Annotated in this window: 62 protein-coding genes (1 of these 62 running past the window's edge); 7 read left to right on the forward strand and 55 right to left on the reverse strand. The window is 69.3% G+C overall.

The features are described from left to right. Positions 1 to 135: 135 nt before the first annotated feature. The 41 genes from glmM to ACGFWJ_RS15705 form a co-directional block, all read right to left on the reverse strand. On the reverse strand, positions 136 to 1500 hold the full coding sequence (gene glmM / locus ACGFWJ_RS15505) for a phosphoglucosamine mutase (RefSeq protein ID WP_392949473.1): 1365 nt from the start codon (positions 1498 to 1500) through the stop codon (positions 136 to 138). Positions 1501 to 1635: 135 nt separating this feature from the next. Continuing rightward, entirely contained in the window at positions 1636 to 2142 is a 507-nt protein-coding gene (gene rpsI, locus ACGFWJ_RS15510) for a 30S ribosomal protein S9 (RefSeq protein WP_387644491.1), read from the reverse strand. A gap of 47 nt (positions 2143 to 2189) precedes the next feature. Then, positions 2190 to 2633 carry a 50S ribosomal protein L13 gene (gene rplM / locus ACGFWJ_RS15515; RefSeq protein ID WP_035863497.1) on the reverse strand — a complete coding sequence of 148 codons (444 nt, stop codon included), beginning with the start codon at positions 2631 to 2633 and terminating at the stop codon, positions 2190 to 2192. Positions 2634 to 2868: 235 nt separating this feature from the next. Further along, the gene (locus ACGFWJ_RS15520; RefSeq protein ID WP_392949476.1) at positions 2869 to 4527 is read right to left on the reverse strand and encodes an ABC-F family ATP-binding cassette domain-containing protein; all 1659 of its coding nucleotides are present in this window, start codon (positions 4525 to 4527) and stop codon (positions 2869 to 2871) included. A gap of 113 nt (positions 4528 to 4640) precedes the next feature. Beyond that, entirely contained in the window at positions 4641 to 5549 is a 909-nt protein-coding gene (gene truA / locus ACGFWJ_RS15525) for a tRNA pseudouridine(38-40) synthase TruA (RefSeq protein ID WP_392950002.1), read from the reverse strand. A gap of 118 nt (positions 5550 to 5667) precedes the next feature. Then, positions 5668 to 6153, reverse strand: coding sequence for a 50S ribosomal protein L17 (rplQ, locus tag ACGFWJ_RS15530; RefSeq protein ID WP_392949478.1), 486 nt, complete (start codon positions 6151 to 6153; stop codon positions 5668 to 5670). A 126-nt stretch (positions 6154 to 6279) separates the two neighbouring features. Continuing rightward, on the reverse strand, positions 6280 to 7302 hold the full coding sequence (locus ACGFWJ_RS15535; RefSeq protein ID WP_030457404.1) for a DNA-directed RNA polymerase subunit alpha: 1023 nt from the start codon (positions 7300 to 7302) through the stop codon (positions 6280 to 6282). A gap of 129 nt (positions 7303 to 7431) precedes the next feature. Beyond that, entirely contained in the window at positions 7432 to 7839 is a 408-nt protein-coding gene (gene rpsK, locus ACGFWJ_RS15540; RefSeq protein ID WP_014136257.1) for a 30S ribosomal protein S11, read from the reverse strand. A gap of 73 nt (positions 7840 to 7912) precedes the next feature. Then, positions 7913 to 8293 (reverse strand): 30S ribosomal protein S13, encoded by a 381-nt coding sequence (gene rpsM, locus ACGFWJ_RS15545; protein ID WP_387644481.1) that lies wholly within the window; start codon positions 8291 to 8293, stop codon positions 7913 to 7915. 176 nt (positions 8294 to 8469) lie between these two features. Continuing rightward, positions 8470 to 8583 carry a 50S ribosomal protein L36 gene (rpmJ, locus tag ACGFWJ_RS15550; RefSeq protein ID WP_003956441.1) on the reverse strand — a complete coding sequence of 38 codons (114 nt, stop codon included), beginning with the start codon at positions 8581 to 8583 and terminating at the stop codon, positions 8470 to 8472. A gap of 59 nt (positions 8584 to 8642) precedes the next feature. Beyond that, the gene (gene infA / locus ACGFWJ_RS15555; protein ID WP_003956442.1) at positions 8643 to 8864 is read right to left on the reverse strand and encodes a translation initiation factor IF-1; all 222 of its coding nucleotides are present in this window, start codon (positions 8862 to 8864) and stop codon (positions 8643 to 8645) included. A gap of 168 nt (positions 8865 to 9032) precedes the next feature. Continuing rightward, positions 9033 to 9467: a large conductance mechanosensitive channel protein MscL gene (gene mscL / locus ACGFWJ_RS15560; RefSeq protein ID WP_387644479.1), complete on the reverse strand. Its 435-nt coding sequence runs from the start codon at positions 9465 to 9467 to the stop codon at positions 9033 to 9035. A 144-nt stretch (positions 9468 to 9611) separates the two neighbouring features. Continuing rightward, entirely contained in the window at positions 9612 to 10448 is an 837-nt protein-coding gene (map, locus tag ACGFWJ_RS15565) for a type I methionyl aminopeptidase (RefSeq protein WP_387644476.1), read from the reverse strand. A 109-nt stretch (positions 10449 to 10557) separates the two neighbouring features. Beyond that, positions 10558 to 11217 carry an adenylate kinase gene (locus ACGFWJ_RS15570; RefSeq protein WP_387644474.1) on the reverse strand — a complete coding sequence of 220 codons (660 nt, stop codon included), beginning with the start codon at positions 11215 to 11217 and terminating at the stop codon, positions 10558 to 10560. After that, complete coding sequence (gene secY / locus ACGFWJ_RS15575; RefSeq protein WP_387644473.1) at positions 11217 to 12524, reverse strand: preprotein translocase subunit SecY; 1308 nt, start codon at positions 12522 to 12524, stop codon at positions 11217 to 11219. Before secY ends, ACGFWJ_RS15570 begins: the two co-directional genes overlap by 1 nt. 261 nt (positions 12525 to 12785) lie before the next feature. After that, positions 12786 to 13241, reverse strand: a complete 456-nt coding sequence (gene rplO, locus ACGFWJ_RS15580) for a 50S ribosomal protein L15 (RefSeq protein WP_387644470.1) — start codon at positions 13239 to 13241, stop codon at positions 12786 to 12788. Position 13242: 1 nt separating this feature from the next. After that, the gene (gene rpmD, locus ACGFWJ_RS15585; RefSeq protein ID WP_014136270.1) at positions 13243 to 13425 is read right to left on the reverse strand and encodes a 50S ribosomal protein L30; all 183 of its coding nucleotides are present in this window, start codon (positions 13423 to 13425) and stop codon (positions 13243 to 13245) included. Further along, positions 13425 to 14045, reverse strand: coding sequence for a 30S ribosomal protein S5 (gene rpsE, locus ACGFWJ_RS15590; protein WP_043914567.1), 621 nt, complete (start codon positions 14043 to 14045; stop codon positions 13425 to 13427). The genes rpmD and rpsE overlap by 1 nt, the downstream gene beginning before the upstream one ends. A gap of 48 nt (positions 14046 to 14093) precedes the next feature. After that, positions 14094 to 14477 carry a 50S ribosomal protein L18 gene (gene rplR, locus ACGFWJ_RS15595; RefSeq protein ID WP_073807939.1) on the reverse strand — a complete coding sequence of 128 codons (384 nt, stop codon included), beginning with the start codon at positions 14475 to 14477 and terminating at the stop codon, positions 14094 to 14096. A gap of 3 nt (positions 14478 to 14480) precedes the next feature. Beyond that, a complete protein-coding gene (gene rplF, locus ACGFWJ_RS15600; protein ID WP_392949489.1) occupies positions 14481 to 15020 on the reverse strand; it encodes a 50S ribosomal protein L6 in 540 nt (179 codons plus the stop codon). 22 nt (positions 15021 to 15042) lie between these two features. After that, the gene (gene rpsH, locus ACGFWJ_RS15605; protein ID WP_043914570.1) at positions 15043 to 15450 is read right to left on the reverse strand and encodes a 30S ribosomal protein S8; all 408 of its coding nucleotides are present in this window, start codon (positions 15448 to 15450) and stop codon (positions 15043 to 15045) included. 269 nt (positions 15451 to 15719) lie between these two features. Further along, positions 15720 to 15905: a type Z 30S ribosomal protein S14 gene (locus ACGFWJ_RS15610; protein ID WP_008747480.1), complete on the reverse strand. Its 186-nt coding sequence runs from the start codon at positions 15903 to 15905 to the stop codon at positions 15720 to 15722. A 3-nt stretch (positions 15906 to 15908) separates the two neighbouring features. After that, positions 15909 to 16478: a 50S ribosomal protein L5 gene (rplE, locus tag ACGFWJ_RS15615; protein ID WP_392949493.1), complete on the reverse strand. Its 570-nt coding sequence runs from the start codon at positions 16476 to 16478 to the stop codon at positions 15909 to 15911. Then, complete coding sequence (gene rplX / locus ACGFWJ_RS15620; protein WP_035872243.1) at positions 16478 to 16789, reverse strand: 50S ribosomal protein L24; 312 nt, start codon at positions 16787 to 16789, stop codon at positions 16478 to 16480. Before rplX ends, rplE begins: the two co-directional genes overlap by 1 nt. A 15-nt stretch (positions 16790 to 16804) precedes the next feature. Continuing rightward, positions 16805 to 17176: a 50S ribosomal protein L14 gene (gene rplN / locus ACGFWJ_RS15625; protein ID WP_030300391.1), complete on the reverse strand. Its 372-nt coding sequence runs from the start codon at positions 17174 to 17176 to the stop codon at positions 16805 to 16807. Positions 17177 to 17278: 102 nt separating this feature from the next. Further along, positions 17279 to 17551: a 30S ribosomal protein S17 gene (gene rpsQ / locus ACGFWJ_RS15630; protein ID WP_014136278.1), complete on the reverse strand. Its 273-nt coding sequence runs from the start codon at positions 17549 to 17551 to the stop codon at positions 17279 to 17281. Continuing rightward, a complete protein-coding gene (gene rpmC / locus ACGFWJ_RS15635; RefSeq protein WP_030457414.1) occupies positions 17551 to 17775 on the reverse strand; it encodes a 50S ribosomal protein L29 in 225 nt (74 codons plus the stop codon). The genes rpsQ and rpmC overlap by 1 nt, the downstream gene beginning before the upstream one ends. Next, positions 17775 to 18194, reverse strand: coding sequence for a 50S ribosomal protein L16 (gene rplP, locus ACGFWJ_RS15640; RefSeq protein ID WP_030457415.1), 420 nt, complete (start codon positions 18192 to 18194; stop codon positions 17775 to 17777). The genes rpmC and rplP overlap by 1 nt, the downstream gene beginning before the upstream one ends. A gap of 5 nt (positions 18195 to 18199) precedes the next feature. Further along, positions 18200 to 19033: a 30S ribosomal protein S3 gene (rpsC, locus tag ACGFWJ_RS15645; protein WP_387644456.1), complete on the reverse strand. Its 834-nt coding sequence runs from the start codon at positions 19031 to 19033 to the stop codon at positions 18200 to 18202. Beyond that, positions 19033 to 19380, reverse strand: a complete 348-nt coding sequence (rplV, locus tag ACGFWJ_RS15650) for a 50S ribosomal protein L22 (RefSeq protein WP_014136282.1) — start codon at positions 19378 to 19380, stop codon at positions 19033 to 19035. The genes rpsC and rplV overlap by 1 nt, the downstream gene beginning before the upstream one ends. Before the next feature lie 59 nt (positions 19381 to 19439). Further along, positions 19440 to 19721: a 30S ribosomal protein S19 gene (gene rpsS / locus ACGFWJ_RS15655; protein WP_043914586.1), complete on the reverse strand. Its 282-nt coding sequence runs from the start codon at positions 19719 to 19721 to the stop codon at positions 19440 to 19442. Positions 19722 to 19732: 11 nt separating this feature from the next. Next, positions 19733 to 20569, reverse strand: a complete 837-nt coding sequence (gene rplB, locus ACGFWJ_RS15660) for a 50S ribosomal protein L2 (protein ID WP_043914588.1) — start codon at positions 20567 to 20569, stop codon at positions 19733 to 19735. A 44-nt stretch (positions 20570 to 20613) separates the two neighbouring features. Continuing rightward, positions 20614 to 20931 carry a 50S ribosomal protein L23 gene (gene rplW / locus ACGFWJ_RS15665; protein ID WP_100587177.1) on the reverse strand — a complete coding sequence of 106 codons (318 nt, stop codon included), beginning with the start codon at positions 20929 to 20931 and terminating at the stop codon, positions 20614 to 20616. Beyond that, the gene (gene rplD, locus ACGFWJ_RS15670) at positions 20931 to 21608 is read right to left on the reverse strand and encodes a 50S ribosomal protein L4 (protein WP_387644451.1); all 678 of its coding nucleotides are present in this window, start codon (positions 21606 to 21608) and stop codon (positions 20931 to 20933) included. Before rplD ends, rplW begins: the two co-directional genes overlap by 1 nt. 5 nt (positions 21609 to 21613) lie before the next feature. Beyond that, on the reverse strand, positions 21614 to 22261 hold the full coding sequence (gene rplC / locus ACGFWJ_RS15675) for a 50S ribosomal protein L3 (protein WP_100587175.1): 648 nt from the start codon (positions 22259 to 22261) through the stop codon (positions 21614 to 21616). 14 nt (positions 22262 to 22275) lie between these two features. Further along, a complete protein-coding gene (gene rpsJ / locus ACGFWJ_RS15680; protein ID WP_012785157.1) occupies positions 22276 to 22584 on the reverse strand; it encodes a 30S ribosomal protein S10 in 309 nt (102 codons plus the stop codon). A gap of 502 nt (positions 22585 to 23086) precedes the next feature. Continuing rightward, a complete protein-coding gene (tuf, locus tag ACGFWJ_RS15685) occupies positions 23087 to 24280 on the reverse strand; it encodes an elongation factor Tu (RefSeq protein ID WP_030457430.1) in 1194 nt (397 codons plus the stop codon). A 199-nt stretch (positions 24281 to 24479) separates the two neighbouring features. Next, positions 24480 to 26585, reverse strand: coding sequence for an elongation factor G (fusA, locus tag ACGFWJ_RS15690; protein ID WP_387644446.1), 2106 nt, complete (start codon positions 26583 to 26585; stop codon positions 24480 to 24482). A gap of 39 nt (positions 26586 to 26624) precedes the next feature. Beyond that, positions 26625 to 27095 carry a 30S ribosomal protein S7 gene (gene rpsG / locus ACGFWJ_RS15695; protein WP_030457432.1) on the reverse strand — a complete coding sequence of 157 codons (471 nt, stop codon included), beginning with the start codon at positions 27093 to 27095 and terminating at the stop codon, positions 26625 to 26627. Positions 27096 to 27097: 2 nt separating this feature from the next. Continuing rightward, positions 27098 to 27469, reverse strand: a complete 372-nt coding sequence (gene rpsL / locus ACGFWJ_RS15700; RefSeq protein WP_014144289.1) for a 30S ribosomal protein S12 — start codon at positions 27467 to 27469, stop codon at positions 27098 to 27100. Positions 27470 to 27782: 313 nt separating this feature from the next. Beyond that, complete coding sequence (locus ACGFWJ_RS15705; RefSeq protein ID WP_392950006.1) at positions 27783 to 28268, reverse strand: DUF1707 and DUF4190 domain-containing protein; 486 nt, start codon at positions 28266 to 28268, stop codon at positions 27783 to 27785. Positions 28269 to 28556: 288 nt separating this feature from the next. Here ACGFWJ_RS15705 and ACGFWJ_RS15710 point away from each other — a divergent pair, with 288 nt between their 5' ends. From ACGFWJ_RS15710 to ACGFWJ_RS15740, 7 genes are all read left to right on the forward strand, one after another. Continuing rightward, entirely contained in the window at positions 28557 to 29336 is a 780-nt protein-coding gene (locus tag ACGFWJ_RS15710) for an ABC transporter ATP-binding protein (protein WP_392949503.1), read from the forward strand. Further along, complete coding sequence (locus ACGFWJ_RS15715; RefSeq protein WP_392949506.1) at positions 29333 to 30967, forward strand: transporter; 1635 nt, start codon at positions 29333 to 29335, stop codon at positions 30965 to 30967. Before ACGFWJ_RS15710 ends, ACGFWJ_RS15715 begins: the two co-directional genes overlap by 4 nt. A gap of 82 nt (positions 30968 to 31049) precedes the next feature. Beyond that, positions 31050 to 33032 (forward strand): serine/threonine-protein kinase, encoded by a 1983-nt coding sequence (locus ACGFWJ_RS15720; protein ID WP_392949508.1) that lies wholly within the window; start codon positions 31050 to 31052, stop codon positions 33030 to 33032. 74 nt (positions 33033 to 33106) lie between these two features. Next, positions 33107 to 34405, forward strand: a complete 1299-nt coding sequence (locus tag ACGFWJ_RS15725) for a DUF2786 domain-containing protein (RefSeq protein WP_387865983.1) — start codon at positions 33107 to 33109, stop codon at positions 34403 to 34405. Positions 34406 to 34442: 37 nt separating this feature from the next. After that, positions 34443 to 35468, forward strand: a complete 1026-nt coding sequence (locus ACGFWJ_RS15730) for an ADP-ribosylglycohydrolase family protein (protein WP_392949511.1) — start codon at positions 34443 to 34445, stop codon at positions 35466 to 35468. 4 nt (positions 35469 to 35472) lie between these two features. Then, positions 35473 to 36195, forward strand: coding sequence for a VWA domain-containing protein (locus tag ACGFWJ_RS15735; RefSeq protein WP_392949514.1), 723 nt, complete (start codon positions 35473 to 35475; stop codon positions 36193 to 36195). 62 nt (positions 36196 to 36257) lie between these two features. Next, positions 36258 to 36527, forward strand: a complete 270-nt coding sequence (locus tag ACGFWJ_RS15740; RefSeq protein WP_392949516.1) for a hypothetical protein — start codon at positions 36258 to 36260, stop codon at positions 36525 to 36527. 19 nt (positions 36528 to 36546) lie between these two features. Here ACGFWJ_RS15740 and ACGFWJ_RS15745 read toward each other — a convergent pair whose 3' ends face one another. The 14 genes from ACGFWJ_RS15745 to ACGFWJ_RS15810 form a co-directional block, all read right to left on the reverse strand. Continuing rightward, positions 36547 to 37521, reverse strand: coding sequence for an ADP-ribosylglycohydrolase family protein (locus tag ACGFWJ_RS15745; RefSeq protein ID WP_392950007.1), 975 nt, complete (start codon positions 37519 to 37521; stop codon positions 36547 to 36549). 33 nt (positions 37522 to 37554) lie between these two features. Continuing rightward, on the reverse strand, positions 37555 to 38766 hold the full coding sequence (locus tag ACGFWJ_RS15750; RefSeq protein ID WP_392949519.1) for a cytochrome P450: 1212 nt from the start codon (positions 38764 to 38766) through the stop codon (positions 37555 to 37557). A gap of 60 nt (positions 38767 to 38826) precedes the next feature. Continuing rightward, positions 38827 to 39576 (reverse strand): NAD-dependent deacetylase, encoded by a 750-nt coding sequence (locus ACGFWJ_RS15755; protein ID WP_392949522.1) that lies wholly within the window; start codon positions 39574 to 39576, stop codon positions 38827 to 38829. Continuing rightward, a complete protein-coding gene (locus tag ACGFWJ_RS15760; RefSeq protein ID WP_392949525.1) occupies positions 39573 to 40154 on the reverse strand; it encodes a hypothetical protein in 582 nt (193 codons plus the stop codon). The genes ACGFWJ_RS15755 and ACGFWJ_RS15760 overlap by 4 nt, the downstream gene beginning before the upstream one ends. Positions 40155 to 40484: 330 nt before the next feature. Further along, positions 40485 to 41159, reverse strand: a complete 675-nt coding sequence (locus ACGFWJ_RS15765) for a response regulator (RefSeq protein ID WP_392949528.1) — start codon at positions 41157 to 41159, stop codon at positions 40485 to 40487. A gap of 14 nt (positions 41160 to 41173) precedes the next feature. Beyond that, on the reverse strand, positions 41174 to 42334 hold the full coding sequence (locus ACGFWJ_RS15770) for a sensor histidine kinase (protein ID WP_392949531.1): 1161 nt from the start codon (positions 42332 to 42334) through the stop codon (positions 41174 to 41176). A gap of 105 nt (positions 42335 to 42439) precedes the next feature. After that, a complete protein-coding gene (locus ACGFWJ_RS15775; RefSeq protein ID WP_392949534.1) occupies positions 42440 to 43891 on the reverse strand; it encodes a WGR domain-containing protein in 1452 nt (483 codons plus the stop codon). A 107-nt stretch (positions 43892 to 43998) separates the two neighbouring features. After that, a complete protein-coding gene (locus ACGFWJ_RS15780) occupies positions 43999 to 44670 on the reverse strand; it encodes a DUF4097 family beta strand repeat-containing protein (RefSeq protein WP_392949537.1) in 672 nt (223 codons plus the stop codon). Positions 44671 to 44860: 190 nt separating this feature from the next. Beyond that, the gene (locus tag ACGFWJ_RS15785; protein WP_387644405.1) at positions 44861 to 48754 is read right to left on the reverse strand and encodes a DNA-directed RNA polymerase subunit beta'; all 3894 of its coding nucleotides are present in this window, start codon (positions 48752 to 48754) and stop codon (positions 44861 to 44863) included. Positions 48755 to 48869: 115 nt separating this feature from the next. After that, the gene (gene rpoB / locus ACGFWJ_RS15790) at positions 48870 to 52343 is read right to left on the reverse strand and encodes a DNA-directed RNA polymerase subunit beta (protein WP_043914627.1); all 3474 of its coding nucleotides are present in this window, start codon (positions 52341 to 52343) and stop codon (positions 48870 to 48872) included. Between the two features lie 613 nt (positions 52344 to 52956). After that, the gene (gene rplL, locus ACGFWJ_RS15795) at positions 52957 to 53337 is read right to left on the reverse strand and encodes a 50S ribosomal protein L7/L12 (protein ID WP_392949541.1); all 381 of its coding nucleotides are present in this window, start codon (positions 53335 to 53337) and stop codon (positions 52957 to 52959) included. Between the two features lie 84 nt (positions 53338 to 53421). Next, the gene (rplJ, locus tag ACGFWJ_RS15800; protein ID WP_073807895.1) at positions 53422 to 53976 is read right to left on the reverse strand and encodes a 50S ribosomal protein L10; all 555 of its coding nucleotides are present in this window, start codon (positions 53974 to 53976) and stop codon (positions 53422 to 53424) included. A gap of 318 nt (positions 53977 to 54294) precedes the next feature. After that, positions 54295 to 55098 carry a hypothetical protein gene (locus tag ACGFWJ_RS15805; RefSeq protein WP_392949544.1) on the reverse strand — a complete coding sequence of 268 codons (804 nt, stop codon included), beginning with the start codon at positions 55096 to 55098 and terminating at the stop codon, positions 54295 to 54297. Between the two features lie 94 nt (positions 55099 to 55192). Then, a protein-coding gene (locus tag ACGFWJ_RS15810; protein ID WP_392949546.1) for a hypothetical protein crosses the window boundary here: on the reverse strand, positions 55193 to 55232 show its end. It continues 794 nt past the right edge of the window; only the last 40 of its 834 coding nucleotides appear in the window; the start codon falls outside the window, past its right edge — the gene reads right to left on this strand; it ends in the stop codon at positions 55193 to 55195.

Consider the following 55232-nt stretch of genomic DNA (forward strand, 5'->3'; position numbering starts at 1 on the left):
AACCCGTCCGGCCGGGGCTCCCCCGTGTTTGGGAGCCGGGTTAACAACACCCCGGCCGCCCCCCCCCCGCCGCCGCGGTCGGCTGGGGGCCCACGGGGGGGGGGCGGCCCCGGGGCCCCGCCCCCCGACGCACCGTCAGCCCAGGTGCAGGCGAACCGATTCGGCAAGGCGCTCGCAGACCGACTGGGCCTGCTCGTGGCCGACCGCTTCGACCATCACCCTGACCAGCGGCTCGGTGCCGGACTTGCGCAGCAGCACCCGGCCGGTGGTGCCGAGCTCGGCCTCCGCCTCGCCGACGGCGGCCTGGAGTTCGAGGCAGGACTCGACCCGGTCCTTGTCGACACCCTTGACGTTGATCAGCACCTGCGGCAGCCGGGTCATCACGGTGGCGAGGTCGGCCAGCGGCTGCTTGGTGGCGGCCAGCCGGGCGCCGAGCATCAGGCCGGTCAGGGTGCCGTCGCCGGTGGTGGCGTGGTCCAGCAGGATCACGTGGCCGGACTGCTCGCCGCCGAGCGCGAAGCCGTGCTGCTTCATCTCCTCCAGCACGTACCGGTCGCCGACCGCGGTCTGCACCAGCTCGATGCCCTCGCGTTCCATCGCCAGCTTGAAGCCGAGGTTGGACATCACGGTGGCCACCGCGGTGTTGCGGCGCAGCGTGCCCGCTTCCTTCATGGCGACCGCGAGGATCGCCAGGATCTGGTCGCCGTCGACCTCGTTGCCCTCGGCGTCGGCGGCCAGGCAGCGGTCCGCGTCGCCGTCCAGGGCGATGCCCAGGTCGGCCTGGTGTTCCTTCATCGCGACGCGCAGCTTGTCCAGGTGGGTGGAGCCGACGCCGTCGTTGATGTTCAGGCCGGTCGGCTCGGTGCCCAGGGTGTACACCACCTCGGCGCCGGCCCGGGCGAACGCCTCCGGGGCGACCCGGGCGGCCGCGCCGTGCGCGCCGTCGATGACGACCTTCACGCCGTCCAGCCGGTTCGGCAGCACCGCGACGAGGTGCGCCACGTACCGGTCGAAGCCCTCGTTGTACTGGCGGACCCGGCCCACCGCGGCGCCGGTCGGCCGCTCCCAGGTCTCGTCACCGACGCCGTAGCGGCGGTAGTGCGCCTCGATCGCGTCCTCGATGGCGTCGTCCAGCTTGTGGCCGCCGCGGGCGAGGAACTTGATGCCGTTGTCGGGCATCGCGTTGTGGCTGGCGGAGAGCATCACGCCGAAGTCCGCGCCGAGCGCGCCGGTCAGGTACGCGACCGCCGGGGTGGGCAGCACGCCGACCCGCAGCACGTCGACGCCGGCGCTGGCCAGGCCGGCGATGACGGCGGCCTCCAGGAACTCTCCGGACGCGCGGGGGTCACGGCCGACCACGGCGACCGGCCGGTGCCCCTCGAACGCGTTCGCGTCGCCGAGCACATGGGCGGCGGCCACTGACAGGCCGAGCGCCAGTTCCGCGGTCAGGCCCACATTGGCCACCCCGCGCACCCCGTCCGTACCGAAGAGTCGTGCCATGTTCGCGTTCGTCCCGTCCTGTCAGCGCCTTGCGGCTCGGTTGGTACCAGCCCCCGCGGACCCCGCACGAGTCCGGGAGGCACAACGCCCCGGAGCACGAAGTGCTCCGGGGCGAGGATCGCATGCAGGGTGCGATTAGCGCTTGCTGTACTGCGGCGCCTTGCGGGCCTTCTTCAGACCGGCCTTCTTGCGCTCGACGGCGCGAGAGTCACGGGTCAGGAAGCCGGCCTTCTTCAGCGGGCCGCGGTTGTTGTCCACGTCCGCCTCGTTCAGCGCACGGGCCACGCCGAGGCGCAGCGCGTAGGCCTGACCGGAGACGCCGCCACCCGAGATGCGGGCGACAACGTCGTAACGGCCGTCCAGCTCGAGGAGCTTGAAGGGCTCGTTCACGGTCTGCTGGTGCACCTTGTTGGGGAAGTAGTTCTCCAGGGTGCGACCGTTGATCTTCCACTGGCCGGTGCCGGGGACGATGCGCACGCGGGCGATCGCCTCCTTGCGGCGGCCGAGGCCGGCGCCGGGGACGGCCTCGCCGAAGCGGCCGGCCAGCGACTCGGTGGTGTACTCGGACTCGGTGGTGTACTCGTCGACGTTCTCGTCGTCGAATTCGACCTCGAGGGTGGTCTCGGTGACAGTCTCGGCCACGGTGTTCCTCAGCTCTTCTACGTCAGTTGGGGTGTGGGTGGCCGGAATTACTGCGCGACCTGGGAGATCTCGAACGGCACCGGCTGCTGCGCAGCGTGCGGGTGCTGGTCGCCCGAGTAGACCTTCAGCTTCGAGAGCATCTGACGGCCGAGGCTGTTCTTCGGAACCATGCCCTTGATGGCCTTCTCGACGGCCTTCTCCGGGTTGTTCGCCAGCAGGTCGTCGTAGCGCACCGAGCGGAGACCGCCCGGGAAGCCGCTGTGACGGTAGGCGAGCTTCTGGGTCTTCTTGTTGCCCGAGAGGTGCACCTTGTCGGCGTTGATGATGATGACGAAGTCACCAGTGTCAACGTGCGGCGCGTAGATCGCCTTGTGCTTGCCCCGCAGGAGGTTGGCGGCCTGGGAGGCCAGGCGGCCGAGCACGACGTCGGTCGCGTCGATGACGTGCCACTGACGCTGGACGTCGCCGGGCTTGGGGCTGTACGTACGCACGGTCGTAGCCTTCGCTTTTCAGTGAGTGGGTCCTGACAGGAGCACACAGGACCTGGGGCCTCCAGCCAACCGTCCCGGACGCAATTCGGGCATTGGCCACTGGAGTTCGGCCTGTGGTGTCTCCGGCGTACCGACCTCTCACGTGAGATAGAGCGAGCCAATACGCACAACAGCAGCCAACAATACCGGGCCGGGGGCACTGACTCCAAACCGGCCCGGCATCGCCGCCGCGGAATCAGCGGTCCCGGACGACCCGGGCCTCGTCCCAGACCGGCTCGGGCGACTCGTAGACCCGGCCGTCCGAGCCGAACACCAGGAACCGGTCGAAGGTCCGGGCGAACCAGCGGTCGTGGGTGACGCACAGCACCGTGCCGTCGAACGCCTCCAGGCCCTGCTGCAGCGCCTCCGCGCTCTCCAGGTCCAGGTTGTCGGTCGGCTCGTCCAGCAGCAGCGCCGTCACGCCCGACAGCTCCAGCTTGAGGATCATCAGCCGGGCCTGCTGCCCGCCGGACAGCGACTCGAACTTCTGCTCCTCCTGCCGGTCCAGCTCGTAGCGGCGCAGCGCCGACATCGCGGCGCCGCGGGACAGCGCGTGCTCCTCCTCGACGATCGCCCGCACCGTGCGGCCCAGCAGCTCCGGGTGCGCGTGGGTCTGCCGGAAGTGCCCCGGCACCACCCGGGCGCCGAGCTTCCAGGTGCCGCCGTGCTTCACCGACTCGTCGCCGGCCAGCAGCCGCAGGAAGTGCGACTTGCCGGAGCCGTTCGAGCCCAGCACGCCGACCCGCTCGCCGTAGAAGATCTCCAGGTCGAACGGCTTCATCAGCCCGGTCAGCTCCAGGCCCTGCATGGTGAACGCCCGCACGCCGGTGCGGCCGCCCTTCAGCCGCATGCTGATGGACTGCTCGCGCGGCGGCGCCTCCGGCGGTCCCGCGTCCTCGAACTTCTTCAGCCTGGTCTGCGCGGCCGCGTACCGGGACGCCATCTCGTGGCTGACCGCCGCCGCCTGCCGCAGCGTCACCACCAGCTTCTTCAGCTTGGCGTGCTCCTCGTCCCACCGGCGGCGCAGCTCCTCGAACCGCTCGAACCGGGCCTTGCGCGCCTCGTGGAAGGTGCCGAAGCCGCCACCGTGCACCCACACGCTGGAGCCGGCCGCGCCGGACTCCACCGCGATGATCTTCTCGGCGGTACGGGAGAGCAGCTCGCGGTCGTGCGAGATGTACAGCACCGTCTTGTTGGTGGCCCGGATCGCCTCTTCCAGCCAGCGCTTGCCCGGTACGTCCAGGTAGTTGTCCGGCTCGTCCAGCAGCAGCACCTCGTCCGGGCCGCGCAGCAGCGCCTCCAGCACCAGCCGCTTCTGCTCGCCGCCGGACAGCGTGTTCAGACCCCGCCACTGCGCGCGGTCGAACGACATGCCGAGCGCGGCCATGGTGCAGACGTCCCAGTCGGCCTCGTACTCGTAGCCGCCGGCGTCCGACCAGTCGGAGAGCGCCTGCGCGTACGCCATCTGCGACTTCTCGTCGTCCTGCGCGATCATCGCCAGCTCGGCGGCGTCCACCCGGCGGGCGGCGTCCGCGATCCGCTTCGGCGCGACCGAGACCAGCAGGTCCCGCACCGAGGCGTCGGCGGCCAGCGCACCCGGGGTGTCCTTCGCGTCCTCCCGGCCGGTGGTACCGACGAACTGGCGCATCACGCCCAGCCCGCCGCTCACCGTCACCGAGCCGCCGTGCGGCTGCACATCCCCCGCGATCATGCGCAGCAGCGTGGTCTTCCCCGCGCCGTTCGCGCCGACCAGCGCCACGGCCGCGCCCTCGCCGACGCGGAAGGACGCGTCGTCGAACAGCACCCGCCCGTCCGGCAGGTAGTACTCCAGGTGCGAGATCTCGACGTGTCCCATGCCACGGAATTGTGCCAAGCCCTCGCCGGGCGACAAAACGGATTACCTGTCACCCCCCGAGTACCCGCGCCCCGTCGGGGGCGCGGGGAACCGCGCGAAGCGGGAGGGCACCCTCAGTCGGATCCGCCCGCCGCAGCTGCCGTGGCACCCTCGGCGGCATCCCCGCCCAGAGTCCGAAGCCGCCGCGAAACCCGATTCCGCTCCGCCAGCAGCGAGTCCTCCGGGTACCCGACCTCCTCCAGCGTCAGCCCGTGCGGCCGGATGACGTTCACCGCCGAGTTCCGCACCCCGCCGGCCAGCACCTCGCCCGGGAACTCCACCGGCCGGTGCCCGTCGCCGACCAGCAGCATCGCGCCGACCAGCGCGCGCACCATGTTGTGGCAGAACGCGTCCGCCCGCACCGTCGCCACCGCCAGCGAGCCCTCCTGGGCGGCGTACGGGTCGATCGGCACCCGCTCCCAGTGGACTTCCAGCAGGGTGCGGATGGTCGTCGCGCCCTCGCGCTTCTTGCAGTAGGCGGCGAAGTCGTGCTCGCCGACGAGCAGCTTCGCGGCGGCGTTCATCTTCTCCACGTCCAGCGGCCGGTCGTGCCACAGCACGTGCCCGCGCAGCATCGGGTCGACCCCGCCCTGGTGGTCGGCGACCCGGTACGCGTACCGCCGCCAGATCGCGGCGAACCGCGCGTCGAACCCGTGCGGTGCCTCGGAGAGCCGGTACACCCGGACGTCGGCCGGCAGCCGCCCGGCGAGCCTGCGCAGCAGCTTCTCGCCGTGTTGGGCCCACAGCTCGTCCGGCAGGTCGACGTGCGCGACCTGCCCGCGCGCGTGCACCCCGGCGTCGGTCCGCCCGGCCACCGTGAGCGGGAAGTTCTCTTCACTCCGCAGCACGATCCGCAGTGCGTCTTCGAGCTCGCCCTGCACGGTGCGCCGTCCGCGCTGCCGGGCCCAGCCGGAGAACTCCGCGCCGTGGTACGCCAGATCCAGCCTGATCCGGGTGTGCCCGTCGGCCGGGCCGTCCTTCACCGGCGGCTGCTCCGCGCAGTCGTTCACCACTCCAACTCCCCTGTCTCGCTGCTGAGATGCGAACGGGCCCGCTCCCCCGTCGGACGGGAGAGCGGGCCCGGTCACGGACCTAGGAGGCTCAGGCCTCGGTGGTCTCGGCCTCGGTGGTCTCGGCCTCGTCGGCCTTGGCCTCGGCGGCCTGGTCGGCCTCCTTGACGGCGCGCTTGGCAGCGGCCTCGGCCTCGGCGACGGTCGCCTTGGTGGCGATCTCGCCCTCGACCAGCTCGATCACGGCCATCGGGGCGTTGTCGCCACGACGGGTGCCGATCTTGGTGATGCGGGTGTAACCGCCGGGGCGGTTCTCGAACCGCGGGGCGATCTCGGTGAAGAGGGTGTGCAGGACCGACACGTCGGTGATGGTCTTGCGCACCAGGCGACGGTTGTGGATGTCGCCCTTCTTCGCCTTGGTGATCAGCTTCTCCGCCAGCGGGCGCAGGCGACGGGCCTTGGCCTCAGTGGTGGTGATGCGGCCGTACTGGAACAGCTCGCGGGCCAGGCCGGCCAGCAGCAGCGGCTCGTGGTGCGGGCCGCCGCCGAGGCGGGCGCCCTTGGTGGGACGGGGCATGTTCAGCTCCTTGAATCTCCGACTGCGGCCGTACCAGGTACCGCAGCGGGCGTACGGACACCGCGTCCGCACGACTTTTCATGGTGCCGGGGGCGGTTCACTGGGAACCGCCCCCGGTGCCAAAACTCAGTACTGCTCGGTCTCCGCGTAGCCCTGGTCGTCCAGGTCGTCGGCGCCGAAGGCGTCGGCGGCAGCGGTCGGGTCGAATCCGGGCGGGCTGTCCTTGAGGGCCAGGCCCATGCCGGCCAGCTTCGCCTTGACCTCGTCGATCGACTTCGCACCGAAGTTGCGGATGTCGAGCAGGTCGGCCTCCGAGCGGGCAACGAGCTCACCCACGGTGTGGATGCCCTCGCGCTTGAGGCAGTTGTAGGAGCGGACCGTGAGCTCCAGCTCCTCGATCGGCAGCGCCAGGTCCGCGGCCAGGGCGGCGTCCGTCGGGGACGGACCCATGTCGATGCCCTCGGCGTCGACGTTCAGCTCGCGGGCCAGGCCGAACAGCTCGACCAGGGTCTTACCGGCCGACGCCATCGCGTCGCGCGGACGCATGGCGGGCTTGGTCTCGACGTCGACGATCAGCTTGTCGAAGTCGGTGCGCTGCTCGACACGGGTGGCCTCGACCTTGTAGGTGACCTTCAGCACGGGGCTGTAGATCGAGTCGACCGGGATGCGGCCGATCTCCTGGCCGGAAGCCTTGTTCTGCACGGCGGAGACGTAGCCGCGACCGCGCTCGACGGTCAGCTCCATCTCCAGCTTGCCCTTGCCGTTCAGGGTGGCGAGGACCAGCTCGGGGTTGTGCACCTCGACACCGGCCGGGGGCGCGATGTCGGCGGCGGTGACCACACCCGGGCCCTGCTTGCGCAGGTACATCACGACCGGCTCGTCGTGCTCCGAGGAGACGACCAGCTGCTTGATGTTCAGGATGAGGTCGGTGACGTCCTCCTTGACGCCCGGCACGGTGGTGAACTCGTGCAGGACACCGTCGATGCGGATGCTGGTGACAGCGGCACCCGGGATCGAGGAGAGGAGCGTGCGACGGAGCGAGTTGCCGAGGGTGTAGCCGAAGCCCGGCTCCAGCGGCTCGATGACGAACCGCGAGCGGAACTCGTCGACAACCTCTTCGGTCAGCGAAGGACGCTGAGCGATAAGCATGTTCTGGATCCTCCAGTTGTCTTCGGCACCCACTATTTGATGCCGATGGAGTCAAGCGTACGGGGTCCCGCACAAAACGGGACCCCGTACAAGGTTTAAAACGCTATCCGTGCGCCCGAAGGCACCGGATCAAACGCGGCGGCGCTTCGGCGGACGGCAGCCGTTGTGCGGGGTGGGGGTGACGTCCTGGATCGAGCCGACCTCCAGGCCGGTGGCCTGGAGCGAACGGATCGCGGTCTCGCGGCCGGAGCCCGGACCCTTGACGAAGACGTCGACCTTGCGCATGCCGTGCTCCTGCGCGCGACGGGCAGCGGCCTCGGCGGCCATCTGCGCGGCGAACGGGGTGGACTTGCGCGAGCCCTTGAAACCGACGTGACCGGCGGAGGCCCAGGAGATCACGTTGCCCGAGGGGTCGGTGATCGAAACGATGGTGTTGTTGAACGTGCTCTTGATGTGGGCGTGCCCGTGAGCGACGTTCTTCTTCTCCTTGCGGCGGATCTTCTTCGCGCCGGCAGCCTGACGACCCTTGGGGGGCATAAGTCTGTTCTCCTACTGAGGTGGTCGGTCCGCTATCCCGCGGGCCGGAGGGATGTCCGGTTGACGGGACGGACTACTTCTTGCCCGGCTTCTTCTTACCGGCGATCGCGCGACGCGGGCCCTTGCGGGTACGCGCGTTGGTGTGGGTGCGCTGACCGCGGACCGGCAGGCCACGGCGGTGACGCAGGCCCTCGTAGCAGCCGATCTCGACCTTGCGGCGGATGTCGGCGGCGACGGCGCGGCGGAGGTCACCCTCGACCTCGAAGTTCGCGTCGATGAACTTCTGCAGCTTGACGAGGTCTTCCTCGGTGATGTCGCGGACGCGGACGTCCGGGCTCACACCGGTCTCGACCAGCGTCTGCTGGGCGCGGGTACGGCCGATGCCGTAGACGTAGGTGAGGGCGATCTCGATCCGCTTTTCGCGGGGGAGATCAACGCCGGCGAGGCGTGCCATTGATGGCTCCTGTGGTTCTTCAGAGGTCTGACGAGCCGCCTACTCGCTGTCTCTCGACAGGGAGCCCCGGCCTCTGACCGGGGGTGGCAGTCCGTCCTGTTCGGACGGATCGGGCGGCCCGCGTATGACGTTGATGCGCGTCGCGCGAAGGTACTACGAGAAATGCTGGGGGTGACTCAGCCCTGGCGCTGCTTGTGGCGCAGGTTGTCGCAGATCACCATGACCCGGCCGTGACGGCGGATCACCTTGCACTTGTCGCAGATCTTCTTGACGCTCGGCTTGACCTTCATGATCCAGGTTCTCCGGGGTCTCGATCTGGCAAGCCCCTCGTCAGGACGAGGGGTTGTTCCTACTTGTAGCGGTAGACGATCCGGCCGCGGGTCAGGTCGTAGGGGCTGAGCTCCACCACGACCCGGTCATCCGGAAGGATGCGGATGTAGTGCATGCGCATCTTGCCGCTGATGTGCGCGAGGACCTTGTGACCGTTCTGCAGCTCGACCTTGAACATCGCGTTCGGAAGAGACTCGATCACGGTGCCCTCGATCTCAATGGCGCCTTGCTTCTTAGCCATGAACTGCGAGATCCACCCTTCGGGTCCGGCTACCGTATGCGGAACGCTCGTGCGAACCAGGCTTCACCTCCACCCGGGAGAGACCTCCTGGGCTGAGGGCGTGCCGAAACACGCTACGAGAGAGCCGACGCACCATCGTAAACCAGGCACCACGTCGACGCGAAATTCTCAGCCCTTGGCCATCACCTGGATGGGCACCACCGGCTCCACCACGGCGGTGCACGCCGAGCAGCGACGGGCCGCCTCGGGGATCTCGGTCAGGCACTCGGGGCACGGCCGCTTGGGCGTGGCGGGCTTCTTCGGCATGTACCGGGCGGTGGCCTTGGAGACCGGCAGCACCACGCAGAAGTACAGCACCGCGGCGGTCAGGACGAACGCGATCAGCACGTTCAGGAACTGGCCGTACGGGAAGGTCACGCCGGCCACCGTGGCCTTGTACGCGCTGAAGTCGCCGGCCGCGCCGACCACCACGCCGAGCACCGGGGTGAGGAACGCGGTCACGAAGCCGGTCACGACTCCGGTGAACGCGGCACCGATGACCACACCGACGGCCATGTCGATGACGTTGCCGCGCATCATGAAGTCGCGGAAGCCCTTGAGCACTGTCTCTCCTGGGGTAGCTGCTACGGGTACCAGCTGACGAAAATAGGACAAGAGGCCCGGGGGTCAAAACCCCCGGGCCTCGATCAGCCACTTTGAGACATGTCCCTCAAACCGCCGGCTGCCGCGCGTGCCGCCCCTGCGGGATCAGCCCAGCGGGTCCGGCGCCGCGGTGACGCCCAGCTTGGCCAGCTCCGCCTTGCCGCCGTCGAACGCGGTCAGCACCAGCGGGCCCTGCTCGGTGATGGCCACCGAGTGCTCCCAGTGCGAGGCCCAGGTGCCGTCGGTGGTGACGACCGTCCAGTCGTCGTCCAGGATCGCCGTGTGCGGGGTGCCGAGCGAGACCATCGGCTCGATCGCCAGCACCGTGCCGGGCACCAGCTTCGGGCCCTTGCCGCGGCCGGCCACGTAGTTCAGCACGTGCGGCTCCATGTGCATGGCGGTGCCGATGCCGTGGCCGCCGTAGCCCTCGGTGATGCCCCACTTGCCCTTCGGCGGCAGCGGCTGGCGCCGGATGAAGCCCTCGATCGCCCGGGAGACGTCGACCAGGCGGTTGCCCTTCTTCATCTGGGCGATGCCGGCCCACATCGAGCCCTCGGTGACCTTCGACAGCATCACGTTCTCGTCGGCGGTCTCGCCGACCGCGACGGTGATCGCCGCGTCGCCGTGCCAGCCGTCCAGGATCGCGCCGCAGTCGATCGAGATCAGGTCGCCGGCCTTCAGCACCTTGTCGCCGGGGATGCCGTGCACGACCTCCTCGTTCACCGAGGCGCAGATCACGCCCGGGAACCACAGGCCGCCGTGGTCGGCCCGGAAGTTCGAGGTGGCACCGTGCTTGGCGATGACCTGGTCGGCGATGTCGTTCAGCTCGCCGGTGGTCACCCCCGGGACGACCGCCTCGCGGCACGCCTTCAGGGCCTCGGCGACGACCAGCCCGGCCGCCCGCATCTTGGCGATCTGCTCGGGGGTCTTGATCTCCACCATCTGGTCAACGCCTTCCACGTTCCGATGTCTGACTGCCTTCCACCGTACGACGCCGAGACGGCCGGGCCGCCCGCTTCGGGGCGACCCGGCCGTCTCACTGGCACGTGGCTCAGGCGTTCTTGTTCTTCTCCAGGGCGGCGACCGCGCGCTCGGTCACCTCGTCCACCTTGCCGAGGGCGGAGATGGTGACCAGCAGGCCCTGCTCCTGGTAGTAGCCGATGATCGGCTCGGTCTTGGAGTGGTACTCCTCCAACCGGACCCGCACGGCTTCCTCGGTGTCGTCCGAGCGCTGGTACAGCTCGCCGCCGCACTCGTCGCAGACGCCCTCGGTCTTCGGCGGGTTGTACGCCACGTGGAAGACGTGGGCGCCGTTCTTGCGGCACAGCCGGCGACCGGCGATCCGCTTGACGACCTCGTCCTCGGGGACCTCAAGGTCCAGCACGCCGTCCAGCGCGATGCCCTGCTCGGTCAGGAAGGCGTCCAGCGCCTCCGCCTGGCCGAGGTTGCGCGGGAACCCGTCCAGCAGGAAGCCGTTGGCGGCGTCCTCCTGGAGCATGCGGTCCTTGGCCATCCCGATGGTGACCTCGTCGGGCACCAGGCGCCCGGCGTCCATGTATGCCTTCGCCTCGACACCCAGCGGGGTGCCCTGGCTGATGTTGGCACGGAACAGGTCACCCGTGGAGATGTGGGGAATGGACAGGGTCTTGGCCAGAACGTGCGCCTGAGTACCCTTCCCGGCCCCGGGGGGTCCGACGAGGACGATACGCATCAGCGGAGGAACCCTTCGTAATTACGCTGCTGGAGCTGGCTCTCGATCTGCTTCACAGTTTCGAGTCCGACGCCGACGACGATGAGCACGGAAGTGCCGCCGAACGGGAAGTTGGTCTGCTGCCCGAAGGCGACGAGGGCGACCATCGGGATCAACGCGATCAGGCCCAGGTACAGCGAACCCGGCCACGTGATGCGGGTGAGCACGTAGTTCAGGTACTCGGCCGTCGGTCGGCCGGCCCGGATGCCCGGGATGAACCCACCATACTTCTTCATATTGTCGGCAACTTCTTCGGGGTTGAAGGAGATGGCGACGTAGAAGAACGCGAAGAACACGATCAGCACGAAGTAGGTGGCCATGTAGATCGGGTGGTCACCCTTGATGAAGTGGTTCTTGATCCAAATCGCCCAGCCCGCCTGCGAGTTGGTCAGCTGCACCACCAGCGCCGGGATGTACAGCAGCGAGGAGGCGAAGATGACCGGGATCACACCGGCCTGGTTGACCTTCAGCGGGATGTAGGTCGACGTACCACCGAACGACCGGCGGCCGACCATCCGCTTCGCGTACTGGACCGGGATCCGGCGCTGGGCCTGCTCGACGAAGATGACCAGGCAGACCACGATGATGCCGACCAGGATGACCGCGGCGAACTCGCCCCAGCCGTCCAGCAGCTTGCCGGAGCCCTTGATGGCCCACATCGAGCCGGGGAAGCCGGCCGCGATCGAGGTGAAGATCAGGATGGACATGCCGTTGCCGATACCGCGGTCGGTGATCAGCTCACCCAGCCACATGATCACCGTGGTGCCGGCGGTCATGATGATCACCATGGTGGCGATCCGGAAGATCGACTGGTCCGGAACGATGTTCTGACCCTGCGGGCAGCCGGAGAACAGCGCGCCGCTGGACGCGGTCGCGAGAATGCCGGTGCCCTGCAGCACCGCGAGCGCGATGGTCAGGTAACGGGTGTACTGGGTGATCTTCGCCTGGCCGGACTGCCCCTCCTTCTTCAGGGCCTCCAGCCGCGGGATGACCACGGTGAGCAGCTGCAGGATGATGCTGGCCGTGATGTACGGCATGATGCCGAGCGCGAAGATGGTCAACTGCAGCAGCGCGTTGCCACTGAACAGGTTGACCAGCCCGAACAGGCCCTCCTTCTGGCCTGCCACGCACGCGTGAACGGCCTCGAAGTTGATTCCGGGCATCGGAATGTGGGCGCCCAGCCGGAACAGCACCATGATGCCCAGCGTGAACAGCAGCTTCTTGCGCAGGTCGGGCGTCTGGAACGCCCGCGCGAACGCACTGAGCACGGTGCCTCCTGCGCCTCCCGCGCGTCGTCGGCGGAAGGGTCGGTCCTGATGTGGGGTAAGGGAACTTCACGGACTCTAACAGTGCCCGGGTGCTCGACAGAAGCGCGCACTGCCGCTCCCCCACGCATGGGGTACGGCTTGCCCGGGTTTGACACACAAATACAGCACAGCTGTTCAAGCCGGAACGAAGCCGGGCCCCGCCCCCTCTTTCTCAAGAGGAGTGCGGGGCCCGGTTTCTGTCCGTGCGTCAGATCAGCGACGTCACAGCAGCTCGGTGACCGAGCCGCCCGCGGCGGTGATCTTCTCGGTGGCGGAGCCGGAGACGGCGTCAACCGTCACCTGCAGCGCAACCGCGATGTCGCCCTGGCCGAGAACCTTGACGAGCTCGTTCTTGCGAACGGCGCCCTTCGCGACCAGGTCGGCGACGGTGACCTCGCCACCGTTCGGGTAGAGCTCGGCCAGGCGGTCCAGGTTCACGACCTGGAACTGCTTGTGGGCCGGGTTCTTGAAGCCCTTCAGCTTCGGCAGGCGCATGTGGAGGGGCATCTGGCCACCCTCGAAGCGCTGCGGAACCTGGTAGCGGGCCTTGGTGCCCTTGGTACCACGACCTGCGGTCTTACCCTTGGAGCCCTCACCACGACCGACGCGGATCTTGTCGGTCTTGGCGCCGGGCGCCGGACGCAGGTTGTGGATCTTGATGGGGGAGTTGTCCGCCATTTCAGTCCACCTCCTCGACCGTGACCAGGTGGCGAACGGTGTGGACCATGCCGCGGATCTCCGGGCGGTCCTCCTTCACCACGGTGTCGTTCAGCCGCTTCAGGCCGAGCGAACGGAGGGTGTCACGGTGGTTCTGCTTGCTACCGATGTACGACTTGGTCTGGGTGACCTTCAGGCGAGCCATCAGGCGCTCACCCCAGCCGCACGGGCCCGGAGCAGCGCGGCCGGGGCCACGTCCTCCAGGGGCAGGCCACGACGGGCGGCGATCTCCTCGGGGCGCACGAGGCCCTTCAGAGCAGCCACGGTGGCGTGCACGATGTTGATCGCGTTGTCCGAGCCGAGCGACTTCGACAGGATGTCGTGAACGCCGGCGCACTCCAGGACGGCACGCACCGGGCCACCGGCGATAACACCGGTACCGGGGGACGCCGGCTTCAGCAGCACGACGCCGGCGGCCTTCTCGCCCTGGATCGGGTGCGGGATGGTGCCCTGGATACGGGGGACCTTGAAGAAGTTCTTCTTGGCCTCCTCAACACCCTTGGCGATGGCGGCCGGAACCTCCTTCGCCTTGCCGTAGCCGACACCAACGGTGCCGTCACCGTCGCCCACCACGACCAGCGCGGTGAAGCTGAAACGACGACCACCCTTGACAACCTTGGCGACACGGTTGATCGCGACGACGCGCTCGACGTAAGCAGTCTTCTCGGCGACCGGGGCGCCGCCCCGCTCGTCACGCTTACGGTCGCGCCGCTCGCCACCCGTGCCGCGACCGGCGCCGCCTTCGCGGCGCTGGGGTCCAGCCATTGGAATTACCTCTCTCGTTTACGTCCGCCGACAGAGTCGACGAGCGGCTTAGAAGTCGAGCCCGGCCTCGCGAGCCGCGTCCGCCAGAGCGGCGATGCGGCCGGCGTACCGGTTGCCCGCGCGGTCGAAGACGACCGACTCGACGCCGGCAGCCTTGGCGCGCTCGGCGACCAGGCTTCCGACCTTCTTGGCCAGCTCGGTCTTGTCGCCCTCGGCGCCCTTGATGGACACGTCGAGGGTGGACGCCGACGCCAGGGTGTGACCCTTGGCGTCGTCGATGACCTGGGCGACCATGTGGCGGTTCGAACGCGTCACGACGAGGCGCGGACGCACCTCGGTGCCGACGACGCGCTTACGAACGCGAATGGCGCGGCGCTTGCGGGCGGCGTTCTTGTAGGCGTTGCCCTTGCCGATCTTGACAGAGACGCTCATCGCTTACTTACCACTCTTTCCGACCTTGCGGCGGATGACCTCGCCCGCGTACTTGACGCCCTTGGCCTTGTACGGGTCGGGCTTGCGCAGCTTGCGGATCTTCGCGGCGATCTCGCCGACCTTCTGCTTGTCGGTGCCGTCCACGTGGAACTTGGTGGGCGACTCGACGACGAAGGAGATGCCCTCCGGCGCCTCGACCAGAATCGGGTGGCTGTAGCCCAGCGCGAACTCCATGTTGGAGCCCTTCGCCGTGACTCGGTAACCGACACCGCTGATCTCCAGCGACTTGCGGTAGCCCGCGGTCACGCCGGTGATCATGTTCGCCACCAGCGTGCGCGACAGGCCGTGCAGGGCCTTCGACTGACGCTCGTCGTTCGGGCGGGTGACGACCAGAGTGCCGTCCTCGCCCTTGCCGATCTCGATCGGCGCGGCGACGACGTGGGTGAGCGAGCCCTTGGGGCCCTTCACCGAGACCGTCTGGCCGTCGATGGTGACGTCCACACCAGCGGGAACCTGGATGGGCAGCCGTCCAATGCGCGACATTGCTGTACCTCCGTTTCCCGAATTACCAGACGTAGGCGAGAACTTCTCCGCCTACGCCCTTCTTGGCGGCCTGCTTGTCGGTCAGGAGGCCGGAGGACGTGGAGATGATCGCCACGCCCAGGCCGCCGAGAACCTTCGGCAGGTTGGTGGACTTTGCGTAAACACGCAGACCCGGCTTGCTGATGCGCTTGATGCCGGCGATGGAGCGCTCACGGTTCGGACCGAACTTGAGCTCGATGGTCAGCTTCTTGCCGACCTCGTTCTCGGTGGGGTCCTCAACCTTGTAGGAGGAGATGTAACCCTCCTGCTGCAGGATCTCGGCGACGTGCGCCTTGATCTTGCTCGACGGCATCACGACAGAGTCGTGGTACGCCGAGTTCGCGTTACGCAGACGAGTGAGCATGTCTGCGATCGGGTCGGTCATGGTCATGGTGGCCTCAGGCCTCTCTCGCCGTGGTTTCTCCGCACCAGGTCCCCCTCCGCGCACTCGTGAAAGAGTGCGAAAGGGGCACAAGCGCAGGGGACCTACGTCGTAGTAAGACTGGGTTGCGCGAGCCCTCACTCAGAGAGCCACGGAACGTCCGGGAAAAGACGCCGCGGCAGGGGCCCGACCCCGCAACCTTACGGGATCCCTCGCGGGACTCCAAAAGCCGGGGGGTCGGGCACACTGCTTCGCTGGTCAGAGCAGCTGGTAAGGGATTACCAGGAGCTCTTGGTCACGCCCGGCAGCTCGCCGCGGTGCGCCATCTCACGGAGGCACACACGGCAAAGGCCGAACTTGCGGTACACCGAGTGCGGACGGCCGCAGCGCTGGCACCGGGTGTACGCCCGGACGCCGAACTTCGGCTTGCGCTCGGACTTAGCGATCAGGGCCTTCTTCGCCATGGCTCACGCCTCCTTGAACGGGAAGCCCAGAGCGCGCAGCAGCGCCCGGCCCTCATCGTCGGTCTGAGCGGTGGTCACGACGGTGATGTCCATACCGCGCTGACGGTCGACCTTGTCCTGGTCGATCTCGTGGAACATGACCTGCTCGGTCAGACCGAAGGTGTAGTTGCCACGGCCGTCGAACTGCTTCGGCGAGAGGCCGCGGAAGTCACGGATACGCGGCAGAGCCAGCGACACCAGACGGTCCACGAACTCCCACATGCGGTCACCACGGAGGGTGACGTGGGCACCGATCGGCTGGCCCTCGCGCAGCTTGAACTGCGCGATGGACTTGCGGGCCTTGGTGACGGCCGGCTTCTGACCGGTGATCGCGGTCAGGTCCTTGATGGCACCTTCGATCAGCTTGCTGTCACGGGCAGCCTCGCCGACACCCATGTTGACCACGACCTTGACCAGGCCGGGGATCAGCATGACGTTCTCGTACGAGAACTGCTCGTTCAGCTGGCCCTTGACCTCGGAGTTGTACTTCTCCTTGAGGCGGGGGGCCACCTTCTCAACAGTCGTCTCAGACATCAGATGTCCTCACCCGTCCGCTTGGCAACGCGGATCTTGTTGCCCTGGTCGTCGAAGCGGTAGCCGACGCGGGTAACGACCTTCTTGCCGTCCTTCTCCACGACCAGCTGGACGTTGGAGACGTGCACCGGGGCCTCGACGGTCACGATGCCACCCTGGGTACCGGGACCCGGCTTGGTGTGCTTCTTGACCCGGTTGACACCCTCGACCAGGACCTTGTTGTCAGCCGGCATGGCCTGAATGACCTTGCCCTGCTTGCCCTTGTCCTTGCCGGTGATGACCTGGACCAGGTCACCCTTCTTGATCTTCATGCTGTTCGCCATGGGTCAGAGCACCTCCGGCGCCAGCGAGATGATCTTCATGAACTTCTTGTCGCGCAGCTCGCGGCCCACCGGGCCGAAGATGCGGGTACCGCGGGGGTCGCCATCGGTGTTCTTGAGAACGACAGCGGCGTTCTCGTCGAAACGGATGTACGAGCCGTCCGGACGGCGGCGCTCCTTGACGGTGCGAACGACGACGCACTTCACGACGTCGCCCTTCTTCACCGAACCGCCGGGGATCGCGTCCTTGACGGTGGCGACGATGACGTCGCCGATACCGGCGTAGCGGCGACCGGAGCCACCGAGAACGCGGATGCAGAGGATTTCCTTCGCACCCGTGTTGTCGGCGACGCGCAGTCGCGACTCCTGCTGGATCACAGCTTTCTCCTGATCGTCAACAAGTGTTGACGGGCCGGCCGCTGCTCACACCCGCGTCCCTGGGGACCTGGTGCACATACGGCCGTACCGCGAACAACCTTGTTACTTGGCCTTCTCGAGGATCTCGACGACGCGCCAGCGCTTCGTCGCGGACAGCGGCCGGGTCTCCATCAGGAGGACACGGTCGCCGACACCGCACGCGTTCTGCTCGTCGTGCGCCTTCAGCTTGTTGGTACGGCGGATGACCTTGCCGTACAGCGCGTGCTTGACGCGGTCCTCGACGGCGACGACGACGGTCTTGTCCATCTTGTCGCTGACGACGAGACCCTCGCGGGTCTTGCGGAAACCGCGCGTCTCGTTGGTGTTCTCAGTCATCAGGCGTTCTCCACCGTCTCGATGCCCAGCTCGCGCTCGCGCATCAGGGTGTAGATCCGCGCGATGTCCTTACGGACCAGCCGGAGCCGTCCGTGGTTGTCGAGCTGCCCGGTCGCCGCCTGGAAGCGGAGGTTGAACAGCTCCTCCTTGGCCTCACGGAGCTTGGCAACGAGGGCCTCGTTGTCCAGTTCGCGAAGCTCAGCAGCCTTGGTAGCGGCCGACATCAGCTCTCACCGTCCTCGCGCCGAACGATCCGGCACTTCATCGGAAGCTTGTGCGCGGCACGCGTGAGCGCCTCGCGGGCAATCTTCTCGTTCGGGTACGACAGTTCGAACATGACCCGACCCGGGTGCACGTTCGCGATCCACCACTCCGGCGAACCCTTACCGGAACCCATGCGGGTTTCGGCCGGCTTCTTGGTGAGCGGGCGGTCCGGGTAGATGTTGATCCAGACCTTGCCGCCACGACGGATGTGACGGGTGATCGCGATACGAGCGGACTCGATCTGACGGTTCGTCACGTAGGCCGGGGTCACGGCCTGGATGCCGAACTGGCCGAACGCCAGCTCGGTGCCACCCTTGGCAGCGCCGCGGCGCTTCGGGTGGTGCTGCTTGCGGTGCTTGACCCGACGGGGGATCAGCATGGGGGTCAGGCCTCCGTTCCGGTGTTCTCAGCAGCCGGAGCCTCGGCGGCGGCAGCCGGGGCCTGAGCCTCGGCAGCAGCAGCGGCGGGACGACGGCCACGGCCACCGCGCTCGCCACCGCGGCGCTCGCCACCGCGAGCGGGACGACCGCCCTCGGGACGGGCCGGACGGTTGCCGGAGCGGGCAGCGGCGTTCTCAGCGCGGACCTCGGCGATGTTCTTGACGTCGCCCTTGTAGATCCAGACCTTCACGCCGATGCGGCCGAAGGTGGTCTTGGCCTCGAAGAAGCCGTAGTCGACGTTCGCGCGCAGGGTGTGCAGCGGCACACGGCCTTCGCGGTAGAACTCCGAACGGCTCATCTCGGCGCCGCCGAGACGACCGGAGCACTGGACCTTGATGCCCTTGGCGCCGGCCTTCATGGTCGACTGCATGCTCTTACGCATGGCGCGACGGAAGGAGACACGGGAGGACAGCTGCTCCGCGACGCCCTGAGCCACGAGCTGGGCGTCCAGCTCGGGGTTCTTGACCTCGAGGATGTTCAGCTGGACCTGCTTGCCGGTCAGCTTCTCCAGGTTGCCCCGGATCTTGTCGGCCTCCGCGCCGCGGCGGCCGATCACGATGCCCGGACGGGCGGTGTGGATGTCCACGCGGACGCGGTCACGGGTGCGCTCGATCTCAACCTTCGAGATGCCGGCGCGCTCCATGCCCTTCGTCATGAGACGACGGATCGCGACGTCTTCCTTGACGTAGTCCTTGTACAGCTTGTCGGCGTACCAGCGGGACTTGAAGTCCGTGCTGATGCCGAGGCGGAACCCGTGCGGGTTAACCTTCTGGCCCATTACCGGGTCCCTTCCTTGCTGCTGACGACCACGGTGATGTGGCTGGTCCGCTTGCGGATCCGGTAGGCACGGCCCTGGGCACGCGGACGGAACCGCTTCAGGGTCGGACCCTCGTCAACGTACGCCTCGGAGATGTAGAGGTCGTCCACGTTGGAGTGGTTGTAGTTGTGCGCGGCGTTGGCAATGGCGCTGTTGAGCACCTTGCCGACCGGCACGGTGGCAGCCTGCGGAGCGAAACGCAGGACCGCCTGGGCCTCCGTGGCCGGCAGGCCACGGATGAGGTCCACCACGCGGCGGGCCTTCATGGGCGTGACGCGGATGTACCGCGCCTGGGCCCTGGCTTCCATGGTTGTCCCCTTAATGGAGTAAGTCACTTTGTCGTTCTGGCGCTACAGCTCGGAAGCGATTAGCGACGCTTCGACTTGCGGTCTTCCTTCACGTGCCCCTTGAAGGTGCGCGTGGGAGCGAACTCGCCGAGCTTGTGGCCGACCATCGACTCGGTGACGAACACCGGGACGTGCTTGCGGCCATCGTGAACCGCGATCGTGTGGCCGAGCATGGCCGGGGAGATCACGGAACGACGGGACCAGGTCTTGATGACGTTCTGCGTGCCCGCCTCGTTCTGCACGTCCACCTTCTTCTGAAGGTGGCCGTCGATGAAGGGGCCCTTCTTGAGACTGCGCGGCATCTGACCTGCTCCTAGCGCTTCTTGTTGGTCTTGCGGCGGCGCACGATGAGCTTGTCCGACGCCTTGTTCGGGCGACGGGTGCGGCCCTCGGGCTTGCCCCACGGCGAGACCGGGTGGCGACCACCGGAGGTCTTACCCTCACCACCACCGTGCGGGTGGTCGATCGGGTTCATGGCCACACCACGCACGGTCGGGCGGACGCCCTTCCAGCGCATACGGCCGGCCTTGCCCCAGTTGATGTTCGACTGCTCGGCGTTGCCGACCTCGCCGACGGTCGCGCGGCAGCGCGCGTCCACCAGGCGGATCTCACCGGAGGGCATGCGCAGGTGCGCCATGCGACCCTCACGGGCGAGCAGCTGAATGCCGGAACCCGCGGAACGGGCCAGCTTGGCGCCACCGCCGGGACGGAGCTCCACCGCGTGAATGGTGGTACCGACCGGGATGTTGCGGAGCGGCAGGTTGTTGCCCGGCTTGATGTCGGCGCCAGCGCCGTTCTCGATCCGGTCACCCTGCGCAACGCCACGGGGGGCGATGATGTAGCGCTTCTCGCCGTCCGCGTAGTGCAGGAGCGCGATGCGCGCGGTGCGGTTGGGGTCGTACTCGATGTGAGCGACCTTGGCCGGCACGCCGTCCTTGTCGTGACGACGGAAGTCGATCAGACGGTAGGCGCGCTTGTGACCGCCACCCTGGTGGCGAGCAGTGACACGACCGGCGTTGTTACGGCCGCCCTTGCTGTGCAGCGGGCGAACCAGCGACTTCTCCGGCGTGGACCGCGTGATTTCGACGAAGTCGGCCACGCTCGAGCCACGACGGCCCGGCGTAGTCGGCTTGTACTTGCGGATACCCATTTCTGTCCTCGTCCTTTACGACGATCGCAGTCCCTGACGTGGCGTCAGGAGACCGGACCACCGAAGATGTCGATGCGGTTGCCCTCGGCCAGCGTCACGATCGCGCGCTTGGTGTCCTTGCGCTTGCCGAAGCCCGTCTTGGAGCGCTTGCGCTTGCCCTGGCGGTTCAGCGTGTTCACGGCCTCGACCTTGACCGAGAAGACCGACTCGACGGCCTGCTTGATCTGGGTCTTGTTGGCACCCGGCGCCACGACGAACGTGTACTTGTTCTCGTCGAGGAGCGAGTAGCTCTTCTCCGAGATGACCGGCTTGATCAGGACGTCACGGGGGTCCGTGAACGTCTTGGAGGTGATCTCGCTCATCAGGCGGCAGTCCCTTCGAGCTCGCCCTCAGCAGCAACGGCCTTGGCGGACGCGGCCGGACCGGCCACGAAACGCTCGAAGGCGGCCTGGGTGAAGACCACATCGTCGGAGACGAGCACGTCGTAGGTGTTCAGCTGGCCGGCGTCCAGGATGTGCACGTTCGCCAGGTTGCGAGCGGACAGGATGCCCAGCTCGTCCTCGCGCTCGACCACCAGGAGGAGGTTCTTGCGCTCGGAGATCTTGCCGAACAGGGCCTTGGCGGCCTTGGTCGACGGCGCCTCGGTCGCGGTCACGCCGGTCACGACGTGGATGCGCTCGTGACGGGCCCGGTCGGTGAGCGCGCTGCGCAGGGCGGCGGCGATCATCTTCTTCGGGGTCCGCTGCGAGTAGTCACGCGGCACGGGACCGTGCACGACGCCACCACCGGCGAACTGCGGCGCGCGGGTCGAACCCTGGCGGGCGCGACCGGTGCCCTTCTGGCGGTACGGCTTCTTGCCGCCACCACGGACCTCGCCACGACGCTTGACCTTGTGAGTGCCCTGACGGGCCGCAGCGAGCTGCGCGACGACGACCTGGTGCATCAGCGGAACGCTGACCTTGGCGTCGAAGATCTCGGCGGGCAGCTCGACGCTGCCGGCCTTGTCGCCGGCCGGCGACAGAATGTCAATGGTGCTCATATCCTTCACAGCCCCTTCGCCGCGGTGCGGACGAGGACGAGGCCGCCGTTCGGACCCGGGATCGCGCCCTTGATGAGCAGCAGACCCTTCTCCGCGTCGACCGCGTGCACGGTCAGGTTCTGGGTGGTCACGCGCTCGTGACCCATCCGACCCGCCATGCGCATGCCCTTGAACACACGACCCGGGGTGGCGCAGCCACCGATGGAGCCGGGCGAACGGTGCTTGCGCTGGGTGCCGTGACCGGCGCCGAGGCCCTTGAAGTTGTGACGCTTCATGACACCGGCGAAGCCCTTGCCCTTGGAGGTGCCGGTCACGTCGACCTTGACACCCGCCTCGAACAGCTCAGCGGTGATCTCCTGGCCCAGGGTGTACTCGGAAGCGTCCGAGGTACGCAGCTCGACCAGGTGGCGGCGGGGGGTGACACCGGCCTTGGCGAAGTGGCCCTGGAGGGGCTTGTTCACCTTGCGGGGGTCGATCTCGCCGAAGCCGATCTGGACGGCGTCGTAGCCGGCCGGGCTGTCGGCGGTGTGGACCTGGGTCACGACATTGGGCCCAGCCTTGACGACGGTCACCGGGACAACCCGGTTGTTCTCGTCCCAGACCTGGGTCATGCCGAGCTTCTCGCCCAGGATGCCCTTCATCTGCTTAGCCATCTTCGGTGCGCCTCTCAGAGCTTGATCTCGATGTCGACGCCCGCCGGCAGGTCGAGACGCATCAGCGAGTCAACCGTCTTCGGCGTGGGGTCGAGGATGTCGATCAGACGCTTGTGAGTGCGCATCTCGAAGTGCTCGCGCGAGTCCTTGTACTTGTGCGGCGAGCGGATGACGCAGTAAACGTTCTTCTCAGTGGGCAGCGGCACCGGGCCCGCGACCTGCGCACCAGTGCGGATCACCGTCTCGACGATCTTCTTCGCCGAGGAGTCGATGACCTCGTGGTCGTAGGCCTTGAGCCGGATGCGGATCTTCTGTCCCGCCATGGCTACTCCGTAGTCCTTTGTGTCGTACGTTGCCTCGCGACCCACCTCCGACCCCCGCGCTCGGGCGTGTCGCACTCGCGCCTGCAAAAAACCGGCGAACAGATTCGTCGGCTTCAAACTGCTGGAGAGAGGTGAGCCGGGCTGATACCCCGCATACGCTTCCCGGAAGATTCCCGTACTTTCGCCCCGCAGCTGCCGCGGTGTCGCTTACACACCACTGCACCCACACACAGCACGTGGGCACATGAACGGCCATTCACGGGAACGACGAGTACATGGGACTCGCTTCCAGTCCTCCCGACGGGAGGCGCGCAGCATCGGTACTCAACCGAGCAACTCAGTCATCCTGCCACAGATTGCGGCCGATACGCCAATCGGTATCGCCCGCAGCAGTGCACGTCACACCGGGTGCGCCGACCGGCCCCGGACATGCCGAGGGCCCGGCCCCCTCCCTCGCGGGAGCGGACCGGGCCCTGCAGTTGACCAGAGGTCAGATCGGCAATTACTTGACGATCTTGGTGACCTGGCCGGCGCCGACGGTGCGGCCACCCTCACGGATGGCGAACTTCAGGCCCTCCTCCATGGCGACGGGCTGGATCAGCGCGACGGTCATGGCGGTGTTGTCGCCCGGCATGACCATCTCGGTGCCCTCGGGGAGGGTCACGACGCCGGTCACGTCCGTGGTACGGAAGTAGAACTGCGGGCGGTAGTTGTTGAAGAACGGGGTGTGACGGCCACCCTCGTCCTTCGACAGGATGTAGGCCTGGGCCTCGAAGTCGGTGTGCGGGGTAACCGAACCCGGCTTGATGATGACCTGGCCGCGCTCGACATCCTCGCGCTTGATGCCACGGAGCAGCAGACCGACGTTCTCACCGGCCTGGCCCTCGTCGAGCAGCTTGCGGAACATCTCGATACCGGTGACCGTGGTGGTGGTCTTGGTGGTCTTGATGCCGATGATGTCGACGGTCTCGTTGACCTTGAGGATGCCACGCTCGATACGACCGGTGACGACGGTGCCACGACCGGTGATCGTGAAGACGTCCTCGATCGGCATCAGGAACGGCTGGTCGGTGAGGCGAGCCGGGGTCGGGATGGCCTCGTCGACCGCGTGCATCAGGCCGAGGAGCTTCTCGCCCCACTCCTTGTCGCCCTCCAGCGCCTTCAGCGCGGAGACGCGGACGACCGGCAGGTCGTCGCCCGGGAACTCGTACTCGGAGAGGAGCTCACGGACCTCGAGCTCGACGAGCTCCAGGATCTCCTCGTCGTCCACCATGTCGGCCTTGTTCAGGGCGACAACGATGTAGGGGACGCCGACCTGGCGGGCCAGGAGGACGTGCTCCTTGGTCTGCGGCATCGGGCCGTCGGTGGCGGCGACGACGAGGATCGCACCGTCCATCTGGGCCGCACCGGTGATCATGTTCTTGATGTAGTCCGCGTGACCCGGGCAGTCGACGTGGGCGTAGTGACGCGCCTCGGTCTGGTACTCGACGTGCGCGATCGAGATGGTGATACCGCGCTGACGCTCCTCCGGCGCCTTGTCGATCTGGTCGAACGGCGTGAAGGGGTTGATGTCCGGGTACGCGTCGTGCAGCACCTTGGTGATGGCCGCGGTCAGCGTGGTCTTACCGTGGTCGATGTGACCGATGGTGCCGATGTTGACGTGGGGCTTCGTCCGCTCGAACTTCGCCTTCGCCACTGCAGTCCTCCTGAGGACAGTTCTGTACGCCGTACGACGTCAGTTGGTCTGGATCGGGTTTGGAACGGGGCGCTGGTCGCGCCCCATGCCGTCCCGCGGGTGGGGGTGCCGGAGGGCTCCCGGGCGGAACCCGGACGGGTGACGCCCGGGTGCCCTCCTTCTAGCCTAAAGGGTCTGATTCATCCCGATTACCGGGACGTCACTCGCCCTTGGCCTTGGCGATGATGTCGTCCGCCACGTTCCGCGGAACCTCGGCGTACGAGTCGAACTGCATCGAGTAGCTTGCGCGACCAGAGGTCTTGCTGCGCAGGTCACCGACGTAGCCGAACATCTCGGAGAGCGGCACCAGCGCCTTGACGACGCGGGCACCGTGACGCTCCTCCATGGCCCGGATCTGGCCACGGCGGGAGTTGATGTCGCCGATCACGTCGCCCATGTAGTCCTCGGGGGTGGTGACCTCGACGGCCATCATCGGCTCGAGCAGAGCCGGCGACGCCTTGCGGGCACCTTCCTTGAACGCCATGGAACCGGCGATCTTGAACGCGAGCTCGGACGAGTCGACGTCGTGCGCCGCACCGTCGAGCAGGGTCACGCGAACGCCCTGGAGCGGGTAACCGGCGAGAACGCCGAACTCCATGGCCTCCTGGCAACCGGCGTCGACCGACGGGATGTACTCGCGCGGGACGCGGCCACCGGTGACCTTGTTGAGGAACTCGTAGCCCTCGCCGGACTCGAGCGGCTCGATCGCGATCTGGATCTTCGCGAACTGGCCGGAGCCACCGGTCTGCTTCTTGTGCGTGTAGTCGATACGCTCGACGGCCTTGCGGATCGTCTCGCGGTACGCGACCTGCGGCTTGCCGACGTTGGCCTCGACCTTGAACTCACGGCGCATACGGTCGACCAGCACCTCGAGGTGCAGCTCGCCCATACCCGCGATGATGGTCTGGCCGGTCTCTTCGTCGGTGTTGACCTGGAAGGACGGGTCCTCCTCGGCCAGGCGCTGGATGGCGACACCCAGCTTCTCCTGGTCGCCCTTGGACTTGGGCTCGATCGCGACGCGGATGACCGGGGCCGGGAAGTCCATGGACTCCAGGATGACCGGCTGCTTCTCGTCGGACAGCGTCTCACCGGTGGTGGTCTGCTTCAGGCCCATGACGGCGATGATGTCGCCGGCGCCCACCGAGTCGATCTCCTCACGCTTGTTCGCGTGCATGCGGTAGATCTTGCCGATGCGCTCCTTCTTGCCCTTGACGGAGTTCAGCACCGAGGTGCCGGACTCCAGGCGGCCGGAGTACACGCGGACGAAGGTGAGCTTGCCCAGGTGCGGGTCAGACATGATCTTGAACGCGAGGGCGGCGAGCGGCTCGTCGTCAGAAGCCTGACGGACGATCTTCTCCTCGTCGTTGCCCGGCTTCGTACCCTCGATGCCCTCGATGTCGAGCGGCGACGGCAGGTACTTCACGACCGCGTCGAGCAGGGGCTGAACGCCCTTGTTCTTGAACGCGGAGCCGCAGAAGATCGGGGTGAAGGACGACTCCAGGGTGCCCTTGCGGATCGCGGCGACCAGCAGCTCCTCGGGGATGTCCTCGCCCTCGAGGGCGAGCTCCATCACCTCGTCGCTGATGTTCGACACGGTGTCGATCAGGGCCTCGCGGTACTCCGCCGCCTGCTCGGCCAGGTCGGCCGGGATCTCGACGGTGTCGTACATCTCGCCCTTGGGGGCGTCGGCCGAGTAGACCAGGGCCTTCATCTTCACCAGGTCGACGACGCCGGTGAAGTCGGCCTCGGCACCGATCGGCAGCTGCATGACCAGCGGGGTGGCGCCGAGGCGGTCCACGATGGTCTGCACGCAGAAGAAGAAGTTGGCGCCCGTGCGGTCCAGCTTGTTGATGAAGCAGATGCGCGGGACGCCGTAGCGGTCAGCCTGCCGCCACACGGTCTCGGACTGGGGCTCGACACCGGCGACGCCGTCGAACACGGTCACGCCACCGTCGAGGACGCGCAGCGAGCGCTCCACCTCGACGGTGAAGTCGACGTGGCCCGGGGTGTCGATGATGTTGATCGTGTTCTCAACACCGTCGAGGGTCCAGTGGCAGGTCGTCGCGGCGGACGTGATGGTGATGCCGCGCTCCTGCTCCTGCTCCATCCAGTCCATGGTGGCAGCGCCATCGTGGACCTCACCGATCTTGTACGACACACCGGTGTAGAACAGGATCCGCTCGGTGGTGGTGGTCTTGCCCGCGTCGATGTGCGCCATGATCCCGATGTTGCGGACCTTGGCGAGGTCAAGGGAGGTTGCAGCCATGGTGGCTCGTTCTCTCTCTGTCTAGTGACGGGGTTCGGACTACCAGCGGTAGTGCGCGAAGGCCTTGTTGGACTCGGCCATCTTGTGGGTGTCCTCGCGACGCTTCACGGAAGCGCCCAGACCGTTGCTGGCGTCGAGGATCTCGTTGAGCAGACGCTCGGTCATGGTCTTCTCGCGACGGGCGCGGGAGTAACCGACCAGCCAGCGCAGCGCCAGGGTGTTGGCGCGGCCCGGACGGACCTCGACCGGCACCTGGTAGGTGGCGCCACCGACGCGGCGGGACTTGACCTCGAGGGTCGGCTTGACGTTCTCCAGCGCGCGCTTCAGCGCGACAACCGGGTCGGCGCCGGTCTTCTCACGGACACCCTCGAGGGCGCCGTAGACGATCCGCTCGGCGGTGGAGCGCTTGCCGTGCAGCAGGATCTTGTTGACCAGCGAGGTCACCAGCGGGGAGCCGTAGACCGGGTCGATGATGACCGGGCGCTTCGGGGCGGGGCCCTTACGAGGCATTCTTACTTCTCCTTCTTGGCGCCGTAGCGGCTGCGAGCCTGCTTGCGGTTCTTGACACCCTGGGTGTCGAGCGAACCGCGGATGATCTTGTAGCGGACACCAGGAAGGTCCTTCACACGGCCACCGCGGACCAGCACGATGGAGTGCTCCTGCAGGTTGTGGCCCTCGCCCGGAATGTAAGCGGTGACCTCGATCCCGCTGGTGAGGCGCACACGGGCGACCTTGCGGAGAGCCGAGTTCGGCTTCTTCGGGGTGGTCGTGTACACACGCGTGCAGACGCCGCGACGCTGGGGCGAACCCTTCAGTGCGGGCGTCTTGTTCTTCTCGACCTTGTCCTGCCGGCCCTTTCGGACCAGCTGCTGGATCGTAGGCACCGTTTCTCCGTTTTCTGTGTGCCAAGGCTTGGTGGAACTAACCTGCGGTGTGGCCCACACCCTCCGACCCACGCGGTCGGGCGTGTTGGGCCTTCTTCGGGGGAAGAATCACGGAATCCCGAGCTGAGCTGCGTCATCGGCACAGGCCGAGCGGGTGGAGTCTCCGCTGCGGCGGCCGGTCTGCTGGCACGCACAAGGACCCGGGCACACCCCAGGCACAAGGTCAGAGCGTACCTAGCGCACAGGCGGCGGTCAAAACAAATGGGGCGCGCCGGGCCGGGCACCGCCCGGACCAGGCACGGCGGCCCCGCGCTCAGTGCGGCCCGCTGCTCGCCATCATGACCACCAGCAGGAAGAACAGCGCCCAGCCGGCGATCGAGAGCCAGCCGAACACCAGCCCCAGGATCGCCAGGCCGTCGCCGTCCTCCTTGGTGCGGCGGATCTGCGAGCGGGCGATGTGGCCGGTGATCACGGCGGGCAGGCCGGTGAGGCCACCGGTGAACAGCGTCAGGCTGCCGAGGATCGCCGAGGCCGTCGCCAGGCCGTTGCGCGGCGGGACGGGCGGCGGGAGCAGCGGTGGGGGCAGCGGCATGAAGGTCGCCGGGATGGGAGCGCCGAACGGGGCGACCATCGGCCCGGACGGCAGGTCGGCGACCAGCACGGACAACTGGCCGTAGGTGGCGGCCTGGTGGGCGGAGGTCAGCCGGTGCTCGTACTCGTCGGCGGTGATCCGGCCCTCGGCGTAGGCGGCCTTCAGCACGTCCACGGTGCGCTCGCGGTCGGCGTGCGCGGCGCGCATCGCGGACTGCGGCGTCGGCGCCGGGTGCCAGGGCTGCTGCCCGTACGGCGCCGGCGTTCCCCACTGACCGGTCATCGCGGCCACCTCCCGTTCCCCGCGCTGCGCGCGCGCTTCTCAGGATGCAGGACGAACGGCGGGTCCGGGTAGTTGCCGAGGTGCGGCGGGTGACCGGCGAACTGTCGCTCCCGTAAGGGGCAATACCGCCACATGGGGGATGGAAAGGTAAAGAAATGATCATAGGGTCGAGCGGACCGGCCAGGGACCGACCCGACAAGGAGACCACCCGCCATGGAGGCGACCATCACGCCGCCCGCTGTCTCGATCCGCGACCTGTGGAAGCGCTTCGGTGCGCAGACCGCCGTCGCCGGACTCAACCTCGACCTTCCGGCCGGCTCGTTCATCGGACTGGTCGGCCCCAACGGCGCCGGCAAAACCACCACGCTGTCGATGGTCACCGGCCTGCTCCGGCCCGACCAGGGCACCGTGCTGATATACGGCGCCGACGTCTGGCAGGACCCGGTCGCGGTCAAGTCCCGGATCGGCATCCTGCCCGAGGGCCTGCGGATGTTCGAGCGCCTCAGCGGACGCGAACTGCTCCAGTACAACGGGCGGTTGCGCGGCCTGCCCGGCCCGGAGACCGACCGGCGCGCCGAGGAACTGCTGGCCGTGCTCGACCTGACCGGCTCCGCCGACAAGCTGGTCGCCGACTACTCCACCGGCATGCGCAAGAAGATCGGCCTGGCCGCGGCGCTGCTGCACAACCCCGACGTGCTGTTCCTGGACGAGCCGTTCGAGGGCGTCGACCCGGTGTCCGCGCAGACCATCCGCGGCGTGCTCACCCGGTACGCCGCCTCCGGCTCCACGGTGGTGTTCTCCAGCCACGTCATGGAACTCGTCGAGTCGCTGTGCGACTGGGTCGCCGTGGTCAACGCCGGGCGGGTGGTCGCCGCCGGGCCGCTCGACCAGGTGCGTGGCGAGACCTCGCTGCAGCAGGCGTTCCTCGGACTGATCGGCGTCCGCGAGGACGACGGGCACGCGCTCGGCTGGCTCGGTGGGGGCCACCGGTGAGCACCACCTCCCCCACCGTCTCCCCCACCGCCGACGACCGGGCCGTCGTCCGCACGCTGGTCTCGCTCAAGGTCCGACTGCTGCGCAACGGGCTGCGGCGCAGCCCCGGCCGGGCCGCCGGCTACCTGGCCGGCACCTGCCTCGGGCTGCTGTTCGGCGTGTCCACGGCCGCCGGAATGGTGGTGCTGCGCGGGCACGCGGGCGCCGCCGACGTCGCCGTGATGCTCACCGCCGGACTGGCCGTCAGCTGGGCCGCCATGCCGCTGTTCTTCTTCGCCGGCGACGAGAGCGCCGACCCGACCCGGCTCACCATGCTGCCGCTGCGCCCGCGCGCCCTGCTGCGCGGCACCCTGATCGGCAGCCTGGTCGGACCCGGCCCGCTGGTCGGCCTGCTGCTGCTGATCGGCGCCGCCGTCACCGCCGGGCAGGGCGCCGCGTCCGCCGCCGTCGCGGTGCTCGCGGTGCCGCTCACCCTGCTGGTGGTGATCGCGCTGAGCCGCTCGGTGGCCGCCGCCAATGCCCGGCTGCTGTCCAGCCGGCGCGGCAAGGACTTCGCGATCTTCGGCGGCCTGCTGTTCGCGGTGCTGATCCAGCTCGGCAACCTGGGCATGCAGAGCTCCTTCCGGAGCCCCGACCAGGGCCTCGACCTGTCGGTGCTGCACCCGTACGCCTCGGTGCTGCGCTGGATCCCGCCGGTCTCCGCGATCGACGCGGTGCGCTCGGCCGGCGAGGGCTCCTACCTGGTCGCGGCGCTGCAACTCGCGCTCGCCGCCGGCCTGCTGACGGTGCTGCTGCGCTGGTGGCTGCGCAGCCTGCAGGCCCTGATGGTCTCCGGCGACGCCTCCACCCTGGTGGCGACCTCCTCGGTGCACTCCGGTTCGGGCTCCCGCGCCTGGCGGCTGCTGCCCGCCGGCCGGGCCGGCACCGTCGCCCAGCGGCACCTGCGCTACACCTGGCGCGAGCCCCGCGCCAAGGCGGCGATCTTCACCGGCATCGGCATGACCTGCGTGATCGCGGCGATGTCGGTGGTCCAGGGCTGGGGCTCGGTGTACGTGATCGCGATCGGCGGGTTGATGCTCGGCCTGCAGTCCGCCAACCTGTTCGGCATGGACGGCTCCGGGTTCTGGATGGTCGCCTCCACCCTGATCACCCGTCGGGACGCCCGCGACGAACTGCGCGGCCGGGTGTACGCCATCCTCGCCCAGGGCGTCCTCGTGCTGCTGCTGGTCGGCCCGGTGCTGGCTGCCGTCACCGGCAAGTGGGCGGAACTCGCGCCCGCGCTCGGCGTGTCCTTCGCCGCCCTCGGCACCAGCGTGGGCCTGGGCGCCGTGATCAGCGTGTACGCCCCGTACGCGGTGCCCGCCGACGGCAACCCGATGCGCAGCGCCGCGCCCGGGCAGAACGGCGTGGTGATGCTCAACGCCTTCGGTTCGATGATCGGCGTCTCGCTGGGCTGCGCGCCGATCGGCATCGCCCTCGGCATCCTGCTGATCTCGCACCAGTCGCCCTGGCCGATCCTGCCGGTCGGCGTGCTGTACGGCGCCGGGATGGCCCTGCTGGGCATCCGGGTGGCGTCCGGCGGGCTGATCAAGCGGCTGCCGGAGGTCCTCGCCCGGGTGATCGAGCGCTGACCGTCCCCTTCCGGCCCCGGGCCCGCCGCTATCATGCGTGCGCGCCCGGGGCCGACCCGTGCGCACGGGGGGAGGGAACACGATGCGCATCGCTGCGGAGGCCGGCCCGCACTACGGCTGGGTGGACAGCCCGCTCTGGCAGCAGACCGTGCTGCCGGTGCTCGTCATGCTGCTGGTGCTGCGGCTGATCACCGTCTTCGCCCTCGGCCGCAGTCAGCACGGCTACCGGGCCCGGCTGTTGAGCCGCGCGCGGCGGGCCCAGATCCGCACCCTGTTCGCCGGGGACGCCTCCCGCCGCCGGTCCGAACTGCGGGCGCTGTCCAGTGCGTACCCGCCGCAGCGGATCTCCTCCGCGGTGGAGCTCGTGCTGCCCGTGCTGATCGGCGGCGCGCTCACCGTGCTGATGTGGATCGCCGACCACTACCAATTCACGGAGCCGACGGATATCGCCGACCAGGTGATGGTGCGCACCACCCCGCCGTGGCTGGCGGCACGCGCGCTGCCGGCGCTGTTCGGCGGCCAGGGCGGGCTCGGCGCGGCCCTGACCGGTTTCGTGCTGACCGCGCTGTGGCAGCTGCTGTGGGCCCGCACCCGGTTCCTGGTGCTGTGCACCCGGATGCCGTCCGGCACCTGGGAGCACTCCTGGCTGCGCCGCTACCTGGTGCCGGTGCTCGCCGCCCAGTTCCTGCTGATGCCACTGGTGCTGCCGAACGGCGCGCTGATCGCGCTGGTGGCGTGGCAGCTGTGCTCGCTGTACGCCACCCGCCGGCTGAACCTGCTGCCGATGGCCGCCGCCGCGCCGCCGCTGACGGGTGTCGCCGCGTCCGCCGAGGCGCCGGCCGGGGCGGTCCGGGACACCGTCGACACGCTCGGTGCGGCCGCCTCCGCCCGCCTGCAGTCGATCCGCGAGACCCGCGCGGCGCAGCGCACCCGCCGCGAACGGGAGGCCGCCGCGCGGGCCGCCGCCGCGCAGACCGAGGCGGAGGTCGCCGCCCGGGACGCCGAGATCGCCCGGGCGGTGGTCGCCGAGTCCGAGGCGCTGCGGGCCGCCCGGGACGCCGAACAGGCCGAGGCGGCGGCCCGGTTCGCGGCCGAGCCCACGGTGAGCGGCTCCCCCGCCGCCGCGGCCACGCCGACGGTGCTGGGCAGCACGGTGCGCGACCGGGACGGGCTGCCGACCGTCGACGCCAAGCCGCTGCCGAACGGGGCGCCCACCGCGATCGGCGCGTACCGGCTGCTCGGGCTGATCGGCTCCGGCGGGTTCGGCACCGTCTACCTGGCGCGCCGTCAGGGCTCCGCCACCCAGGTCGCGCTGAAGACCCTGCACGCCGACACCGAGCACGACGAGGAACTGCACCGCCGGTTCGAGAACGAGGCGAAGGTGCTGGCCCAGGCGCCCGCCGCGCACACCGCGCGGGTACTGGACACCGGCGTCGCCGGCGGCACCCCGTTCATCGCCATGGAGCTGCTCGACGGCCGCCCCCTGCAGGCCCTGCTGCGCGAGCGCGGCACCCTCGCCGACCCGGCCGCGCTGCGCGCGCTCGCGGTGGCGCTGGCCGTCGCGCTGGACGCCCTGCACCGCGGCGGTCTGGTGCACCGCGACCTGAAGCCGTCCAACATCATGATGACCAGCGACGGCCCCAAGCTGCTGGACTTCGGCATCTCGCTGATGGCCGACCACACCCGGCTGACCCGGACCGGCGGCATGGTGGGCACGCCCGTCTTCATGGCCCCGGAGCAGCTGGCCGAGGGCCCGGTCGGCCCGGCGGCGGACGTCTGGGCGTGGGCCTGCTGCCTGGTCTGCGCGGCGTACGGCGAGAGCCCGTTCGCCACCGCCAACCAGTACGCCGTGTACCACCGGATCGTCAACGAGGCCCCGTCCCCGGCCGGGATCGCCGCCGTCCGCGCGCTCGACCCGGCGCTGGCCGACGCCGTCGAGCGCGCCCTCGCCAAGGACCTCGCCGACCGCCCCGCCGACGGGGCGGCGCTGCTGGCGCTGCTCACCGCCGACGGCACCCCGGCGCAGCGGCAGATCGCCCGCGGCTGGGAGGCCCTGGCCGGCTGACGGACTCGCCGGTCGGCGCGCTCCGGCATCATGGGGAGCGCCCCTCCCCCGTGCCCCCAGGAAGCAGGACCACCGTGACCAGCACCGATCAGCCCGTGGACGAGCTGCTGGCGGAGGCGGTGGGCCGGGTGACGGGCGCGCCGGCGGACGGGTTGGAGTTCGTGGTGGACGGCGCGGCCTCGCTGCTGGCGGCGTCCGCGGACCGGTGGCCGCTGGTGAGCCGGGCGCTGCTGGGCTTCGCGGACCGGGCGGTGGGCCGGTGCTGGGCGGCGGGCTGGCGGCCGGCCGACCTGGTGCGGGTGGCGCGGCGCGAGCTGGGCCCGGTGCAGGTCGCCCTGGCGGTGGACCTGATCGCCGCGGAGGGCCGCCGGCACCCCGCCGCCGCGCTGGACCGCCGGTGGCGGGAGCAGCTGCGGGAGTTGGAGGCGGAGCCCTGGTGGCCGTCCGACGAGGCGTACCTGCAGGCGTTCGCGGACCGGCACCGGCTGGACCGGTTCGCGCTGGCCACGGCGGTGCTGGAGCTGCTGCGGACATGGGCGCTGCTGCCGCCCGTCCAGCCGGTGGGCCCGGCGCCGGGGCAGTCCGCGCCGCGGGTGAGCGCGCCGCGCAGCGGGGAGCCGCGGATGCTGGGGCGGATCCGGGCGCTGCTGGCGAAGGCCGAGTCGACGGAGTTCCCGGACGAGGCGGAGGCGCTGACCGCGAAGGCCCAGGAGTTGATGGCGCGTCACTCGATCGACGAGGCGCTGCTGTCGGCGGGCGGCCCGTCGGCGGACGAGCCGGCGGCGCTGCGGATCGGCGTGGACAACCCGTACGAGGGCCCGAAGACGATGCTGCTGGACGCGGTGGCGGCGGCGAACCGGTGCCGGGTGGTGTGGGCGAAGGAGTTCGGGTTCTGCACGGTGATCGGGTTCGACGCCGACCTGGACTGCGTCGAGCTGCTGTACACCTCGCTGCTGGTGCAGGCGACTTCGGCGATGCAGCGGGCGGGCAGCCGCAAGCACAAGGACGGCGCGGCCCGGACGAAGGCGTTCCGGCAGTCGTTCCTGGTGGCGTACGCTGCGCGGATCCGGGAGCGGCTGGCGGAGGCCACCGAGCGGGCCACCGAGGACGCGGCGGCCGGGCGGCCCACCGAACCGGGCGAGCCGGGCGGTGTCGAGGACGGCGGCGGTTCGCTGCCGGTGCCGGCCCCGGACGGCGGGCTGCTGCCGGTACTGGCGGCCCGGGCGGAGGCCGTGGACGATGCGGTGGGCAGGATGTTCCCGAAGCTGGTGTCTCAGCGGGTGCGGGTGAGTGACGGCGAGGGCTGGGTCGAGGGCCGGGCCGCCGCCGACCGGGCCACGCTGCACCGGGGTTCGGGACGGATCGAGCGCTGACAGGGCGTCGGCGCAGCTCAACGAGGGGGGATTGCGGATGGAGTTCTCGGAGCGGGTGCGCGGCTCGCTGGTCGGCGGTGCGCTGGGCGACGCGTTGGGGTGGCCGATCGAGTTCCTGCGGCTGGACACCATCCGGCAGCGGCACGGCGAGGCCGGCCTGACCGACCTGGCGGACGCCGACCGCGGCGGCCAGGTCACCGACGACACTCAGATGACCCTGTTCACCGCGGAGGGCCTGCTGCGTGGCGGCCGCCGCGAGGACCTGCACGCCGCGTACCGGCGCTGGTTCCAGACCCAGCGGCTGCCGGGCCCCGAGCGTTTCCCGGACGGCTGGCTGGCCGGGCAGGAGTTCCTGTACGCGTCCCGCGCGCCGGGCAACGCCTGCATGACGGGCGTCGTGCTGGACTACACGGAGGCCGTCCCGTTCGGCCAGGAGGGCCCGGTGAACCCGGGCTCGAAGGGCTGCGGCACGGTGATGCGCTCGGCGCCGTTCGGACTGGCCGGCCTGGGTGCGGACGAGGCGTTCCGGCAGGCCGCGCTGGCCGCGCAGCTGACACACGGTCACCCGACGGGGTATCTGGCGGCCGGTGCGTTCGCCGCGCTGATCGAACGGGTGTCGGCCGGGGTGCCGCTGCGGGCGGCGGTGGCCTCGACGCTGGCGAGGCTGGTGGCGATGCCGACCAACGCGGAGACCACCGAGGCGCTGCGCCGGGCGGTGCGGGTGGCCGACGAGGGCCCGGGTTCGCCGGAGTCGGTGGAGCGGGTCGGCCTGGGCTGGATCGCCGAGGAGTGCCTGGCCGTCGCGGTGTACGCGGCGCTGGTCGGTGCCGACGCCCGCGAGGCGCTGGTGCTGGCGGTCAACCACTCCGGCGACAGCGACTCCACCGGCGCGGTCTGCGGCAACCTGGTCGGCGCGATGTACGGCCTGTCCGCGCTGCCCGCCGACTGGTGCGCGATCGTCGAGGGCCGGGACGTCCTCCTGCAGGTGGCCGACGACCTGGTGTCCCACGCCCGCGGCGACCGGGCGGCGCTCGCCGACCGCTACCCGCTGCCGGTCGGGTGACCCGGTGGGCCTGAGTCTGGAGAAGGTGTCGGCCACCGCGCCCGGCCTGATCGACCTGTACAAGTCCGCGCGGGTGAGCCTGACCAAGCGCGGGCTCCAGCACGCCCGGGCCGCCGTCTACCTGGTGCTCGACCGCTCCGGCTCGATGCGGCCCCACTACCGGTCCGGGGCCGTCCAGCACTTCGCCGAGCAGGTGCTGGCGCTCTCGGCGCACCTCGACGACGACGGCCGGGTGCCGGTGGTCTTCTTCTCCACCGGGGTGGACGGCATCGCCGAGATCTCCCTCGACGACCACCTGAACCGGATCGGCCGCCTGCACTCCGCGTTGGGGCACATGGGCCGGACCAACTACCACCTGGCGATGAAGGCGGTGATCCGCCACTACCAGCTCTCCGGCGCCACCGACCCGGCCCTGGTGGTGTTCCAGACCGACGGCGGCCCCACCTCCCGGGCGGCCGCCCGGGACATGCTCTGCCTGGCCGCCGAACTCCCGATCTACTGGCAGTTCGTGGGCTTCGGCGACCCCGCCGACCAGGAGTTCGCCTTCCTCCGCCGCCTCGACGAACTCCCCGTCCCCGCCCGCCGCCCGGTCGACAACGCCGGCTTCTTCCCCGCCGGCCAGGACCCGCGCGCCCACACCGACGCCGACCTGTACGACCACCTGCTGACCGGCTTCCCGGAGTGGCTCACCGCGGCCCGCGCTGCCGGAACCCTGGACGGCGGCTGACCGCCCTGTGCCGTGATCGGCCTGCATCACCGACGTCGGGGGGACGTGTGAGCCTGCTCGGCGTGCCGCTCATGGTCGCCTCCGTCGCGCTGGCGATCAAGCGCGCCCGCGACCGGCGGCGGTTCCGCCGGGACTTCCACGAGTACTCGCAGGTCTTCCCCTCGCGGGTCGCCGGGTGGAGCACCGCATACCTCTGCCAGCGCTGCCACGTCGCCTTCATCCCGGCCGGCTCGCTCGGCTCCCCCGAGGCGCAGGCCGCCCCGGTCCCCGCGTTCCGGGCACTGGTCGCGACGGTGGCGGCGGACCTCCGCTCGCGCGGGCTCCTGACGTAGCGGGACGTTCGCTCTGGCGTCAGTCCCAGAGCGCACCGAACGCGAGCAGCTCCTTGCGGTACTCGATCCGCTCCACCCACTCCTGCGGCCACGCGCCCTCGCCGTGCCGGGCGCCGGCGAAGGCACCGGCCAGGCAGGCCAGGGAGTCGGAGTCGCCGGAGGAGACGGCGGCGCGGCGGACGGCGGCGACCGGGTCGTCGGGGAGCAGCAGGAAGCAGAGCAGGGCGGTGGCGAACGCTTCCTCGGCGACCCAGCCCCCGCCCGTCCGTTCGCAGGGGTCGGCGTCGACCTCTCCCGCGGTGAGGGCGGCGTCGAGGCGGTCGAGGGCGAGGAGGCACTCGTCCCAGCCGCGGGCGATGAACTCCTGCGGAGAGCCGAAGTGGCCCCGGGAGGCGAGGTCGCCGAGCCAGAACTCGTCGTAGTGGGTGCGTTGTTGGTGGGCGTGGGCGCGCAGCCGGGCGGGGAGTTCGGAGGGGTGGGTGCCCTGGGCGAGCCAGCGGACGGTGAACGCGGTGAGTTCGCTGGCGGCCAGCGCGGTCGGGTGGCCGTGGGTGAGGCCGGACTGCAACTGGGAGGCGCCGGAGACCTGCCGGTCGGTCAGCTCGCGGACCAGGCCGAGCGGGGCGACCCGCATGTTCGCGCCGCAGCCCTTGGAGCCGATGTCGGACGCGTCCTGCCAGGGCCGGCCGGTGGAGAGCCGGAAGCAGGACCGCAGGCAGGTCATGCCGGGGGCCCGGTTGTTGTCCGGGGAGCGCCACCAGTCCACGAACTCCTCGCGCAGCGGCAGTTCGAGGCGCAGCGGGACGAGCGGGCCCTCGGCGAGGCCGGTGCGCAGGGCGCGGGCGAGTGCCAGCGTCATCTGGGTGTCGTCGGTGACCTGGGCCTTCTTCGGCAGCGGGAGCTGCCGCCAGTCGGGGCTGAGCAGCCCGATCTCGTCCAGGTTCAGGAACTCGGTGCGCTTGCCGATGGCGTCGCCGATCGCCAGCCCCAGCATCGCCCCTGTCGCCCGCCCCACGGCATGCCCCTCTCAGACCTCGACCAGCAGTTCCTTGAGTCCGCGGATCACGTAGCCGGGGTTCCACTCGGGTTCGCGCACCAGCGTCAGCCCGGGGGCCTTGCGGAGCAGTGCGCCGTAGGACTCGGTGAGTTCAAGTCTGGCAAGGGGCGCGCCGAGACAGAAGTGAATTCCGGCGCCGAAGGTGATGTGCGGGTTGTCGGTGCGGCCGAGGTCGAGCCGGTCGGGGTCGGTGAACCGCTCGGGGTCGCGGTTGGCGGAGCCGAACAGCAGCGCCACCTCGGAGCCGCGCGGGATCCGCACGCCGCCGACCTCGATGTCCTCCAGCACCCAGCGTTCGAACATCTGCAGCGGGGTGTCGTACCGCATCAGTTCTTCGATCGCGGTGGGCAGCAGTTCGTCCACCGCGCTGCGCAGCCGGGCGAGTTCGCCGGGGTTGCGGAGCAGCGCCCACCAGCCGTTGCCGGTGGTGTTGACGGTCGCCTCGTGGCCGGCGTTCAGCAGCAGCACGCAGGTGGAGATCATCTCCTGCTCGCTGAGCACCTGCCCGTCCTCGACGGCCTGGGCCAGCGCGCTGATCAGGTCGGTGCCGGGTTCCTCGCGTCGGCGGCGGATCAACTCCCGCAGGTAGGCGGAGAATTCGAGGCTGGCGGTGACCGCCCGGCGGGCGGTGTCCTCGCTCGGGTTGAGCTCGAACATGCCGGTGATGTCGGCCGACCAGGGCCGCAGCAGGTGCCGGTCCGCCTCGGGGACGCCCAGCATCTCGGCGATCACGGCGACCGGCAGCGGCTCGGCGACCTTCGCGATCAGGTCGCCGCCGCCGTCGGCGAGCAGCCCGTCGACCAGTTCGCCGGCCAGCCGCCGCACGGTCGGGCGCAGCGACTCCACCATGCGCGGGGTGAACGCCTTGGCCACCAGCCGCCGGATCCGGGTGTGGTCGGGGCCCTCCAGGTCGAGCAGGCCGAAGTCGTTGAGGGTGTGGAACGGCTCGTGCGCGGGGTTCGGCGCGCTCTGCCCGAACTCCTCGTGGCTGAACCGGTGCGTGTAGGTGCGTCCCAGCCGCCGGTCCCGCAGCAGCGCGTTGACGTCCGCGTACCGGGACACCAGCCACTGGTCGCTCGGTTCGTAGTGGACGACCGGCGACTGCTCGCGCAGCACCGCGTACGCCGGGTACGGGTGGGCCACGAACTCGGCCGACCACGGGTCGAAGGCATCAAGCGCCATGGAGTTGTCTCCCTGCTCGTCAGATCGCCATCGTATGCCGTCCGACCTGCGGGTTTGTGCTCAGGCCCGGGCCAGGTCGCCGTTCACCAGCCGCCGGACCAGCTTCGGCAGCGCCTCCGAGATCGGCTCGCGGATCACCTCGTGCGCGGCCTCGTCGTACGCCGTGGGCTCGCCGTTGACGACGATCAGCTTCGCGCCGCGCTCCAGCGCGATCCGTGGCAGCAGCGCCGCCGGCATCACCTGCAGCGAACTGCCCACCGCCAGGAAGACCTGGCACGCCTTGGCGACCGCGTCCGCCTGCGCCAGCACCCGCTCGTCCAGGGCCTCGCCGAACATCACGGTGCGCGGACGCAGCACCCCGCCGCACTGCTCACACGCCGGGTCGTCCTCCCCCGCCGCGACCCGCTCCAGCGCCGCCGCCATCGGACCGACCACCCGGCACCTGGCGCACTGCACCTCGGTGGCGGTGCCGTGCAGCTCGATCACTTTCCGGGCGGGCAGCCCGGCCGCCTGGTGCAGGCCGTCCACGTTCTGCGTCAGCACCCGCATCGGCACGCCCGCCCGTTCCAGGTCCGCCAGCGCCCGGTGCCCGGCGTTCGGCTCGGCACCGATCGCGCCGGCGTCCCGCCGCATCAGCCAGGACCGGCGGCGCACCTCCGTGCTCGCCAGGTACGGGCCGATCGTCACCATCTCCTGCGCGCTCGGATCGCGCTGCCAGAGCCCCTGCGGGCCGCGGTAGTCGGGAATCCCCGAGTCCGTGGAGATCCCCGCCCCCGTCAACACCGCCACCATCGAACGCTTCTCGCTCATGCCCCGGACGGTACGGCCCGCAGCCGGTTCTGACCACCCGTTATCACCGGCCAGAACGCCACCAGGTACAACGCCGCACCGACCGGCATGAAGTCCAGCGACGCCCCCATCAACACCGTGCCCACCAGCACCAGCACCGGGCTCCACCAGCGCACCACCCCGCGCACCGTCAGCCGCACCAGCAGCGCCAGCAGCCCCACGTACAGCATCATCGGCACCACCGTGTACACCAGCGGCATCACCCCCGGCACCGACTGCACCCGCTCGAACAGGTCCGAACGCGCCGCGTAGTCCGCGGAGACCGCGTTCGCGTACAGGTCGATGCCGCTCTGCGCCAGCCCGGCCATCACCCCCGCCAGACCCGCCCCCAGCCAGACCCGGCCCCAGACCCCCCGTTCACCACCGAGCCGCCACAGCTCCACCATGCCGAGACCCATCAGCACCATCCCCGCGAACAGCGCGAGGTGCCCGACCGTCCAGCCCGCCCCCACCCCCCGCGACCCCGGCACCAACCGCACCGCCCCGTATACCGCGAGCAGCCCCGCCGACCATCCCAGCGCCCGACGCCCCGTAACCATTGCCCAACCCCTTTGCGAGAGTGCCCTTTTCGACACCCCCAACCCTGCCGGGAGAGCCTGCGGCGCAACTCCCCCGCGACGGTGAAAGGTCCGCATCCCTCGCGAGGATGAGCCACCAGGGGCGCTGGGGGTACCCCCAGCGAAGCGAGGGGGCGGAACTGCGCGAAGCGGAAGGCACCCAACCGCAAGATCGCGACGCAGGACAATGACCTGCACGTGATCGCGACCTTGCGGACGTGGTGTGCGCTTGTCGCGCAGTTCCGCCCCCTCGGCTTCGCCTGGGGGTACCCCCAGTGCCCCTGTTCTCGCGCCCGCCAGCGTTCGAGCCCTCTACTCCCCCGCCGTCACCGCCCCCGCCTCGTACGCGAACACCACCGCATGCACCCGGTCCCGCAGCCCCAGCTTCTGCAGCAGGTTGCTGACGTGCGTCTTGACCGTGTGCTCGCTGACCACCAGTTCCGCGGCGATCTCGGCGTTCGACATGCCCCGCGCCACCAGCCGCAGAGTCTCCAGCTCCCGGGCGGTGAGGGTGCCCAGGAGCAGGCCCAGCGGCCGCGAGACAGCCAGCGCCCCGCCCGCCTTCCGCGCGGTGACCTCGCCGATGACCCGCCGGGTGACGGACGGCGCGAGCAGGGCCTCGCCGGAGTTGACGACGCGGACGGCGTGGGCCAGGTCGTCGCGGCGGACGTCCTTGAGCAGGAAGCCACTCGCCCCGGCGTACAGCGCGTCGAACACGTAATCATCAACATCAAAGGTGGTCAGCATGATCACCTTGCAACGCGGAAACTCCGCACAGACCCGGCGCGCAGCCTCCAGCCCGTCCATCACGGGCATGCGAACGTCCAGCAGCAGCACGTCGGGATCATGCACGCGCACAGCGTCGATCGCCTGCTGCCCGTCTCCCGCCTCGGCGACGACCTCGATGTCGGGTTGGGCGTCGAGGATCATGCCGAATCCGGCGCGGACCAGTTCCTGGTCGTCGGCGATCACCACTCGTATGGGCAACTGAACTTCCTCTCTCAGGCGTTGAGCGGCAGCACGGCAGCCACCAGGTAGCCCGGGCCGTCGGGCCGGGGGCCGGTTTCGACGGTGCCGCCGCAGGCGGCCGCGCGTTCCCGGATGGAGAGCAGGCCTCGTCCCCCGGAGCGCCCGTCGATCCCGGCCCCGACCGCAACAGATGGCCCCCTCCCGTCGTCGGCGACCGAAACGGTCAGATCGGCACCGTCCCGAACGGCGACCCGCACCACGACCCGGCCCGCCCCGGCGTGCTTGACCACGTTGGTGAGGGCCTCCTGGACGATCCGGTAGGCCGCGGCCTGCACCTCCGCGGGCCCGGTCTCCTCGATGCGGGCGTCGACGTCGACGCCCGATTCGCGGACGCGGTCGAGGACCCCCGCGAGTTCGGCCAGCCGGGGCTGCGGGGCGAGCGCGGGCACCGCCCCGTCCTCCTTGAGTACGCCGAGTACGCGCCGGAGCTGGACCATCGCGTCGCGTCCGGAGTCGGCAATGGCGTCGAAGGCGCGGATCGCCCGGTCGGGGTTGCTGCGCACGACCAGTGGGCCGGCTTCGGCCTGGACGACCATCAGGGAGACGGCGTGGGCGAGGATGTCGTGCATCTCGCGGGCGATCCGGCCGCGTTCCTCGGCGACGGCCCGGGCGGCGTCGCTGGCGGCGCGCAGCCCGGCCTGCCGGGCGCGTTCGGCCTCGACGCCGGCCAGTCGGCGCAGTTCGCGCACCAGCGAGCCGACCACGAAGCTGCCGACGGACACCACCAGGCTGAACAGCGCGCCGCCGAAGGAGTGGGTGCCGATCACGTTGCCGATCACTAGCACGGCCAGCAGCACGGCGCGCTGCCAGTCCTTGCCGCGGTCGGCGGCGGTGTAGATGGCGACCGCCATGGCGACCTGGATCTGCGGCATCGCGAAGTGCGCCAGCACGGACAGCGCCATGGTGGGCAGCGAGCAGATCAGCAGCACCGCCCACGGCCACCGGCGCCGCCACCACAGCGGCACCGATCCGGCGAGCGCCAGCGCGTACGCCCACCACTTCCCGCCCGCGCCTTCCGGGTCGGTCCACACGCCCATGACCGAGACCCAGACCGCCAGCGCGACCAGCGGCAGGTCCACCGCCCACGGCCGGGCCCTCCCCCAGGCCAGCAGGCCTTCCGTCCACTTCCCCATTCGCGCATCCTCTCGCATCGTCGGACGGCCGCCGCCCCTCCCCAGGGAACGCCGAAGGGCGCCCCCGACCGGGAGCGCCCTTGACGATGCGTCAATGACCGGGCGTCACAGCAGCCGCTTGATCTCTCCGCGCGCCCGGTAGAACCCGCCGGACGCGGACTCCCGCACCTCCGCCACCAGGTAGCGTGCTCCGGCGACGCGGACGTCCTTGGGGAACTGCACCCGCCAGGACGGGTCGAAGCCGGGCGACACCACCCGCACCCGCAGCCGGCTGCCGTCGGCGACGCACTCCACCTCGATGCCGCTGCCGGCCGCCGCGGTGACGCTGACGGTCTCCAGCACCGCGGACGACTCGACCCGGGCGAAGCCGCGGCCGGTGACCTCGGCGGTGGCCGGCAGGGTGCCCTGCTCGGCGGCCTGCACGGCGCCCGGCGAGGCGTCCAGGCAGGCCAGCGAGCCGTCGGTGGTGACGACGTACAGCCGCCCGTCGCGGTACTGCATGCTGTACGCGGAGCCGCAGCCGGTGCCGAGCTTCCACAGCCGGGTGCCGTCGGCGGCGAAGCAGTACACCGACGAGTGGTTGTCGCCGGCGAACACGTACTCGCCGTCCGGGGAGGCCGCGCAGGAGAACACCGCGGCGTCGCACTTGTACGCGGTGACCTCGGCACCGTCGGACTTGCGCAGCCGGTGCACCCAGCCCTGCGAGGTACCGGCGAACACCTCGTCCCGTTCCTGCCAGCCGAACAGCACCTGGCCCTTGGTCCGGGTGTGCCACTGCTGGTCGCCGCCGCGCTTCGCGTACCGGCTGACGCCCGCCGAGTAGCCGTGGTAGACGGAGTCGGCGTCGCAGCGCACCATCCAGCCGGCGCTGCCGTCGGCCTTCCGCCGCCACTGGAACTCGTCCTCGTGGTCGACGGTGGTCAGCCCGCCGCGCGCGTCGGCGACGCCGAGCACGCCGTCGTGGATGTCCAGCCAGTAGATGTCGACGTCCTGGGCGATCTCGTACGCCACCCGCGGCACCTTGCCGCCCAGGTCGTACACCTTGCCGTCGTCGCAGCCCGCGTAGATCCACCAGTCGTCGGCGACGATGCACTTGACGCCGTCGGGGAGGCCGAACCGGCCGGTGACCTCACCGTCCCGGGTCAGCGTGTAGACGTCGCCGCTCTCGTTGCCGACCCAGGCGTGGTCCTCGCCGACGTACACCCCGAACGCGGGCGAGCCGGAACGGAAGCGCCACAGCAGCGGCGCCTGGCGGGCGGTGGAGCGGGTCGAGGTGATCTCCCGGCGGGTCACCGCCCGGCGCTGGCGCACGCCCTGGACGGCCGGCGCGTAGCCCTTGCGGACCTTCTCGCCGATCTTCTTGGCGGCCGTGGCGGCGGCCTTCTCCGGGCTCGGGCACACCGTGGTCTTGGTCGTTCCCGGCTCGCCGATCCGGCCGTAGCGGATCGTCAACTCGGCGCCCACGACGGTGACTTCGTAGAACTTGTGGGCACTGCCCTGGTCCTCGGAGAGTTCCAGGTAGGTCACCTGCGGGTCTGCGGAAACGGTGGCAGACATGGCCGACGCCCCTTTCGGGCACAGAGTTCGGGGGGTGCCGGCGGGGCCCTCGCCACCTGCCGACACACCTCAATCTAGGCCCTGCCACCGACAGCCCCGACGGCCGGTCAGCTGTTGTACACCTGCACACCGCCGCTGTCGGCGCGGGCGATCACGACGTGCGGCGCGCCGGGGGTCGAGGGCACCTTCACCTCGGTGCCGCCGCTGTCGGCGCGCGCGTCCACCTGGTACTGCTCCCCCGACGGCACCTTCACCTGCACGCCGCCGGACTCGGTGGTTATCTCCGCCCGGGCCGGCGCCTCGGCGAACCGGGCGTTCACGCCGCCGGACTCCACGGACATCTTCACGTTCTTGGACTTCAGCCCGAAGGCGTCGATCCCGCCGGAGCTCACCTTGGCGTCCACGTCGCCCGCCACGTCGTGCAGCTGGATGCCGCCGCTGGTCTGCTTGAGCGTCAGCTTCGTCCCGGCCGGCACGTGCACCTCGTAGCCGATCCCGCAGCTGCTGCAGGAGTAGGTGAGCTTCAGCACCCCGTCCTTGAGCTCGTGAGTGCCCTGCGGCTCCTCGTCCTTCCAGGCGCGCTTCTCCACCACCCGCACCGGCCCGTCGTCGACCTTCACGTCGATCCCGCCACTGGTCCCGTCGACCACCAGTTGATCGACCTGACCGGGCACCTGGTACGACACCGTCTTGCGCTGCTCGTTGCCCCAGGGCCCGCAGCCCACCGCCCCGACCACCAGCAGCCCGACGACCGCCGCCGCCCCCATGATCCGCTTCACCGCGGCCTCCTTTCGACTTCCCCAAGTCTCCCGTTCCCCGGGGCCCCGGCGCCTCCCTCCACGGAGTGGTTCGGCCGCCTCCGTCCCCAGGGGGATCCCCTAGGTGAAACGCGGGGCCGGGAACGCCGCAGGGCGGCCACCCCGAGTGGGGTGACCGCCCTGCGGTTCAACCGAAAGATCAGCCGAAGGATCAGCCGGTGTACGGACCGTAGTCGTAGTCGTCCAGCGGGACGGCCTGACCGGAGCCCGCGCCGAACGGCGACAGGTCGTAGTCGTCGTAGCCGACGGCCGAGTACATCGCGGCCTTGGCCTCTTCGGTCGGCTCGACCCGGATGTTGCGGTAGCGGGGCAGACCCGTACCGGCCGGGATGAGCTTACCGAGGATGACGTTCTCCTTGAGGCCCAGCAGCGGGTCCGACTTGGCGTGGATCGCCGCGTCGGTCAGCACCCGGGTCGTCTCCTGGAAGGAGGCGGCCGACAGCCAGGACTCGGTGGCCAGCGAGGCCTTGGTGATACCCATCAGCTGCGGACGGCCGGAGGCGGGGTGGCCGCCCTCGGACACCACGCGGCGGTTCTCCTGCTCGAAGCGGCCGCGCTCGACCAGCTCGCCCGGCAGCAGCTCGGCGTCGCCCGACTCGATGATCGTCACGCGGCGGAGCATCTGCCGGATGATGATCTCGATGTGCTTGTCGTGGATCGACACACCCTGCGAGTTGTAGACCTTCTGGACTTCGGCGACCAGGTGGATCTGGACGGCACGCTGGCCCATGATCCGCAGCACGTCGTGCGGGTTGGTGGCACCGACGGTCAGCTTCTGGCCGACCTCGACCGCCTCGCCCTCGCTGACGAGCAGCTTGACGCGCTTGGAGACCGGGTAGGCGATCTCGTCCGTACCGTCGTCCGGCGTGACGACGACCTTGCGGGTCTTCTCGGTGTCCTCGATGCGGACCCGACCCTGCGCCTCCGAGATCGGGGCGACACCCTTCGGGGTACGCGCCTCGAAGAGCTCGACGACACGCGGCAGACCCTGGGTGATGTCGTCACCGGCCACACCACCGGTGTGGAAGGTACGCATGGTCAGCTGGGTACCGGGCTCACCGATGGACTGGGCGGCGATGATGCCGACCGCCTCACCGATGTCGACCAGCTTGCCGGTGGCCAGCGAGCGGCCGTAGCAGAAGGCACAGGTGCCGACCGCCGACTCACAGGTCAGGATCGAGCGGACCTTGACCGCGCTGACGCCGTGCCGGATCAGCTCGTCCATCAGGACGTCGCCGAGGTCGGTGTTGGCGGTCGCGATCAGCTTGCCGTCGACAGTGATGTCCTCGGCGAGCATGCGGGCGTACACGCTGGTCTCGACGTCGTCGGCCTTGCGCAGCACACCGTCCGCGCCGACCTGGCCGATCTCCAGCTTGAGGCCGCGCTCGGTGCCGCAGTCCTCCTCGCGGATGATCACGTCCTGCGAGACGTCCACCAGACGACGGGTCAGGTAACCCGAGTCGGCGGTACGCAGCGCGGTGTCGGCCAGACCCTTACGGGCACCGTGGGTGGAGATGAAGTACTCCAGCACGGACAGGCCCTCACGGAACGAGGCCTTGATGGGACGCGCGATGGTCTCGTTCTTCGCGTTCGACACCAGACCACGCATACCGGCGATCTGACGCATCTGCATCATGTTTCCTCGAGCACCCGAGTCGACCATCATGAAGATGGGGTTCGTCTTCGGGAAGTTCGCGGCCATCGCGTCGGCGACCTCGTTGGTCGCGCGGGTCCAAATGCCGATGAGCTCGGACTTGCGCTCGTTGTCCGTGATCAGACCGCGCTCGTACTGGCGCTGGACCTTCTCCGCCTGCGCCTCGTAGCCCTCCAGGATGGCGGGCTTGCTCGGCGGGACGATGACGTCCGAGATCGAGACGGTGACACCGGAACGGGTCGACCAGTGGAAGCCGGCCGCCTTCAGGTTGTCGAGCGCCGCGGCGACGACGACCTTCGGGTAACGCTCGGCGAGGTCGTTGACGATCGCCGAGAGCTGCTTCTTGCCGATCTCGTAGTCGACGAACGGGTAGTCCTCGGGCAGCAGCTCGTTGAAGAGCGCCCGGCCCAGCGTGGTGGTGATCCGGAACGGCTCACCCTCGTGCCAGGTCGGCTGCCCGTCCTCGTCCACCGGCGGGGTCCAGCCGCGCGGCGGGACGGTGCCGGCGGCCATGCGCAGGTCGATGGTGGCCTGGACGTCCAGCTCGCGGGCGTCGAAGGCCATGATCGCCTCGGCGGTCGAGGAGAAGGAACGGCCCTTGCCCTTGACCTCCTCGCGGTCCGAGGTGAGGAAGAACAGGCCCAGCACCATGTCCTGGGTCGGCATGGTGACGGGGCGACCGTCGGCCGGCTTCAGGATGTTGTTCGAGGACAGCATCAGGATGCGGGCCTCGGCCTGCGCCTCCGCGGACAGCGGCAGGTGCACGGCCATCTGGTCACCGTCGAAGTCCGCGTTGAACGCGGTGCAGACGAGCGGGTGGATCTGGATGGCCTTGCCCTCGACCAGCTGCGGCTCGAAGGCCTGGATGCCGAGGCGGTGCAGGGTGGGCGCACGGTTCAGCAGAACCGGGTGCTCGGCGATGACCTCTTCGAGGACGTCCCACACCACGGGGCGGGCGCGCTCGACCATGCGCTTGGCCGACTTGATGTTCTGCGCGTGGTTCAGGTCGACCAGGCGCTTCATCACGAACGGCTTGAAGAGCTCCAGCGCCATGGCCTTCGGCAGACCGCACTGGTGCAGCTTGAGCTGCGGGCCGACGACGATGACCGAACGGGCCGAGTAGTCGACTCGCTTGCCGAGCAGGTTCTGACGGAAACGACCCTGCTTGCCCTTCAGCATGTCGCTGAGGGACTTCAGCGGGCGGTTGCCCGGACCGGTGACCGGACGGCCACGACGGCCGTTGTCGAACAGCGCGTCGACGGCCTCCTGCAGCATGCGCTTCTCGTTGTTCACGATGATCTCGGGCGCGCCGAGGTCGAGAAGCCGCTTCAGGCGGTTGTTGCGGTTGATGACGCGGCGGTACAGGTCGTTCAGGTCGGAGGTGGCGAAGCGGCCACCGTCGAGCTGGACCATCGGACGCAGGTCCGGCGGGATCACCGGGACGCAGTCCAGAACCATGCCCTTGGGCTTGTTGCTGGTCTGCAGGAAGGCGGAGACGACCTTGAGGCGCTTGAGCGCACGGGTCTTCTTCTGGCCCTTGCCGGTACGGATGATCTCGCGGAGGCGCTCGGCCTCCTCGCCCAGGTCGAAGGACTCGAGGCGGTCCTTGAGGGCCGCCGCGCCCATCGAGCCGGAGAAGTAGGTGCCGAAGCGGTCGCGCAGCTCGCGGTAGAGCAACTCGTCGCCCTCGAGGTCCTGGACCTTGAGGTTCTTGAAGCGGGCCCACACCTCGTCCAGGCGGTCGATCTCGCGCTGGGTGCGGTCGCGGAGCTGCTTCATCTCGCGCTCGGCGCCCTCACGCACCTTGCGGCGGACGTCGGCCTTGGCGCCCTCGGCCTCCAGCTCGGCCAGGTCGGACTCGGCCTTCTTGGCCCGGGCCTCCAGGTCGGAGTCACGGCGGTTCTCGATCTGCTGGCGCTCGACCGAGACGTGCGCCTCCAGGGAGGGGAGGTCGCGCTGACGGCGCTCGTCGTCCACCCAGGTGATCATGTAGGCGGCGAAGTAGATGACCTTCTCGAGGTCCTTCGGCGCGAGGTCGAGCAGGTAGCCCAGACGCGACGGGACACCCTTGAAGTACCAGATGTGGGTGACCGGGGCGGCCAGCTCGATGTGGCCCATCCGCTCACGGCGCACCTTGGCGCGGGTCACCTCGACGCCGCAGCGCTCACAGATGATGCCCTTGAAGCGGACGCGCTTGTACTTACCGCAGTAGCACTCCCAGTCCCGGGTGGGACCGAAGATCTTCTCGCAGAAAAGGCCGTCCTTTTCCGGCTTCAGCGTGCGGTAGTTGATGGTCTCCGGCTTCTTCACCTCGCCGTGCGACCACTGGCGGATGTCGTCGGCGGTGGCCAGTCCGATGCGGAGCTCGTCGAAGAAGTTGACGTCAAGCACTGGTCGTCAAGCCCTCTTTCGTGATTCGAGAGTCTGTCTGTTGGTCTGAGGGGGGCCTGGGGGCGGGCCGACCGGGCTGCGTCGATTTAGAAGCAGCCGGCCGGCCCGACCTCCGTCAGACCTCTTCGACGCTGCTCGGCTCGCGCCGGGACAGGTCAATGCCGAGCTCCTCGGCGGCGCGGAACACGTCCTCGTCGCTGTCCCGCATCTCGATGGACTGGCCGTCCGAGGACAGCACCTCCACGTTGAGGCAGAGCGACTGCATTTCCTTGATGAGGACCTTGAAGGACTCGGGAATGCCGGGCTCGGGGATGTTCTCGCCCTTGACGATGGCCTCGTAGACCTTCACACGGCCGAGGACGTCGTCGGACTTGATGGTGAGCAGTTCCTGCAGCGCGTACGCGGCGCCGTATGCCTCAAGGGCCCACACCTCCATCTCACCGAAGCGCTGACCACCGAACTGCGCCTTACCACCGAGCGGCTGCTGGGTGATCATCGAGTACGGACCGGTCGAACGGGCGTGCAGCTTGTCGTCGACCAGGTGGTGCAGCTTGAGGATGTACATGTAGCCGACCGAGACCGGCATCGGGAACGGCTCGCCGGAGCGGCCGTCGAACAGCCGGGCCTTGCCGGTGGAGTTCACCAGGCGCTCACCGTCACGGGTGAGGGTGGTGTTGTCCAGCAGGCCGGTGATCTCGTCCTCGCGGGCGCCGTCGAACACCGGGGTGGCGAGGTTGGTGCCACCCTCGACGGTGTCCGCGCCGATCGCCTGCAGGCGCTTGGCCCACTCGTCGGCGAGGCCGGAGACGTCCCAGCCCTGCTTGGCGAGCCAGCCGAGGTGAATCTCCAGGACCTGTCCCGGGTTCATTCGGGACGGAACACCCAGCGGGTTCAGGATGATGTCGACCGGGGTGCCGTCCTCCAGGAACGGCATGTCCTCGACCGGCAGGATCTTGGAGATAACACCCTTGTTGCCGTGACGGCCGGCGAGCTTGTCACCGTTGGTGATCTTGCGCTTCTGGGCGACGTAGACGCGGACCAGCTGGTTCACGCCGGGGGGAAGCTCGTCGCCCTCCTCGCGGTCGAAGACGCGGACGCCGATGACCTTGCCGGACTCACCGTGCGGCACCTTCAGCGAGGTGTCGCGGACCTCACGGGCCTTCTCACCGAAGATCGCGCGGAGCAGGCGCTCCTCCGGGGTCAGCTCGGTCTCACCCTTCGGGGTGACCTTGCCGACCAGGATGTCGCCGGTGACGACGTCGGCGCCGATCCGGATGATGCCGCGCTCGTCGAGGTCGGCGAGGACCTCCTCGGAGACGTTCGGGATGTCCCGGGTGATCTCCTCGGGGCCCAGCTTGGTGTCACGGGCGTCGACCTCGTGCTCCTCGATGTGGATCGAGGAGAGGACGTCGTCCTGGACGAGGCGCTGCGACAGGATGATCGCGTCCTCGTAGTTGTGGCCTTCCCACGACATGAACGCCACGAGGAGGTTCTTGCCGAGGGCCATCTCGCCCTCGTCGGTGCACGGGCCGTCGGCCAGCACCTGGCCGGCCTCCACCCGGGCGCCCTCGTCCACGAGCACCTTCTGGTTGAAGGCGGTGCCCTGGTTGGAGCGGGTGAACTTGGCGGCGCGGTACGTGTTGTACGTGCCGTCGTCGTTGGCCACGGTGACGTAGTCGGCCGAGACCTCCTGCACCACACCGGCCTTGTCGGCGGTGATGACGTCCGCGGCGTCGACGGCGCAGCGGTACTCCATGCCGGTGCCGACCAGCGGCGCCTCGCTGCGGAGCAGCGGGACGGCCTGGCGCATCATGTTCGAGCCCATCAGCGCGCGGTTGGCGTCGTCGTGCTCGAGGAAGGGGATCATGGCGGTCGCGACCGACACCATCTGGCGCGGCGAGACGTCCATGTAGTCGATCTCGGTGCCGGGGATGTAGTCGATCTCGCCGCCACGGCGGCGGACCAGGACACGCGGCTCGGCGAAGGTCAGCTCCGCGGTCAGCGGGGCGTTGGCCTGCGCGATGACGAAGCGGTCCTCCTCGTCGGCGGTCAGGTAGTCCACGGCCTCGGTGACGACACCGTCGACGACCTTGCGGTACGGGGTCTCGATGAAACCGAACGCGTTGACCCGGCCGTACGAGGCCAGCGAGCCGATCAGACCGATGTTCGGGCCTTCGGGGGTCTCGATCGGACACATGCGGCCGTAGTGCGAGGGGTGCACGTCACGGACCTCGAAGCCGGCCCGCTCACGGGACAGACCACCGGGGCCGAGCGCGGACAGACGACGCTTGTGGGTCAGGCCCGACAGCGGGTTCGTCTGGTCCATGAACTGCGACAGCTGGCTGGTGCCGAAGAACTCCTTGATGGAGGCGACGACCGGCCGGATGTTGATCAGGGTCTGCGGCGTGATCGCCTCGACGTCCTGGGTGGTCATGCGCTCGCGGACCACTCGCTCCATGCGGGCGAGGCCGGTGCGGACCTGGTTCTGGATCAGCTCGCCGACGTTGCGCAGGCGACGGTTGCCGAAGTGGTCGATGTCGTCGACCTCGATGACAATGTCGCGGCCCTCGTCATCACGCCACTCGGTCTCGCCGGCGTGCAGCTTGACCAGGTACTTGATCGTGTTGATGATGTCGGGCTCGGTGAGCACACCGGAGTCCAGCGACTCGGCGTTGCCGAGCTTGCGGTTCACCTTGTAGCGGCCGACCTTCGCCAGGTCGTAGCGCTTCGGGTTGAAGTACAGGTTCTCCAGCAGCGTCTGCGCGGCCTCACGCGTGGGCGGTTCGCCCGGGCGCAGCTTGCGGTAGATGTCGAGGAGCGCGTCGTCCTGGCCCTGGGTGTGGTCCTTCTCCAGGGTGGCGCGCATCGACTCGTACTCGCCGAACTCTTCGAGAATCATCTCGTTGGTCCAGCCGAGGGCCTTCAGCAGCACGGTGACCGACTGCTTGCGCTTGCGGTCGATGCGGACACCGACCATGTCGCGCTTGTCGATCTCCATCTCCAGCCAGGCACCGCGGGAGGGGATGATCTTCGCGGAGAAGATGTCCTTGTCGGACACCTTGTCCAGGGTGGAGTCGAAGTAGACACCGGGGGAACGCACCAGCTGGGACACGACGACACGCTCGGTGCCGTTGATGATGAACGTGCCCTTGTTGGTCATGAGCGGGAAGTCGCCCATGAACACGGTCTGGGACTTGATCTCACCGGTCTCGTTGTTGGTGAACTCCGCAGTGACGAAGAGCGGGGCCGCGAAGGTGAAGTCGCGGTCCTTGCACTCGTCGATGGAGTTCTTCGGCGGCTCGAAACGGTGGTCCCGGAAGGTCAGGGACATCGACCCGCTGAAGTCCTCGATCGGGGAGATCTCCTCGAAGATCTCCTCCAGACCGGACTTGGTGGGGACGTCCTGACCGCTCTCCAGGGCAGCCTCGACCCGGGACTTCCAGGCCGCATTGCCGAGCAGCCAGTCAAAGCTCTCGGTCTGCAGGGCGAGGAGGTTGGGGACCTCGAGGGGCTCCTTGATCTTCGCGAACGAGACGCGGAGCGGGGCGGTGGATGCGGAATTGTTCGAGGCGTTGCGCGGCGCGGCCAAGAGGGGGGTCCTTCCGAGGGCTCGGAGCTCACTACGCGCATACCGTCCGCGCCATGGCCGAGGCGGAAAACCCCAGGTCAGGACAGGGGCCACTCCGGGCGACGAGTCACGGAGCAGCTAACAGGCAGCGCAAAGGGACAGTGTAGCCAATGGCGACACTGCTAGCAAGCCCTGATTCGGAGACCGAATCGGACGCTCCTCCCGTACAACCGACAACCCGGGCAGTGATCCCTCACCGGCCGGGCCGTCGCACCCACTCCTGCGTCACCGGGAACCTTCCCAGTGCCACCGCCGAATATGCATCGGAGGCGGTTCCGCTTGGGCACGCGCCTCGAGAATCGCGCGCCGCGTGCTGTTCGTCAAGGCCCCCACCAGGGTGCGGACCTCGCAATGCCCATCGTCACAGCCACTCCGGGCGTTACACACGGCCCGTGACGGGGTCGGTGACGACAGCGATCACCCTACCCCCGGGGACCGACAGGATCCGAGTCCGCCGAGGGCCGAACCGGCCGGGGCCGAGGCGGGGCCGAGGCGGAAAAAAAGCAGGCCGGGCCGGCCACCCCGAAGGGTGGCCGGCCCGGCCGGAAGAGCACCTCTCAGAGAGAGGAGAAAGTCACTTGACGGTGACCTTGGCGCCGGCGCCCTCGAGCTGAGCCTTCGCCTTCTCGGCGACGTCCTTGGCAACCTTCTCCAGGACCTTGGCACCAGCGGTGTCAACGAGGTCCTTGGCCTCCTTCAGGCCGAGGGAGGTCAGGGCGCGCACCTCCTTGATGACCTGGATCTTCTTGTCGCCGGCACCATCGAGGATGACGTCGAACTCGTCCTGCTCCTCGACGGCCTCAGCGGCAACCGGGCCACCGGCGGCGGCAACGGCGACCGGGGCGGCGGCGGTGACGTCGAACTTCTCCTCGAACGCCTTGACGAACTCGGAGAGCTCGATCAGGGTCATGCCCTCGAACTCGGCAAGCAGTTCGTCGGTGCTGAGCTTCGCCATGATTGGCGTCCTTCCACTAATTCGGCAGGTGCCGGATGTACGGATTGGCGGGCGTACTTGCGGGCCCGCTGGGACGGGGAGTAGTTACTCCGCGTCCTCGGCGGGAGCCGGAGTACCGGCACCGCCCTGCTCGACCTTCTCGCGCAGCGCTTCCACGGTGCGAACGAGCTTGGACGGGAGCGCCTGGAAGACCGCAGCAGCCTGGGACGGCTTGGCCTTCATCGCACCCGCCAGCTTGGCGAGCAGCACCTCGCGGGACTCGAGGTCCGCGAGCTTCTTGATCTCATCGGCGGACAGCGCCTTACCGTCAAGGACACCGCCCTTGATGATGAGAGCAGGGTTCTCCTTGGCGAAGTCACGCAGAGCCTTCGCCGACTCCACCGGGTCACCGGTGACGAAGGCGACAGCCGTCGGGCCGGCGAACAGGTCGTCCAGCTCGGAGATCCCGGCCTCATTGGCCGCGATCTTGGTCAGCGTGTTCTTCACCACGGCGTAATCGGCGTTGCCGGTGAGCGAGCGACGCAGCGTCTTGAGCTGCTTCACCGTGAGACCGCGGTACTCGGTCAGAACGGCGGCGCTGGAAGCACGGAACTTGTCCGTGATCTCGGCGACGTCGGCAGCCTTGTCGGGCCTGGCCATAGGCTTACGCCTCCTTCCGTGATGTCGAAGTCGGGCCGACCTTCGAGAAGTCGACCATTCAACGCCGCGGACGCCCGGGACAACGAAAAAGCCCCGGCGCGCAGGCGCACGGGGCTTGTCACAACCTCGACGAACCGTGGAACGGTTCGGAGATCTTGTCTGCTCCATAACCTGCGCGGGCGACCCGCACGAGGCGGATCCTTCGGCACCGGCCACCCTCTCGGGCAAACGGCAACAACCAGCGGTCTTTGGCTCGCCCAGCTTAACGGGACGATCCGCGAATCCCCAAATCCGGCAAACCGCTACGGGAGCAAACCGCTACGGGAACAGCGGCAGGCCGGCGCCGGACTCCGGGGCGATGTCCGCCTCGGCGGGACCCTGCACCGAGATCGCGGAGCTGCCGTACTCGCTGTAGCCGATGGTGTCCACCTCGGCGGCGGCGCGGCGCAGCTGGACCACTTGGTCGTGGTCGTTGAGCCACAGGTCGAGCACCACCTCGCCGGGGCCGAGCGCGGTCTCCAGGGCCTGTCGCCGGTCCTGGTCGAGCTGGGTCTGCGCGGCGGCGTACTGGGCGGCGGTCAGGGTGACCCGGTAGTGCTGGACGGTGGTCTCCAGCAGCTTCTCCTCGCCGAGCAGCAGCGGGCTGTCGGCGGCGGCCGCGGCGGTGGTGGCGACCACCGGGCTGATCCGGTCGATCAGCGCGGAGTAGGGGCAGTGGGTGCCGCCCGAGTACTTCTCCCAGTGCGGGCCGCCGAGCCTGGCGGCGGTCTGCGGGTCGCCGCCCACGTAGGCGGAGGTGTCCAGCACCATCAGCCGCCGGGCGTCCCCGTCGCCCCGGTACTGCAGCACCGTCTTCGGCGCCCAGAACACCGCGCCCTTGGCGTGCGCCTCCCCCAGGACGGCCCGGAACTCGCCCCGCCGGGCCTCGCGCAGCGCCAGCTGGGCGGAGAGCAGCACCCCGTGCGGGGAGCGGTCGGTGGGGGTGGCCTGGGCGCTGGTCTGGGACGGGGTGGCGGGCCGCGCGGAGCTGTCGCCCGGGCTCGAGCCGGTGCAGCCGCTCACCGCGGCCAGCAGCAGGGCGGCCCCGAGCAGGGCCGCGGTCGTCCGCACGCGTGCCGTCATCGGTCCCTCCTTCCGGCCGTCCGTTCCGCTCCCCCACCTTGTCACGCGTCCCGTCCGGCCCGGCGGCGACCCCGGGCCGGACGGGACGGGATCGCTACTTCAGCACATCCTCCAGCGAGAAGACCTCGGAGTCA

The sequence above is a fragment of the Kitasatospora sp. NPDC048407 genome (assembly GCF_043200475.1).
GTDB lineage: Bacteria > Actinomycetota > Actinomycetes > Streptomycetales > Streptomycetaceae > Kitasatospora.

What these genes read in the sequence shown, in the direction of transcription:
- glmM (WP_392949473.1), bottom strand. Translation starts at nt 1,500, where the DNA reads ATGGCACGACTCTTCGGTACGGACGGGGTGCGCGGGGTGGCCAATGTG.
- ACGFWJ_RS15520 (WP_392949476.1), bottom strand. Translation starts at nt 4,527, where the DNA reads ATGGGACACGTCGAGATCTCGCACCTGGAGTACTACCTGCCGGACGGG.
- rplQ (WP_392949478.1), bottom strand. Translation starts at nt 6,153, where the DNA reads ATGCCCCGTCCCACCAAGGGCGCCCGCCTCGGCGGCGGCCCGCACCAC.
- ACGFWJ_RS15535 (WP_030457404.1), bottom strand. Translation starts at nt 7,302, where the DNA reads ATGCTTATCGCTCAGCGTCCTTCGCTGACCGAAGAGGTTGTCGACGAG.
- rpsK (WP_014136257.1), bottom strand. Translation starts at nt 7,839, where the DNA reads ATGCCCCCCAAGGGTCGTCAGGCTGCCGGCGCGAAGAAGATCCGCCGC.
- rpsM (WP_387644481.1), bottom strand. Translation starts at nt 8,293, where the DNA reads ATGGCACGCCTCGCCGGCGTTGATCTCCCCCGCGAAAAGCGGATCGAG.
- rpmJ (WP_003956441.1), bottom strand. Translation starts at nt 8,583, where the DNA reads ATGAAGGTCAAGCCGAGCGTCAAGAAGATCTGCGACAAGTGCAAGGTG.
- infA (WP_003956442.1), bottom strand. Translation starts at nt 8,864, where the DNA reads ATGGCTAAGAAGCAAGGCGCCATTGAGATCGAGGGCACCGTGATCGAG.
- map (WP_387644476.1), bottom strand. Translation starts at nt 10,448, where the DNA reads ATGGTGGAGATCAAGACCCCCGAGCAGATCGCCAAGATGCGGGCGGCC.
- ACGFWJ_RS15570 (WP_387644474.1), bottom strand. Translation starts at nt 11,217, where the DNA reads ATGCGTATCGTCCTCGTCGGACCCCCCGGGGCCGGGAAGGGTACTCAG.
- rplO (WP_387644470.1), bottom strand. Translation starts at nt 13,241, where the DNA reads ATGGCGGACAACTCCCCCATCAAGATCCACAACCTGCGTCCGGCGCCC.
- rpmD (WP_014136270.1), bottom strand. Translation starts at nt 13,425, where the DNA reads ATGGCTCGCCTGAAGGTCACCCAGACCAAGTCGTACATCGGTAGCAAG.
- rpsE (WP_043914567.1), bottom strand. Translation starts at nt 14,045, where the DNA reads ATGGCTGGACCCCAGCGCCGCGAAGGCGGCGCCGGTCGCGGCACGGGT.
- rplR (WP_073807939.1), bottom strand. Translation starts at nt 14,477, where the DNA reads ATGAGCGTCTCTGTCAAGATCGGCAAGGGCAACGCCTACAAGAACGCC.
- rplF (WP_392949489.1), bottom strand. Translation starts at nt 15,020, where the DNA reads ATGTCGCGCATTGGACGGCTGCCCATCCAGGTTCCCGCTGGTGTGGAC.
- rpsH (WP_043914570.1), bottom strand. Translation starts at nt 15,450, where the DNA reads ATGACCATGACCGACCCGATCGCAGACATGCTCACTCGTCTGCGTAAC.
- ACGFWJ_RS15610 (WP_008747480.1), bottom strand. Translation starts at nt 15,905, where the DNA reads ATGGCGAAGAAGGCCCTGATCGCTAAGTCCGAGCGCAAGCCGAAGTTC.
- rplE (WP_392949493.1), bottom strand. Translation starts at nt 16,478, where the DNA reads ATGTCTGAGACGACTGTTGAGAAGGTGGCCCCCCGCCTCAAGGAGAAG.
- rplX (WP_035872243.1), bottom strand. Translation starts at nt 16,789, where the DNA reads ATGAAGATCAAGAAGGGTGACCTGGTCCAGGTCATCACCGGCAAGGAC.
- rpsQ (WP_014136278.1), bottom strand. Translation starts at nt 17,551, where the DNA reads ATGACTGAGAACACCAACGAGACGCGCGGTTTCCGCAAGACCCGCGAG.
- rpmC (WP_030457414.1), bottom strand. Translation starts at nt 17,775, where the DNA reads ATGTCGGCCGCTACCAAGGCTGCTGAGCTTCGCGAACTGGACAACGAG.
- rplP (WP_030457415.1), bottom strand. Translation starts at nt 18,194, where the DNA reads ATGCTGATCCCCCGTCGGGTCAAGCACCGCAAGCAGCACCACCCGAAG.
- rpsC (WP_387644456.1), bottom strand. Translation starts at nt 19,033, where the DNA reads ATGGGCCAGAAGGTTAACCCGCACGGGTTCCGCCTCGGCATCAGCACG.
- rplV (WP_014136282.1), bottom strand. Translation starts at nt 19,380, where the DNA reads ATGGAAGCCAGGGCCCAGGCGCGGTACATCCGCGTCACGCCCATGAAG.
- rpsS (WP_043914586.1), bottom strand. Translation starts at nt 19,721, where the DNA reads ATGCCGCGCAGTCTCAAGAAGGGCCCCTTCATCGACGGCCACCTTCAG.
- rplB (WP_043914588.1), bottom strand. Translation starts at nt 20,569, where the DNA reads ATGGGTATCCGCAAGTACAAGCCGACTACGCCGGGCCGTCGTGGCTCG.
- rplW (WP_100587177.1), bottom strand. Translation starts at nt 20,931, where the DNA reads ATGAGCGAGATCACCTCCAAGACGTTCACGGACCCCCGTGACGTCCTG.
- rplD (WP_387644451.1), bottom strand. Translation starts at nt 21,608, where the DNA reads ATGAGCACCATTGACATTCTGTCGCCGGCCGGCGACAAGGCCGGCAGC.
- rplC (WP_100587175.1), bottom strand. Translation starts at nt 22,261, where the DNA reads ATGGCTAAGCAGATGAAGGGCATCCTGGGCGAGAAGCTCGGCATGACC.
- rpsJ (WP_012785157.1), bottom strand. Translation starts at nt 22,584, where the DNA reads ATGGCGGGACAGAAGATCCGCATCCGGCTCAAGGCCTACGACCACGAG.
- fusA (WP_387644446.1), bottom strand. Translation starts at nt 26,585, where the DNA reads ATGGCTGCAACCTCCCTTGACCTCGCCAAGGTCCGCAACATCGGGATC.
- rpsG (WP_030457432.1), bottom strand. Translation starts at nt 27,095, where the DNA reads ATGCCTCGTAAGGGCCCCGCCCCGAAGCGCCCGGTCATCATCGACCCG.
- ACGFWJ_RS15705 (WP_392950006.1), bottom strand. Translation starts at nt 28,268, where the DNA reads ATGCGCGCCGCGCACGCCGACCGCGAGCGCACCGTGGACGTGCTGAAG.
- ACGFWJ_RS15710 (WP_392949503.1), top strand. Translation starts at nt 28,557, where the DNA reads ATGGAGGCGACCATCACGCCGCCCGCTGTCTCGATCCGCGACCTGTGG.
- ACGFWJ_RS15720 (WP_392949508.1), top strand. Translation starts at nt 31,050, where the DNA reads ATGCGCATCGCTGCGGAGGCCGGCCCGCACTACGGCTGGGTGGACAGC.
- ACGFWJ_RS15730 (WP_392949511.1), top strand. Translation starts at nt 34,443, where the DNA reads ATGGAGTTCTCGGAGCGGGTGCGCGGCTCGCTGGTCGGCGGTGCGCTG.
- ACGFWJ_RS15745 (WP_392950007.1), bottom strand. Translation starts at nt 37,521, where the DNA reads ATGCTGGGGCTGGCGATCGGCGACGCCATCGGCAAGCGCACCGAGTTC.
- ACGFWJ_RS15750 (WP_392949519.1), bottom strand. Translation starts at nt 38,766, where the DNA reads ATGGCGCTTGATGCCTTCGACCCGTGGTCGGCCGAGTTCGTGGCCCAC.
- ACGFWJ_RS15755 (WP_392949522.1), bottom strand. Translation starts at nt 39,576, where the DNA reads ATGAGCGAGAAGCGTTCGATGGTGGCGGTGTTGACGGGGGCGGGGATC.
- ACGFWJ_RS15760 (WP_392949525.1), bottom strand. Translation starts at nt 40,154, where the DNA reads ATGGTTACGGGGCGTCGGGCGCTGGGATGGTCGGCGGGGCTGCTCGCG.
- ACGFWJ_RS15770 (WP_392949531.1), bottom strand. Translation starts at nt 42,334, where the DNA reads ATGGGGAAGTGGACGGAAGGCCTGCTGGCCTGGGGGAGGGCCCGGCCG.
- ACGFWJ_RS15775 (WP_392949534.1), bottom strand. Translation starts at nt 43,891, where the DNA reads ATGTCTGCCACCGTTTCCGCAGACCCGCAGGTGACCTACCTGGAACTC.
- rplL (WP_392949541.1), bottom strand. Translation starts at nt 53,337, where the DNA reads ATGGCGAAGCTCAGCACCGACGAACTGCTTGCCGAGTTCGAGGGCATG.
- rplJ (WP_073807895.1), bottom strand. Translation starts at nt 53,976, where the DNA reads ATGGCCAGGCCCGACAAGGCTGCCGACGTCGCCGAGATCACGGACAAG.
- ACGFWJ_RS15805 (WP_392949544.1), bottom strand. Translation starts at nt 55,098, where the DNA reads ATGACGGCACGCGTGCGGACGACCGCGGCCCTGCTCGGGGCCGCCCTG.